This window comes from Rhodopirellula islandica (assembly GCF_001027925.1).
Lineage (GTDB): Bacteria > Planctomycetota > Planctomycetia > Pirellulales > Pirellulaceae > Rhodopirellula > Rhodopirellula islandica.
Genome location: NZ_LECT01000021.1, coordinates 1 through 57671, shown reverse-complemented (window position 1 = coordinate 57671; position 57671 = coordinate 1). Strand labels below are relative to the sequence as shown.

Genomic DNA, 57671 nt, shown 5'->3' with positions numbered 1-57671 from the left:
GCATCGGGTTTGAGCACGCTGAGTGTTCCGCCACCGCGAACGATCACCGTCCCGATTTCGATGGGCCGGTTCAGGCCGATGCGGAGGTGCCGAGTGCCAGGGAGTTTTTGGCGACCGAAGCGAAGACCATGCCAATCTGGTTGGTCCTGCTGAGTCCAAACCACATCGATCGGTCCGCGGGGACAATCACTTGGGGCGATCGGCGTTTCCTGACCCGAAAACCAATCTGCCAACCCATCTGTATCGAGGTCGGCCGTTTGAAGGGGCGTTTCAAATTGCTTGGCCAGCGGATGTTTCGCATCCGCAGAATTCATTGAACAGATCAACAACGGCAGCCACAACAAATACTTCTGCATCGCGGTCACTCGAGTAGCAGTGAATGAAGAATCAAGACTTCAAACTGCTGAACGCCGAGCCACATCAAGGAAGTGATTGGGGATCTCAGGGAGGGCAGTTTGCGCAATCGATCCGATGAGTATGGCCGTCCCAAAAAACGAGTCAACGATTTTCTTGCGACACAACCGTGAGGAAAAGGAAAGGCGAAGAACAGGTTGCCCTGATCAATCTCCACCCGGTTCCGCCCGCGTTGTTGGGGCCGGTTGCCAGCGACGGAATCGAAGCGGCGTCTCAGTCGATCGTGACGAACTCGTTGCAGTTGAATAGCGCCAAGCAAAGATGGGCTTGTTTCTCCGCTTCGGCCGACGTGCTGGCATGGAGGAAGTCTTCCGCTTCGATCCATTCTTCCTTCGTCGGTGAGCGTCCGAGTGCACGAAGGAACATCGCCTCAATGCGTTGTGCTTCGGTGGGAGACTCCTCTTCGATCGACGAGGCCATCGATCGTGCTAGGTTCAGAGAGAACTGCGAATTCAGTAGGTGCAATGATTGCGGCGCCGTGGTCGATGTGCCTCGACTGGAACAGCTTGTGTTTGCGCTGGGGCGGTCGAAAACTTCGAAGATCGGGTACCGCAGGTTTCGGCGTGCAAAGACGTAGATGCTGCGTCGATCGTGCTCGGACGGATCCTTCGTGACGTTCCATTGATTGGGGAGCAAGGTTCCAACCAGTTCCTCGGGGAGCGGCGGGCGAACGCCGGGGCCACCGGACTTCCAATTGATTTGTCTCGATGCAACCAGCATTGCGTCACGAATCGCTTCGCCTTCGAGTCGCCAGCGTGGATAGCGGGACAGCAGTTCAGCATGTGGATCTGCCTTCCGTGTTTCAGCCCAGGCCAATTGTTCGGGTTCGGTTGCGTCTTCCGAGAGACGGCTGCGTTGGCGATAGGTGGCGGATGTCACGATCATTCGATGCAGCGACTTGAGGCTCCAGCCCTGGTCGACGAATGAGATCGCAAGCCAATCCAGCAATTCGGGGTGGCTGGGCTCGGCACCCATCACTCCAAATTCACTGGGCGTGCTCGACAACCCGACACCAAAATGATGTTGCCACACACGGTTGACCATCACACGCGATGTCAGTGGATTCTCTGCCGCGACCAACCAATCCGCCAAGGCGGTTCGGAGGCCAGCCGATTTTTGCGTTGGTTGTGGCGAGTAGGCATTCGTTTGCGACGAAACAACTCGAATGACCCCGGGATTCAGCTCTGGGCCAGGACTGCGGAAATCACCTCGCAGCATCAGATGGCTCGTTCGTTTGGTTGGAAACGATTCACTGAGAGTGGAGAGCGAGTGGTTTTTCTTTAGCGAGACCGAGGGTTCAAAGATGGCGCGAAGCCGATAGAAGTCAGCTTGGCTGATCGGGTCGTACTTGTGATCGTGACACTGGGCACAGCCGACTTGCAGCCCAAGAAACACAGCTCCGATGGTCGATGTCAATTCGTTCAAGACCGTGTGTCGACGCTCGTCCGTCAGGTTGATATCCGGCATGTCAGGTCCGGACAGGCAAAACCGCGTCGCCGTCCGAGCTGATTGGTCGTTCGGATCGATTTCATCGCCAGCGATCTGGCGTCGGATGAACTCGTTATAGGGCAGGTCCTCATTGAGAGCCGCGATGACCCAATCGCGATACTTCCATGCCTCCGGCCGGAGTTTGTCATGCTCAAATCCATCGGTTTCCGCAAATCGAGCCAAGTCAAGCCAATGCTGTGCCCAACGTTCGCCATGCCGCGGTGAGTCAAGCAACCGATCGACAAGCCGCTCATAGGCATCGGTTCTTGCGTCTGCTTCAAACGCGGCGATCTGCTCGGGTGTCGGTGGCAATCCCGTCAGGTCAAAGCTCAGTCGCCGAATCAGCGTGCGACGTGAAGCTTTGGGTTGCGGGTGCAGATTGCGTTGGCTCAGTTCGTGTTGGATGAAATCGTCGATTGGATTTCGACGCCAACCTGTGTTGGCAGGCGGCGGCACTTCAACAGTTTCGAGTGGCAAAAACGCCCAGTGCTCACGATCATATTCGTCAATCGGTAGCTCGACGTAGGCAGCGGAATCATCGTCAGCGGTCGTGCAATGCACGGTGAGCAGCGTGCTGATCGCAAAGGTGCACAGAATCATCAACGCGTGCCGCCAAGGTGCGTTCGAGACAGGCCAGGATTTTCGTTGTTGTGCACGCATCAACGGATGATCCCTTGGACGACTTCCGCTTCATCGGGGCCGGTCAATCGTTTGTCCAGCCCATTGTGAAAGTAGGTCAGGTCGTTGTGATCGAGTCCCAGCAGATGCAGCAGCGTCGCATGGAAATTGGTGACAGAGACTTTGTCCGAGACCGCTCGCAGTCCGATCTCATCCGTTGCCCCGAATGCCCGGCCGCCGCGAATGCCGGCACCGGCGAGCCAGACGCTGTATCCCCAAGGGTTGTGATCGCGGCCCTTGCCTTGTTCGCTCATGGGCATCCGCCCGAACTCGCCACCCCAGATCACCAAGGTGTCTTCCATCAACCCGCGTTGCTTGAGATCTTGCAGAAGTCCAGCGACGGGTTTGTCGGTTCGTCGGCAATATTCGGTGTGATTCTTTTCGACGTTCGCGTGAGCATCCCAGCCATTGGTGTCGCCGGAATACAACTGCACAAAACGCACGCCGCTTTCGAGCATCCGGCGGGCCAGCAAGCAACGCTCACCAAATTCGCGTGTTTCCTTTTGGTCGATGCCGTACATCTGCTTCGTTTGTTGGGTCTCGTTTTGGATGTCGACCAGTTCCGGTGCTTCGGATTGCATCCGAAACGCCAGTTCGTAGGCTTTCACGCGGGCCGTCAGGCGATCATCCAGCTCCCGTTGTTCCAGGTGCCTTCGGTTCAACTTTTGAATGAGCGACAGGTCCAGTTGTTGCTGTTGTGCGGTGACACTCGGTTGGGGCTGCAAGTCAAGGATTGGCGAAGATCCCGGACGCATGGTGACGCCCTGGTAGGAGGCTGGCAGATAGCCGTTTCCCCACGCTGGCGGTCCCCCTTTGAGTCCTCCACCTGGATCGGGCAACACAACGAACGCAGGCATGTTTTGGTTTTCAGATCCCAAGCCATAAGCAACCCAACTGCCGACGCTGGGATTGCCCATCAGGATGCTGCCCGTGTTCATTTGATAAACGGACTGCGGATGGTTCACGCTGTCGCCGTGCATCGAACGAATCACACAGAGATCGTCCGCGTGTTCTGCAATGTTCGGAAGGAAGTCACTGATTTCCAGACCGGATCGACCTCGCGGGCGAAAGCGGCGAATGGGAGCCAGGAGAGGATTCTTCTTGACATTGCGACGCGTCATCACGTTGCCAAAGCTTTCTGGCAACGTCTGGCCGCTGTACTTGGTCAGTGTGGGTTTCGGGTCCAGCAGATCCACGTGACTGGGGCCACCGTGCATGAAAAGCCAGATCACTCGTTTGGCACGCGGGGCAAAATGCGGTGGATGGACATCCGCACCAGCATTGGCTGGGGCGAGCGAGGCACAAGCGAGCATTCCCATTCCGCCACCCGCGCCGGCGAGGAAGCTACGTCGCGATGATGTCGGTGACTGATTCGTTGGTTGCATCTGCAAAACCGCGTTGATCAGTAGGAAGGGGCTTCTGAATGCTGGGGAGATTTCCCCGGAGCAACGTCGCGCTGAATGTGACGAGGCCCACTATAGCGAAGTTGCAATGCCATTGCGGGGCAAAGGCGGAGGCCACATCAACACGCCAGGCATCGCAGTCGAGTTTTATCGCATGATAACGGGTAAAGTGTGAAATTTTACGGACACTGCAACCGCCGACGCGATAAGACTGTTCGGTCCGACGTTTCCGTATTGGGTTTCAGCTTGGATTTCGTCCCGCCGTCAGCACAACGTCGATGTGCATGACAACATTCCCTCCTGGGTCTCTTAAAATGATTGTGATTCGAATTCTGTTGTTGGTCGTCCTCGCGTTGCCGTTGTCGGCGACGGCCGAGGAGGTCACCGTTCACTCGTTCGAACGACAACAACTGACGAACACCTACTTCTCCGAAGGTGCAAATTCCGCTGACATCAACGGCGATGGCGTGGTGGACATCGTTTATGGACCGCATTGGTTTGAAGGCCCTGACTTCACCGCGAAGCATGAAATCTACCCACCCGTTCCACAGAACATGAATCGTTATGCGGACAACTTCTTCAGTTGGCTGCATGACTTCAACGGCGACGGGTTCAACGATGTCTTTGTCGTTGGATTTCCAGGGACACCCGCCTACGTCTACGAAAACCCCGGGAAAGATGATTGGGACAAACACTGGGCAAAGCATCAGGTGTTCGACTGGGTGTCCAATGAGTCGCCGCAATGGATCGACATCGTGGGCGATGAGAAACCGGAACTGATCTGCACGCGAGATGGGTTCTTTGGTTTTGCGACCGTCGATTGGGACCGTCCTTTTGAGGCCTGGGAGTTTCATCCGATTTCGGAACAGGTCGCCCCCAAGAAGTTTGGTCATGGGTTGGGGATTGGTGACGTCAATGGAGATGGGCGGCAAGACTTGATCCATTCACAGGGTTGGTTCGAGCAACCGTTGACGCACCAACTGACATCACGCTGGTTTCATCATCCGGTTTCCCTGAGCGAAGGGTACGGCGGCGCGGAAATGTACGCCTACGATGTCGACGGTGACGGGGACAATGACATCATCACAGGTCATCGCGCGCATGATTTTGGGTTGGCCTGGTACGAACAGATCCCAAGCAGCGACAAAAACGAGCCCACGTTCAAGCATCACTTGATCATGGGAGAACACCCCTCCGAGAACAAATACGGCATCGCGTTCAGCGAATTGCACTCGGTGGCCTTGGCCGACATCGACGGGGACGGGTTGAAGGACATTGTTACCGGCAAAACCTATTGGTCGCATCACCGCCAGAGCGCTCAGTGGGATGCCGGGGCGGTTGTCTATTGGTTCCAACTGAAACGCGGCAAAGACGGCGTGGAATGGGTCCCATTCAAGGCTGATGGGGAGGCAGGAATCGGTCGGCAGGTTTCGATCGTCGATGTCAATCAGGACCAACTTCCGGACATCGTTGTCGGGGGAATGCTTGGGGCACACGTTTTGACGCATCAGGTGAAGTCGGTCAGTGAGGCGGAGTACAAAGCGGCGCAGCCGAAGGTCTACACCGGACCAAAGCTGCCGCGGGTCGAAGGCGCCGAGGCGTTGCGTGGTCCGAAATCGAAGCTCGACAGTGAGACGGGGCAGGTGCCCGGCGCGATTGAAGGGGAAACGTTGACAGGCGAGCCGACCGGTGGATCGGCAAAGGCTCAGGACATGTCGGGTTTCAGCGCGGATCAGTGGAGCAACCAGTCGCAACTATGGTGGACCGGGGCCAAGCCGGCCGACTCGTTGAAGCTTCCCCTGCCAGAGTTCACTGGAACCGTCGACATCGAAGTCGTGCTCACCTGTGCGGGCGACTATGGCATCGTGCAACTGACGCTGGATGACCAACCGCTGGGGCCGCCCATCGACCTGTACAGCGGCAACGTGGTGACGACGGGAGTCCTGTCCTTTCCAAAGATCGCTGTCGAAGGAAAACAACACGCGTTGAACGTGCGAATGGTGGGCGCCAATCCCAAGGCCAAGAAGGCCTACATGTTTGCGTTGGATTACCTGCGAATCAAACAATCCGATGGCAGTTTTGTTGCCGGAACGTCAGTGAAATCGAAAGCGATGGGCGCTGCTCCCGTGGGAATCAAGCCGAAGTCAATCGCTGGACGCGAGTTGAACCTCGACTTCGAAACTGGCACGCTGGCCGACTGGACCGCAGAGGGAAACGCGTGGGAGGGGCAGCCAATCAAAGGGGACACGGTTGCTGGTCGTCGAGCGGACATGAAGAGCAACCATCAGGGTGAGTATTGGATAGGCGGCTTCGAGAAGTTTGGTGACAAAGGTACTGGCTCGCTGACGTCCGCCCCTTTTTTGGTGACTCATCGATACGCCACGTTTTTGGCCAACGGAGGTGATGGCGAGAAGACTCGTGTGGAGCTGGTCAGAAAGGACACCGGCAAAGCGTTCTATCAAATCTTTGGCACGAAGAGGGAAACGCTGCGGCAAATCACGGTCGACTTGAATCCACTCATCGGTCAGGAAATCATGATCCGGATCGTTGATGAGCACCGTGGTGGTTGGGGGCATCTGAATTTCGACCATTTTCGCCTGCACTCATCCAAGCCAGCGGAAGTGACGCCGCAGATGATTGCTCTGGCGGCAGACGAGTACCCACACGCTGGGCTTTCCGCTCAGCAAGCGGCTGAGGCAATGACGTTGCCCGATGGCTTTTCCGTCACCGTTGGGGCCGCTGAACCTCAGGTGCAGCAACCCATCGCGATGGCCATTGATGATCGAGGCCGAGTGTGGGTCGCCGAAGCGTACGAGTATCCGATCCGCGCAACAGGCGACCAGGGCCGTGACCGCATCCTGATCTTTGAAGACACAGACGGCGATGGTTCTCTCGATAGCCGCAAGGTGTTCGTGGAAGGATTGAATCTTGTCAGTGGGCTGGAAGTCGGCTTCGGTGGGGTGTGGGTCGGCGCGGCGCCTTACTTGATGTTCATTCCTGACCGCAACGGCGACGACCAGCCGGACTCCGCGCCGCAGATTTTGCTGGATGGTTGGGGATACCAAGACACACACGAGACGCTCAACACGTTTGTTTGGGGACCGGACGGTTGGTTGTACGGTTGCCATGGTGTGTTCACGCATTCCAAAGTCGGCAAGCCAGGGACACCCGACGCAGAACGCACACCGCTGAACTGCGCGGTGTGGCGTTACCACCCGGTTCGGCACGAATTTGACGTGTTTGCAAACGGAACCAGCAATCCGTGGGGAGTTGATTTCGACGATCACGGGCAGGCTTTCATCACCGCCTGTGTGATTCCTCATCTGTATCACATCATCCAAGGGGCACGTTACCAGCGGCAAGGTGGACGTCACTTCAATCCCTACACCTACCGTGACATTCCCACGATTGCCGATCACTTGCACTATCTGGGATCAACCCCGCACAGTGGCAACAGCAAATCGGATGCAGCCGGTGGAGGCCATGCTCATGCCGGAGCGATGATCTACCTCGGCGGCAAGTGGCCCCAGCAGTATCGCAATCAGTTGTTCATGAACAACATTCACGGGCAGCGTCTGAACATGGATGTGCTGCGACCAAACGGTTCCGGCTTTGTTGGCAGTCACGGCCCGGACTTTTTGCTGACGGGCGACCAAGCGTCTCAGATACTGAACTTTCGGTATGGCCCCGATGGCAATGCATGGATGATCGATTGGTACGACATGCAAGCCTGCCACCGACGCGAAGCGGACATTCACGACCGAACCAATGGGCGGATCTACAAGATCCACTATGGCAAGTCAGAAACGTCGGCTCCGCCAAAGTCGCTTGACTCGATGAGCGACCTTGAGCTCGCCCAACTGACGCTTCACGAAAACGATTGGTATGTCCGGCATTCGCGGCGCAATTTGCAGGAACGGGCGACCATGCGTTCGATGGACGATTCAGCGGTGGCCTTTTTGAATGAAGTGCTTGCCGGAAACGAGCACGACACACGTCGATTGCGGGCCGCTTGGGCGTTGCATGTGATCAGTGGCCTCACGAACAGCAACCTGCACTCGATGCTTTCCGACGCGAGTCCGTATGTTCGCGGATGGGCTGTCCAACTCGCACTCGAGAACGCGAAAGCGGATCCGAAGCTGCTCGCTCGTTTGGTCGATCTTGCTCACACCGACGAATCCCAGGTCGTTCGGCTGTATCTCGCCTCCGCCGCTCAGAAACTTCCTTTGGAACAGCGATGGGATCTGCTCACCGCCCTCACCGGGCATGCAGAAGATCGGGACGACCACAATCTCGCGTTGATGTACTGGTACGCCGCAGAGCCGTTGACCGAGGAGGACACCGGACGCGCACTCGCGTTGGCAATGTCGGCAGGCAACAACATCCCGCTGCTTCGAGAGTTCATGTTGCGTCGCATTGGAAGCGGCGGAGCAGATTCGTCTCTGGCCGCTTTGGTCGAGGGACTTGGCGAGGCCAAGTCGCCTGAGTTGCAACTCACGTTTTTGAACGCCATTCGCGCCGCGTTGGTGGGCCGTCGGCAGGTGACTGCACCCCCGCAATGGACGACGGTCTCGGCGGGCCTGCTTTCGAGTGATGATGCCGCTGTGCGTCTGCAAGTCATTGCGCTCGGTGTGACCTTTGGTGATTCCGCTGCCTTTGCCGCGATGCGTTCGCAGGTCGAGGACAACGCAGGCGACGCCAAGACTCGACTTGTTGCCCTGCGTTCCTTGCTCGACGCTGGCGACCCTGGATTGGTGCCGACCCTGTCTTCGTTGCTGGAGAGTGAAGGCCCGCTGCGTGAGGCATCCATCCGTGGGCTTGCCCAGTATGGCGACCCTGCAGTCGCTCCGGCTTTGCTGGACGCGTACGCCGATTTCTCACTCAACGAGCGACGCCTGGCACTGGGGACGCTCTGTGGACGGGCCTCATCGGGAGTGGCGTTGCTGAAGGCGATCGATGTCAAGCAGGTTGCCAATTCCGAACTGACAGCCGATTTGGTTCGCCAGTTGCAGTTCTTGAAGAGCGACGAAATTGATTCGCTGCTGGAGAGTGTTTGGGGGACGGTCCGAGAGTCCGCCAGCGACAAATTGAAACTGATCGCGGAGATGAAAACCCTGGTCGCGTCCGAGGCTCATCCACCCGCGGATTCTGAACTTGGCCGAGCGATTTTTGCCAAGACCTGCATGAAGTGTCACGTGCTTTACGGCGTCGGGCAAAAAGTTGGGCCTGATTTGACGGGATCGAACCGAGCCAACATCGATTACTTGCTCAGCAACATTGTCGACCCCAGCGCGGTGATGGCCAAAGAGTACATGCCGACGATCATCCTCACCGATGACGGCAGAGTGGTGAATGGATTGGTCAAAGCAGAGGATCGCAACAGCATCACATTGCAAACCTCGGATGCTTTGATCGTCATCCCGAAGGAGGAAATCGAGGTTCGTCGGGAGAGTGAGAAGTCGATGATGCCCGATGACCAATTGAAACAATTCAGTCCGTTGGAAGTGCGCTCTCTGATCGCTTACTTGCAGGGAAAACAACAGACGGCGATGCTCGCCAATCCCGACAACGCCGGGGCGATTTTCAACGGTCGCGACCTGACCGGCTGGAGTGGCACCGATGGATTGTGGTCAGTGGAAGACGGTGAACTGGTTGGCCGAACGGAGGGGTTGAAACGCAACGAATGGATTGTCAGCGATCTGTCCGCGGAAGACTTTCACCTGACGCTGGAAGTCAAGTTGCTCGACAACGCGGGCAACAGTGGCATTCAATTCCGGAGCAAGGCTCATGACGGTGAAGTCAGTGGGTACCAAGCAGATATCGGAGCGGGTTGGTGGGGCAAGCTTTACGAGGAACACGGCAGAGCCCTGCTGTGGAGCGAGTCCGGAGAAGAACACGTGAAGCTCGGCGATTGGAACACCTACGAAGTCATCGCCAACGGCCACCACATTCGCACGCTGATCAACGGCAAGGAATGCGTGAACATGGAAGACCCGATGGGAGCCCATCGAGGCATCATCGCGTTTCAGCTTCACAGTGGAGGCAAAACCGAAGTTCGTTTCCGCAATCTTCAGCTCGAGATTTTGCCGACGTCGGGTTCCCATTCGGAGGAGTGAAAACGGTCTGCATCGTGATGCAGGTCGGCAGGAATGATCGGGCACAACCATGTGAGCCGTTTGGGCGTTCGCCTGGACCGCGAAATGATTGATGTTGTGGAGCGTAATGGTTCACGCAAGTTTTCATCCCGGTAAGGATGAAGAAAGGCAGAAGCCGGAAGAAAAATGGCATCCGCTGTTGGAGTGCCAATCGCAAAGATTTCGCAGTCCAGCGCCAGCCCACGGTTCCCGGAGACGAACCGAACGCGATCGCGTTCGGCTGACTCAATCAACAGGCTGTGAGGGGATGGATTCCCGATCCGTTGCCAGCATCAGGTCCAAGCGACCGCCGGGCTTTGAACAGTGCTATGGGGGATTGGCCACGGTTACAGTGGCAGTTCGTTCTCGCTGGTTCGTCGAAGCAGTGTCCCGAGTGATTCGCCAATGGAGCTCACTACCCGCGTTTGAAGAATGCGGCGGTGGTGGAAGCTTGGTGCGGCGATGGCACGCGGATTGCTTACCTGTCCCAATGTGGTCGAGGGTCGGCCGCCTATCACCCTGAATGACAAGCGGAGCGTTCGCGTTTCTCGGGGAGAGAACATTCGATGTACATTGAGGTGGATGCGAGATGCATGCGATCACTGCAGGGGCAGATGTAGCGAGTACCGGACCGACGTTCATGAAGCGTGCCTACTACGTGTTGAAGGCGTGGAGTCAGGCCCCGTTGGACGTCGCGACTCTTTGTCCGAGTTCCCCGTCTCTGACTCGAAAACTTGCCAACCGCGATTGCGTGAAAAACGCTCGCAACGTCATCGAACTAGGGCCAGGAGCAGGCGGGACAACGCAAACCCTGCTGGAGTTCATGCGGCCTGATGCGAGGCTGATGGTGGTCGAAAAATCGACTGTTTTTTCAAAGCCTCTGCAGGCGATTCACGATCCGCGACTCGAGGTGGTGATGGGCGACGCTTGTGCTCTCACCGATCTGGTGATGAAGCATGAGTTCGGATTGGCCGATGTGGTCGTCTCGGGGATTCCATTCAGTAGCATGCCGCCGACAATTGCGAAGACGATCGCTCAGTCGATCCATCAAGTCTTGCGGCCGGGCGGAGTGTTCATTGCTTATCAGATTCGAGACCATGTCAACGAATTTGCTCGGCCTCTGTTTGGACCGGCGGAGACCGAAGCCGTTCCCATGAATCTTCCACCGCTGACGTTGTACACCTGGACCAAGGTGTGCATGCCAAAATCCAATGTGAAAAACAATGGGGCCATTAAGAGAAGTGTCTCCCCGTGAGCGTGAGAATGCAGCGAACATAGTGGACGCGGAGGAAATGGATTCCGACGGCCGGCGCGGAGAAACGATTTCGAGGATCGCGAGAGGAAGCCTGTTCGGTATGTGATGTGCATTGGTTGTGCATTGCGAAGCAGGTCGGCAGGAATGATCGGGCATCACCATGTGAGCCGTTTGGGCAATCGCCCCGGTTGGACGTGGAAGCAACCACGCTTGCCAAGACATTTCAAACGCCGACAGACTCCTGTCGACCTGCTTCGATACCGTCGAACCGTCCACTCGTACCGGAAATTTTACCCATGCAAGTTCTCACCACGCAGTGCCCGTACTGCCACCACGAAGTCGATAGCACGATCGAGCATTTAGATGGCCCTGTGCTTTGTCCCAGTTGTGAAAAACCGTTCGAGATGGAGATGCCGACGGCCGTTGTCACCGCCGTTCATGAAGTCGACGAGAAAACGGCTCGCGAAAACAGGATGGCATCGGAGCCAGAAGAACGCACGCTGGTGGAAGTTCATCCAGTCGTCTTTCGAGCCCGCCCAATCGCGACGCTTGTTTTTTCAGTCGTCGGTATCGTCGCCGCAGTGCTGATTCTGATGTCAGTGGCTGGGATGTCCTTGGCGGGTTACGCATTGGATGAGATGGCGGTGATCGGACCAGCCTCGATCGTGGTTTGGTTGAGTGCGGCTGCCTTGATCGTGACTGCGGGGGTGATTGGCTACTGGACGCTGTTGAGCCGGTTCACCACTTTGACCGTCACCGATGATCGAACGGTCTACCGGGAAGGCATCGTCTCGCGGGAGACGTCGGAGGTGCAGCACGACGACGTTCGCAACATTCAACTCGATCAATCGTTTGTTCAACGTTTGCTGAATGTGGGTGGCATTGGCATCTCCAGTTCGGGGCAAGACGATTTGGAGGTTGTCGCCAAAGGCCTTCCCCACCCCAAACGAATCATCGATCTCATTCGCGAAAATCAGGATTGAGCTTTCGCGGTGAGTTGCTTGGACGCGAGCTTTCGGTAGCAGACACGAACTCGATCTCGGTGTTGGCAGCGGTCTGATCGCCACTTGTCCTGATTCGCACCGGATGAAGGTCAGCCCTGTTGGTGTGAACGGCAACTGTCAGTTGTGAGCCGGAGAAGTGCCTTGTTCACTGAGTGGGGACATTTGAAAGTTTGAAACCGTTGCCCAACGATTGGAGTCGGCTTCTCCCATGTAGAACTGCAGGCTGACGTGCGGAGCGGGAGTGGAGGTTTGGGAGGGCAAGGTGGTCTTTCCAACCGGTTTCCAGTCGGTGCCTGGTTGTCGGTATTGCCCGAGAAGTTGTGAGCCTTTGACGACGAATCGCAATTGCACCGTCTCGGCAGGGTAAGGAATGATGGCGATGGTGCGTGCCCGATCATTCGTTTCGTGGCCCATCACGATGTTGGTCGTGCCGTTTTCAAGTTCCAGGCCGAGCTTCACCATCGTTGAATCGCTGTAGTACCAAACCAAGTTGGCTTGTTCCCAGCGTTTCTTGGGTGCTTGCGTGATCTGCACGCGAACGTCAACGGCTTCTTTCCAAGTATCAGGGATGGGGTGGAGCAAGACGTTCTTCGCGTCGTTGTCTTTGCCCCACATGTTGCCTGGTTCGATCAAGACTTGCAGGCCATCTTGGGTGAATTTCCAGCCGGCCTTGTTCTCTCGCACCCATCGCCATTGGTCACTCATCCCGTCCACAAACGACTTGGTGATCGGTTCGGCTGCTGGGGTGGCGGAAGGCAGCCAGGCGGCAATCAATCCAATGGAACACAGAAGGATTCGGCACATATCAGCTTGTTCTTGGCGGGGAGTTGGGTGGGGAAGGTTGATTGTACTTTCAATCCGCTATGCCCACTTGCTGCCATGTTGAGTTGCCCACGGACGTGATCAAGTTTAGGCGAGAATCTCCTGGATGACTTTGCCAGCGACATCCGTCAGTCGGTAGCTGCGTCCGTTGTGGAAGTAGGTGAGGCGTTCGTGATCCAGGCCGAGCAGGTGCAGGATCGTGGCGTGCAGATCGTTCACGCTGACGGGATTCTCAACGGCCTCGTATCCAATCTCATCGGTCTCGCCGTAGCTGACGCCACCTTTGATACCGGCCCCCGCCATCCATTGCATGAAGCCTTTGGGATTGTGGTCGCGTCCCTTGCCGTTTTGCGAGATCGGCATGCGGCCAAACTCGCCGCCCCAGATCACGAGGGTCGAATCGAGCAACCCGCGTTGTTCCAAATCGGAAAGCAATCCAGCGACGGGGACATCGGTGGCGGCGCAGTGATGGGTGTGGTTCTCCTCGAGGTCACTGTGAGCGTCCCATTCGCCGTCGCTGTAGACCTGCACGAACCGAACGCCGCTCTCGACGAGTCGGCGTGCCATCAAGCACTTGGACCCAAACGATTTGGACCTGGGGTTGTCGATCCCGTAGAGCTGTTGCGTGGCCTTTGTTTCTCGCGAAAGATCGACAACCTCGGTCGCTTCTTTCTGCATTCGAAACGCCAATTCAAACGAATTCATGCGGTTGGCGAACTCGGCGTCGCGGGTGTGACGTCGCATGTGTTCGTCGTTCAGCTTGGCCATCAAGTCGAGCTGTGCGACTTGGTCTTGTTTGGTGATTTGAGGTTGTCGGTTGAGGTTGAGAACCGGTGCACCTTGGGATCGGAAGAGCGTGCCTTGAAAGGTTGATGGGAGAAAGCCTGCACCCCAATTGTGAGGTCCGCCTTTGGCACCTTGCGTGTTGCCCATCACGACGTAGCCGGGAAGGTTTTGGTTTTCGCTGCCCAGTCCATAGGTCACCCAAGCTCCTGCGGTGGGGAATCCCGGACGTGGCAGCCCGCTGTTGATTTGGTAGATCGCCGGGACGTGATCGTTCGATTCGCTGTAGCACGATTTGATGAACGCCATCTTGTCGACGTGTTTCGCCACGTGGGTGTATTTGTCGCAAACCCACTGCCCGCTTTCGCCATGTTGTTGGAACGAAAACGGTGACTTCATCAGCGGTCCCGGGTTGCCAAAGAACGCTTGGATGTCGGTGGTGTCGCCGTCTCGTTTGTCGAGTTCGGGCTTGGGATCGAACATGTCGACTGAGCTGGGCGCACCCTCCATGAACAACCAGATGACCGACTTCACTTTCGCGGGGAAGTGGCCCGGTCGCGGTGCCAGCGAAGTGATGGGATCGGATAGGTCATTCGTCGGTGGTGCGGCCAACAAATTTTGCTCGGCCATCAGATTGGCCAGACCGATCATCCCTGCGCCGGCACCCGCCCGGCACAGCCATTCGCGGCGGCTGAGCATGTTGGCGACGCGACCGCAGGGAAACAGTTGTGAATGATTGGTCATTTTGGTTCGCCTCTGACTCAATGTAAGTTATTGAATGATGCGGTTGGTTGCCGGCGGTTGTTGAGTTGTTTCGACGGGCTTGGAAGCCCATCGTACGGGGCCTGAAATTCAATCGATGTAGATGAATTCATTGAGTCCGAACAACGACTGGCAAAAGTCGGCCAGTGCTTCGATCCGTGGATCTTGCTCCTCTCGTTCCGTTCTCGCGATCGTTTGTGCTTCGATGAATTGCATGGAAGCTTCGACTTCGACGTCCGTTGGCAACCTCGCAAAGGACATCTCAAACGCTTCGGCAATGACCGGTTCCAGTTCTGAATCATCGGACACCGAATCCCAGGGGTGCTCTTCGATCAATCGGTTTGCAAAGTCCCTTGCCACGGTGCGAACAAAGCGATCATTGAGAATCACCATGGCTTGAGGTGCCACGGTCGTGTTCTGTCTTCGCGCGCAACTGGTCATCAGGTCGGGCCGATCGAACGCTTGAAACATCGGATAAGGAATCAAGCGTTTGTGGAACATGTAGACACTACGCCGCCGGGTTGTGGCGTCGTCGGGCGCGTCTTTGGGATAGCGTTCGCCTTGGATGTTTCTGGCCAGGTTGGCTTCCGGAGCGATGTAGGGTTTGTACCCTGGTCCGCCGGCTTGCAGGCTGAGTGTGTCGCTGACGGCAAGCATCGCGTCTCGCATCATTTCCGCTTCGAGACGCTGCGGATTCATCTTCCACAACAGTTCATTGCCGAGGTCGATTTCCAAACCTCGTTTGTCAGTCGCTTCCCGGGTGCTGGCTTGCTGCCAAACGGCACTGCCGAGAATTTCGCGGTGCAGAGTCTTGAGACTCCAGCCACTTTCGACGAATGCGTTGGTCAAGTACTCAAGCAATTCAGGGTGTGACGGTGCGTCTCCATTGACGCCGAAGTCACCCGTTGTTGGCACGAGCCCCTTGCCGAAGTGATGGTGCCAAACCCGATTGACAATGACACGGGCCAGCAACGCTCCGCCGCCATGGTCAGTGTCGGTGATCCAATCGGCCAGGGCACGGCGCTGCAGGGTGCTCTTGGGTTCGCCGAGTTCGTCGTAGGCTTCCTTGGCTTTTTGCCAGTAGTCATGAGCATCGACTCCGGATGACAGCATGGCTGGGAACCCGATGTCGACTTCAATTTCGCGGTCATAGAAGTCGCTGCGACGGAACAGCCAAGTCGTTTCACGTTCCTTGCCAAAGTCGCGAAAAAAGAATCCGTCTTTCCCACTGGGCAACTTGTCCGACACGCGATCGCCGCTGTGGAAGACGCCCAGCAGTTGGTAGTACTCTTTCGCTGAGAACGCATCGTATTTGTGATCGTGGCAGCGAGCGCAGGCGACCGTGATCCCGAGCATGCCAGACCCGAGTGTCGAAATCACATCGTCCAATTCGTTGTAGCGATTCGCGAGGCGTTCGCTTTCGAGGAACGAATCGGGCAGCTTGAACGACGTGCCCGCCGTCAGGAAACCAGTGGCGGACACCGCGGCATCGTTCTCCGGTTCGATCTCATCCCCGGCAATTTGCCAACGCACAAATTGGTTGTACGGCATGTTGTCGTTGAATGCCTGAATCACAAAATCGCGGTAGTGATAGGCATGTGGGCGGTCCATGTCCGCTTCTTGTCCGTCGCTGTCGGCGTAACGAGCGACGTCGAGCCAGTGCCTGCCCCAACGCTCACCGTATCGTGGCGAGCCAAGCAATTCGTCCACCAAATTTTGAATGGCGGAGTCGGGATGTTCGGCATGAGCGACAAGGAACTGGCGGGTTTGTGCGGGAGACGGCGGCAATCCCACGAGATCAAAGTACAGTCGCCGCACCAGCGTTCGTGCATCGGCAGGCTGCGCGGGCCGAAGGCCGGCCTTTTCCAAACTCCGTTTCACAAACAGGTCGATTGGACCCTTGGACCAATCGTCGCTCGATGACCGCTGTGGCGGGTTCACTTGCTGGAACCGTTGAAAGGCCCAGTGAGTTTTGGCTCGCTGCATTTTGGGATCCACGACATCCGCGCCGTCAGGCCACGGCGCACCTTGATCGATCCAGGCACGCAGCAAGGCAACCTGTTCGTCCGTCAGGGGATCCGAACCTTCCGGCGGCATCAACGCGTTGTCTGCGCCACCGGATACCAATTCGATGAGCAGGCTGTCGTCGCTGTGGCCTGGTTGAATCACCTCGCCGCTGTCGCCACCCTGCAACGCCTTGGTTTTGACACCAAGGTTCAGGCTGCCTTCTTCCGTGGTGCCGGCGTGGCACTCGTAGCAGTTGTCACGCAGGATCGGTTGGATCTCACGAACAAAGTCGATCGGGGCGTATCCGGCTGGAAGCTCTTTGTTGGAGGTGGGCGGTGTTGAGTCTTGCCCCAGGGCAATGCTGGGGAGCAGTCCAAGGCAGATCGCGATGAACTGGGAGCAGCGATCGAACGGAGAAGGCATGGGAAAGCCGTTCATGCGTGTTCCCTGCAGGGGATTGGAGGTGGGAGGCAGACGACATCACGCCCCCTAACGAGGAAGCGTTTCAGCGATGCCGCTGCGGCATTGTCGGTGACTCTAAGCAGGTCGGCAGGAGTCTTTCGGCATTTGGACTGTTTCGGTAAGCGTCGTTGCTCCCACGTACAACCGGGGCTAACGCCCAAACGGCTCACATGATGATGCCCGATCATTCCTGCCGACCTGCTTAAGTGGCGTCAGTGGTGTCGAAGGGAAGCATTAGGATAGGCGAACCAAAACCAACAGCAATTCGCAGACACGCAAATCACTTGCGATTTTTCATAAATCGCGTTTTGCTCCAATCAGGTGCCGTGGTTCTGACGTCGATAGTCGCCGGGGGTGGTGCCGAAGTGCTGGCGAAACGCTTGCGATAAAGAAGCACCCGATGCGAACCCGGATTCTGCCGCGATGGTGGTCATGGATTTGTCCGAATCCAGCAACAGCCGACCGACATGTGCCATGCGAACCCGACGGATCTCTTCGGCGGGACTGCGATTGAGCTCCGCACGAAAACGTTGTTCCAGCCTTCTTCGTGAGATGGGAAACTTGTTCAGCAAGTCCGCGACGGTGATGCCATCGCGAGCCTTGTCGCGGATGTAACGCAGGACTTCCGCGATTTCGTCGTCCGGTATCGCAAGGATATCGGTGGAGTGTCGGCCTCGTACCTGGAGCGGAGGAATCAACCGCTCGCGTTTCGGCGTCGCACCCCCGTTCATCATTTTCGCGAGCATTCGTGAAGCCGTTTCGCCGATCTGGTGGCTGGCCAGTTCGACTGACGAAATCTGGGGCGAGGCGACATTGCACAGCAGTTCATCGTCGTCCCCCGATAACACCGCCAATTCGTCGGGGATTCCGATCGAGTCGGCCGAACAGATCTCAACCAGTTGTCTTGCCGGGTAGGGATCGGCGGCAAAGATCCCCAGCGGACGCGGAAGGGTGGTCAGCCAACGACGCACATTGGAATAGTTCGTCAACCAACCAGCGTTTTCGTCGTGGGGAGCTTCGTACATGGCGCACTCGTATCCGCCATCGGTCACGGCACGGACAAACGCCGCGGATCGCACGTCCGAGTAGCGACCAATCGGCGGTGCATAACAGGCAAAGTGAGTCAGGCCCCGATCGCGAAGATGTTCAAACGCCATCTTGGCTCGAGCGGCATCGTCGGTCGCGACCCGAGCGAACCAATCGCATTTGGGAACCATGATGCCGACATCCACCACCGGCAGACCCAGGCTTTTGACGTGGCGGACCGATGACTCGGATCGCAATGAAGCAATGATGCCATCGCCGTTCCAAACCTTTGGCAAACGCAGGCGACCTTGTGAGTCACGAGGCGAGATCAGAACTGTCCAACCGCTCGAGCGACCAAATCGACAAACGGCTTCGACGACATTGCGACCCCAGGAATCGTCGGTCTCAACAAGAATGCCAACATGTCGTGGTCGTTGGGTGGTTGTCACGGGGCCGGATCCCAAGGGCGGTCCAAGGTTTTTTGCGATGCGCATGAGCGTAGCAGAAGTGCGCAACTGCGCAGGGTTGGAAGGGAGGTCCCACCTACAATTCTTACCGAACGCTTGCGTCTCTACGTGAGGCCCCAATCAATGATTCATCACCCGTTGTCCTGCCTCATGGCAGGACCCAACGTCCAACAACACCGACGAGAAAGACATCAATGACCACTGCCGCGAAGATTGCTGTGATTGGTTTGGGAGCGATGGGCTACGGCATGGCCAAGTCCTGTTTGCGGGCCGGACATGAGGTTTGGGGCGCAGACATCTCGCCTGATCCAGTCGAGCGATTTCGCGCTGAAGGTGGCCAGCCCGGCGATCTCAAGGACGTCGCAGAGACCCTGGACATCGTTGTCGTTGCTGTCCTCAACGCCGATCAGACATCAGCGGTTTTGTTTGGCCCCGACGGAGTGGCACCCTTGATGAAAGAGGGCAGCGTCGTGATCGCCTGCGCGACTGTGGCTCCTGGATTTGCCCGTGACATGGCCAACCGGTGCAACGATTGCGGATTGCATTACCTGGACGCTCCGATTTCCGGTGGCGCGGCTAAGTCCGCCAAGGGACAACTCTCGATCATGGCCGCGGGTCCTGAGAAAGCGTTTGAGGTGGCGAGTCCGGCGCTCGACGCAATGGCCGAAATTGTCTTCCGGTTGGGAGAGGTCGGTGCAGGCTCCGCGATGAAAGCGGTCAATCAATTGCTGGCGGGACTTCACATCGCTGCGATGGCGGAAGCGATGACGTTCGGCATGACCCAAGGCGTGTCGCCAGAAAAGTTTCTGGAGGTCATCCCGCAGTGTGCCGGGACCAGTTGGATGCTTGAGAACCGTGGGCCGCACATTGCCGCTGGCGACTACACACCGCTGAGCCAAGTGAACATCTGGCCCAAAGACTTGGGCATCGTTTTGGACATTGCTCGTGATGCAAAGTTCAGTGCTCCGTTGACCGCCGCGGCGCTGCAGCAGTTCCTGGCCGCTGCGGGAATGGGGTTGGGAGGCGAAGACGACGCGGCTGTTGCGAAGGTCTACGCTCGCAACGCGAGTCTGGACCTGCCGGGGGATGAATGACTCAAGCGGTTGTGCCGTTTTACTTCACCCTCCCTTCGGTGCAGTCCAGGAATAACTTGGCATCCGCAATCAGAGCGTCAATGATGACGGCTTGTCGACTCGGTCCTCAACGACGTTTCAACGCATGGAGGATGGGCACTCTTGCCTTTTTGTACCCCACATCTTCTGGGAGCCGTTTGCGTTGTAAATGCAGGCGTTTTGAAGCCAAACATCCCTTGCCCAAGAACCATTAAGCAGGTACGCAGGTGTCATCGGGTATGTGAGCCGTTGGCGTTAGCCACGGTTTTCACGCACAACCGGGGCTAACGCCCAAACGGCTCACATGATTGTGCTTGATCATTCCTGCCGACCTGCTTAACCCCAAACGTTCAGCAGTCCAGGCTAGCGTCCAATGGCACTTGCTTTACAAATTTACCCTCCCCCTGGGAGGGTCGAGCGAAGCGAGGGGAGGGCTACACACCGGGTTTTAGGCTCGCCCTCCCCGGCCCGAAGCGGGCCGACCTTCCCTGAGGGAGGGTGAAGTCAGTGCCATTCGGCTAGCGCCCGTCGGCTGATCGTTCGATCTGCGAAACGTTTTCAATCAACAGTCTGCTAGGCGTCATTGGCAGCCGGGCGGCTCCGTGTGGAAAGCGTTGCCTGCGCTACATGCTCACTCATGGCGGGCCTCACACTCGTCGGCCACCACCACGCGTGGAGTCATGGCTTCCTCCCCCAGCCTCCGTCCCTCACCTTGGCAAAATGATTTGAACGACGGTCCCGCCATCGGGATGGTTGGCGGCGGCAATGGTTCCCCCGTGAGCTTTGACGATTCGCCGGCAAACCGAAAGTCCCAGCCCCGCGCCTCGTTGCTTGGTTGTGAAGAAGGGTTCGAACATCCGCGTCTGGACTTCTTCCGTGAGGCCACTGCCATGGTCGCGGACACGCAGCAGAATTGGAGACGCGTCGATCGACTTCCATTCCGAGGAGAGCGATTCGGTGGACGGTGAACAGTCACATTCAAACGCAATTCGTCCTCCTGGAGAACTGGCGTGGATCGCATTCTCCAACACTCGCCGAAGCACCTCTCCGATCCGATTGACATCCAAGTGGACCAGCGGGCAGGTGTCTGCTTTCGAATCCACCTTCGACGGTTGGCTCTCGGCCTCCCCGGCGGCGATTTCGATCCACATTCGCGGGCACTCCTCCGCGATTGGCTGAACGAGCTTCTTGAATTGTTGTTGGCAAAGTTCATTGAGATTCACTGGCGAACGCTTCAAAACAATCGGCGCCGCGTAATGCTTGACCTCTTCATGGTTTCGGTGCAAGTCGTTCAAAGCGACTTTGATTTGGTCGGTCAACTCCAGCAACTCGCCTCGATGGGTGAGATCCAAACGCAACAAATCCAGACAGGATTGGGCGCGTTGCAAAGCGTTGCTGGACTCGTGCGCCAGTCCGGTGGCCATCTGCAACACTGCCGCCAATCGCTCTCCTTCGATCAAGTGATCGACTGCCGGTGGATTGACATCGGCATCCTCCACGCCAGCTTGATCGCGGCAGACATCAATCAAGTTGATCCAGCGAGTTTCTCCCCAATCGGAGGTGAGAGGGAAAACCGAGGTTTGAGCGAGAAAACTGGACCCGTCGCGTCGGTGTCCGCGCCGGAGGGTTGGCTGACGTCGCTCCAAATCGCTCGATCGTGCCGGTCGGCACGAAGTGTGTGACGCATCGTCACTGGTTGAATCGACCTCCAAAATCAAATCCAATTTTTGACTGATCAATTCCTTTTCTTCGTAGCCAAACCATCCCTCGGCCACATGATTGATTGCTTCAATAACTCCGCTGGTATTTGACAATACAATCGCGACAGGCGATGCCTCCATCATCACTCGAGCGAGGCGGTTGTTCCGCAGGGGGTCGATTTCTATATGCATTTCTAGTTCCGCCCAAAAGTTGATCCTCAGTGGAGGGATTGCAATGCAGACGGAGTGCCATCGGGTGTCCGCCCCTGGGCGCATTCTTCGCGTGTGTTCGGCACAGGGTTCGCTCTAAGACCTCGCGGAGCCTTTTCGACTCCTGCCCCCTCGCGGTTACACAATGCACACACGGAAAGATCCTATGCAGGCGATTCCATTGAGCGAAAAGCAGTCATTCCCCTCGAATTCATTGGCGGTTCATCCAACGGCCTGTCCCACCAGGGATGTATCCGATCGGTTCAACGCAGAAATGCGGCGAGTCGGTCACGGCGAACTGCGGGGCATTCGAGTCGATGTCAACGACCAAGGGATCGTCTTGCAAGGCCGCGTCTCATCGTTCTATCTCAAGCAACTCGCTCAGGAGGCCGTTCGCCCCCTGTCGCGGAGCTTGCGGATCCTCAATCAGATTTGCGTGACCGGAAAGAAACCGCTGAATCGAAAACGCTTGCCCATCGCAAGGCGAATCACGCTGGATTCCCCGTCACGCGATTCCGAGTGAATCGGACGAGGAGATCACGACTGGAAAACAATGCTTCAGCAGATGCGGTCGTCGATTTTGCTCATCAAAACATCCATGTCCAAGGGCTTGAAACAAACCTCGTCCAATCCGAGCGCCTTCAAGCCGTCGAGGATACCGTCGGCTTCTTCGCGGTGCCCCGTGATCAAAATCGTTCGAATGGTCGGGTTGACCTCGAGGACTCGCTGCAGGACTTCACAACCGTCGGTCAGTCCGCTGCACAGGCTGAGATCAACCACCGCGATCTGGTAATCGGCTCCCATCGCTTTGAGGACGCCATCTTCTTTGTTGTGCGCCAAACAAACTCGATACGATCGTTCACGCAAAATGTGCCACATCGTTTGACAAAACTCGGGGTCATCGTCAACGACGAGCACCATCGGAGCATTCGAAACCTGTTCGATCAACGGAAGCAACTCCTTCAGATCAACGGGTTTGCGTAGCACCTGTTGAATCCCACTGTCTCGGGCTCGCTGAGCACCATCGCCGTGAGCATAAGCGGTCACCATGATCGCGGTGATTTCCGGCCGGAGCTGAACCATCTGTTGATGCAGCGTGGCCCCGTCCATGCCAGGCATCGAATAATCGAGCAAAGCCACGTCGTAGGGACTGGATTCGACAAATTGCAAGGCGGACGGCCCGTCATGAGCGATGTCGGTCTGGTACCCCAGGTCATCGAGAATGTCCTTGATGTTCGTGCAGATGTCCACGTCATCGTCCACGATCAACACACGTTTCGCGGTCACTGGCTCTGCTCCGCGATTGGAATCGAGATTTGAAACGTGGTTCCCTCGTTCGGTTCCGATTCCAGTTCCATTGAGCAATGGTTCTTTTCGAGAATGGCGGTGGTGATGGCCATGCCCAGCCCCATCCCGCGAGCCTTGGTTGAAAAGAAAGGCTCGGCTATTCGACGAACCACATCCGGTGACATTCCAATGCCATCGTCCTGCACTGTGACGACCACTTGTGATTCCAAGTGGCGAGCCGACAACTGGAGTGCGCCGCCCTCGCTCATCGCGTCCCGAGCATTGCGGATCAGATTCTTGAAAACGATGGGCAACTGCTTTTCATCCGCCCACACGTTCGGCAAGTCGGCTGGAACAATTTGCGTGACAACAATGTTCTGCGGCAATTTGCACTCACGCAGGATTGTCGCCAGCATTTCAGCGACATCCATCGGGCTCGATTGTGGATCGGGCAAACGAGCTAGGTCCGACAGTGCCGTGACCGCATTGTTGATGCTCGAAACTTGCCGGTCGATTCGATTCAGATGCTCCTCGGTCTTCGCCGGCGATGGCGTTTTCGCGTTGAGCAAATAATAAGCGGACGTTTTGATCGCGTTGAGTGGGTTGCGAATCTCGTGAGCGATCCCACCGGAAATCCGCCCGAGGGTCGCGAACTTCTCCTTTTCCACCAATTCTGTTTGAGCCTTCTGTAGCTCGGCTGCTTGGTCTTGAACGCGTTGATCCAGCGTCGCATTGAGCTGCTTCAGTTCTGCTTCGGCTGCTTTGAAGTCGCTGATGTCACGCAGGATCCCGGTGAAGAGCTTTCGTTCTTTCGCCTCCACTTCGCTGACAGCGAGATGCAGCGGAAACAGACTGCCATCTTTCCGCTGGCCGGTCACCTCACGGCCGATGCCGATGATGTGTCGTTCGCCGGTTTCCTGATAGCGATCGAGGTAGCCATCGTGCTGCTCATGGTAGGGCGATGGCATCAGCATCTTCACATTCTGACCGAGCATTTCATCGGCGCGAAATCCGAACATCCGCTCCGTCGCAAGATTCACGGACTCAATCGTGCCACGTTCGTCAATGATGATGATCGCATCGACCGCTGTTCGTAACACCGAGGCCAGGACGGCCAGTTGTTCGACGTCATGCATTGCTTGATTCCCGTGATCCGGTGCAGTCATCTTCCAATGTCGCCTCGTGTTTTCCGAAACGAATGACGAACCGCGCCCCGCACTGCTTCGGCTCAGCGATTTGGATCACACCTCCATGGGCATGAACGATGCGTTGAACGATCGACATGCCCAGTCCGGTTCCCTTGACTTTGGTCGTGAAGAATGGCTCGAAAACCATTTGACGTTGCTCGGGTGAGAGTCCAGGGCCGTTGTCCTCGAAATCAAGAAGAACATTGCCACTCCCATCGCATCGGCATTGCAGCTGAATGCGAACGGGATCCTGACAAGCCGCCAACGAGTTTTCAAAGAGATTGCGAAAGACCTGTTCCATCCGCAACACGTCCACGACAACGGGACATTCACAATCGCACAGCGTCTCGTTCAATTCAGCGTCGCGAACGCCTCGCGATTTCGCCAGATAAGCCCACACTCGTCGCCAAATGAAAGGCAGTGAAGCATTTTCAAGGTGCAGGCGAATCGGGGCCGCAAACTCACGGACTTCTTCCAACGTCGTCCCCAGTTCATTCGAGGCTCTGGCGATGGACTCGATCTCCTCGCGCATGTCGGTCTGAGGAGGAACATCGAGACGCAATAGTTCGACACTGGCGTTGATCCGGTGCAGTGCGTTTCGACTTTCATGCGCCAACCCAGCAACGGTCTGTCCGATCGCGGCGAGCCGGTGATCTCGCGCGGCTGCCTCCTGAGCTTCGACCATGTCCGTCACATCGATTCCAATCGCGATCAAGGATTCGATCTGATCGTCAGCGTCTTCCAATGCCGAATCTGACCAACGAATTTGACGCACCCGGCCGTCCTTCGTCAAAATGCCGTTGCGGAAGCCGGAGACCCGCCCGCCACCAACCGAATTGCGAAAGACCTCGCTGACTCGTTCTCGTTCCGCAGGCGGAATGCAGTGGCGAATGTAATCCTGATGAACCAACTCCTCGAGCTTCCAGCCCGTGACAACAGAAAACTGCTTGTTGAAGTGGACGACACGTCCGTCCAGATCCAGCACAACGATCAACGCCTCCGTTGTCTCCAAGATTTGATTCGCGAATCGCTGCTCACGCTGCAATTCCGCTTCGACCCGCTTGTGCTTCGCAATCCTAGCGACGCTTTGCCGGATGACGTCTGGATGCACGGGTTTGAGCAGGTAGTCCGTCACGCCTTGCTTGAAAGACGCGATGGTGCCCTCCATGTTCGCAAAGCCCGTCACAATGATGAACTCTGCGTTGGGCAATTGCTCCGTCAAACCAGCCAGATGATCTTCAACTTGGCCATCGGGCAATCGACGGTCCAGGATTGCCAGCTCAATCGCGGGATCGACGCCAGCATCCAGGATCTCGGCGAAGCTGCCGGCGACTCGAATTTCATGCCCGTCCATCTCCAGGATGTCGATCATGTTCGCTAAAGAATCCGGGTCGTCTTCAACGAGCAAGATCGTCAACTCGTCGTCCATATCCCAGAATCCGGCATGAAAACAATCTGATTGCGTCAAACTTGTCGCAAGCTGTCGTCAACAGGATACAGGACGAGGATTTTCCCTGGTACCTCCCGCACCACGCTGGATGCCCGAATGGCCAATTAGCAAACTTTCCGAACGCTTCCCCTGCACTTTTGGCTTGGCCAAGCAGCACAAACCGCCCGCTACGTCACCGCAGAGGTCGCACCCTTCCTCGTCCGTTTGCAATCCCCCAGTGGTTTTGCAGCAGCTTCTCATCGGTCGACACGACGATTCGCAGCTGGACTCCTGAGTGCAAGGAACGCTGACCTCGACGCGACTCGGGCAATCCATGCACTCCGTCCCAGCTCAACCGAGTCGCCACTTCCCGACCTGAAAAACAATGTCGTGGGGACGACACTCGGAAAGGATGTGGCCGAATCAGATTCCCATCTGCGAAAGCATGTCAGCAAATTGACCGGCGGTTTGGGTCAATTGCGGGTGGTTGCATGCGACGCTTTGTGTCGATCGATGAAATCGCTTGGCCAATTCGGCTGATTGAATGTCGAATCGCTCCAAGCTGTCTTGAATCTCCTCGACAGCGTTCTGGAGCTGTTGTCGTTCCGAGGAATTCAACGTGTCAAGTTCGGCCAACTGGTCATGAAGCTGCCGCAGTGTGTCTTCCAGTGCTTCTGGCATGATGCTGTCTCTCGGAAAGGAAAATCTTAAAAACACCTTCCTCCGATGCACGTTCCATTCCGTCGCCCAATTTCCCCTCGTCAATGCCAACCCGAGCCTCGCGGTGGACTCATCCGCACGCTGCTGCTCCCCAGAGCACAGTTGCCATGACTGAGCGTATGCAACACCGCCTTGATCAGGGGCGGGCCCCGAATCCCAACTGCCGCAGAAAGAAGGACGACTCGCCAGACCACCAGGTACTAAGCTACGTCGGCGGAAGCACTTCCGGTCGGCCCCACTCTTGATCGTTCTCCCCCAGCGGATGACGATAGCAAGAAGAACGCATCCGTTTTGGTTCGGTCGTTCCGACCTGACGTGATTGACGTTGGCGATTGATACTCGCTGGGTCCAGCGTTGTCGGAGTCAAACACCGGTTCAGCGTTCTTGCTGGCGCCCCCCCACTTTGCACAAGGAATCACGATGACGGAATCGCCCATCAAGCTGCTGCTGGTCGACGACGAAGAGGACTCGCGTCGATCGTCTGCAAAATGGATGACGCGAAAGGGACACACCGTGACCGATGTTTCCAACGCTGCCGAAGCCCTCGGGCTGCTCGAACGCGAATCATTTGATGTGGGTGTTTTTGACATGAACATGCCCGGCATGTCCGGATTGGAATTGCTGCAGCGAATTCATCAGGACAACATCGACATCGAAGTCATCATGCTGACCGGGCAGGGCACCGTGGAAACGGCGGTGTCGGCGATGAAAATGGGAGCCTGCGACTTTCTGAGCAAACCCTGTGCACTGGGCGATTTGGAACACCATTGCTTTCGGGCCCGTGAGCGACACCAACTGAAGAAAGAGAACAAGCAGCTCAAAGCCGTCATTTCGCGTTCGCAACCGGCCGCCAAACTGATTGGGCAATCGAAGTCGTTGCAAGAAGTTTCCCGACTGATTGAAAAGGTCGCACGCACAACGAAACCCGTTTTGATTCAAGGCGAAAGCGGCACGGGCAAAGAAGTGGTCGCCAAAGCCATCCAGCAATCCAGTCACGTCGCTGACAAGCCCTTTGTGACCGTCAACTGTGCCGCGCTGCCAGAGAATCTGGTGGAGAGCGAACTGTTCGGCCATCAAAAGGGAGCCTTCACGGGGGCAACGGCCGAGAAGCCAGGGCTGTTTGAAATCGCGGACGGTGGAACCTTGTTCATCGATGAAATTGGAGAGCTGCCGCTGTCTCTACAACCTAAGTTGCTACGCGTTCTCGAAGACGGGTCACTGCGTCGCGTGGGGTGCCACCGCCAACGTAACGTCAAGGTCCGCATCATTGCCGCGACCAATCGAGACCTGCAAACCGAAGTCAATCGAGGCAACTTCCGGGAAGATTTGTTCTATCGGATCAACGTCCTGTCAATTGCGCTCCCTCCGCTGCGTGATCGAGAAGGTGACATCGATCGATTGATCGACCATTTCCTGCCGCGGTCCTATCACATGGACGATGCGGCCAGGGATGCCATGAATCGCTACCCTTGGCCGGGCAACATTCGGCAGCTGATCAATGTGATCGATCGGGCCACGATTTTGGCCGACGAATTCGACATCACCTTGGACGATCTGCCGTCCGAAGTGGTTGACTTCGGGCGTCCGTCCGCCAAACCGCCAATGAGGTCCAATACAGAAGCAACGACGATGATGGAGGCAGGTCAGGATTCGACGTCGTCACCGCACCCCAGTGAGATGTTGGGCAACTCCCGCTACCAACTGGACGAGATCGCACGAGTCCATGTTTTGAAAGTCTTGGAAGACCAAAACGGCAACAAGGCCGGTGCGGCACGCAAACTGGGAATTCACCGTCGAAAGCTCTATCGCTTGCTGGACCGATTCAATGGCGTGACCTCCGACAACACCGACACCGACGAATTGGCAGGGGGCTCCGTCATTTAATCAGGTTCGCTTCAGTCTTCCGGCATCGGAGCTGCTTGGGCGTTCGCCACCGTTCAACAAAATCGTGTGGATGCGGGAAACGCGAATCTCAGATTGATTTTCGGATGCGGTGAAATCCATTCTTGATTTCTTCCCCGACGAGTTGCAACGCAGCCCAGACGTCGTCACCGGTTTCATCCACCGCGTTCTTGAGTGGCTGGTATTGCTGGTTCAATTCTTCGAGTTTTTGATCGAGTCGTTCCAGCTCGCTCTTGGCATCTTCCTTGCCAAGGTGAATCTGCAGAGCCAGCTCGTCTCGTTCTTCTTTGAGGTCGCCAATCATGTTGGAGATCAATCGGCGGGCAGAGGCAGGCATTGAATTCATCCTTTGAAAATATGAGACGCGGCCAGGCGAAGTCGATTGCCGGACGCTGTGGTTGGGTTCCAAGGCAATGACTGTGCCGTTGCGAAAACAGCGTTTCCGCACACCATTCCGATCCAAATTTGCTCGGTGGACTGCTCCGTATTGTCACACTAGCGCGCCCGGGCGAAGCAGTGACTGAAAGAACTGGCATGGGAACAACGTTTGCGTGGACCTTTCACGTTCCTGATTTTTCTCCATTGAGATTTTTCTCCATTGACCGGGGTGCCCAAGCCATGTCCTGTGAACTGACGACGAAATACCTCGGGCTGGAATTGGTCTCACCCGTTGTGGTCGGTGCTTGTCCTTTGAACACGCAACCGGAAACGGTGCGGCAACTGGTCGGCGCAGGTGCCGGTGCGATCGTTTTGCCGTCGATGCTTCAAGAGCAAGTCGTTCATCAACAGATGAAGTCCACCGACCCGGCAAATGCAATCCAGCGCAGTGGCTACCAACCTCAGCAAGACCGGTACAACGGCGGGACGGAAGTTTACCTGCAGACCATCGCACGTCTGAAGGAGATTTGCACGGTTCCAGTCATTGGCAGTTTGAATGGGTCTTCGCCTGGGCAGTGGCTTCAATACGCGAAGGAAATTGAATCAGCCGGGGCGGATGCCCTGGAGTTCAACTTGCAGCAAGCCGTGTTCGATCCGTTGGAAACGTCCAACGATGTCGAGACACGAATGTGTGAGTTGGTGCGACAGGTTCGCGAATTGGTTTCCATTCCAGTCGCTGCCAAAATCAGCCAGCGATACACCAACCTTTCGTCGATGACCGCTCAGTTGCAAAGAGTCGGCGTATCGGGGTTGGTCTTGTTCACTCACTTGCCTCAGTGGGATGTCAGCACCGACCGCATGCACTGGACGATCCATTGGGAATTGTCGCCGATCAATACGTTGGGCGGTATTCTCGAAGGCATCGTGCGTGCTCGTGCCGGTGACCGGACGATTTCGATCGCTGCCAGTGGCGGGATCTCAAACGCTGAAGACTCCCTCAAATCGATGATTGCGGGCGCGGATGTGGTCATGATCACTTCGGCCGTCTATCGCGAAGGCCCCGATGTGATTCGAGACATCGTGGACGGGATCGTGCGGCACCTGGAAGAAACCCAGTATCAATCGCTGCAGGCATTCCGCGACGCTTGCCCGACAGACCACGTGGGTGACGAGAAATCAGTGCGTCTGGAATACGTGGATCCGCTGACTCGAAGCGACACCTACTTTGATCCCACCCCCTTGGTTTCGCAACAGTCAGGCGATTCCTACGGTCACCCCAACTGATGAGCCGGTGCCATGGTTGTCATTGAGTCCAACGCTCCCCTGCAAGCGGCGGAGCAGATCGAGGGAATTCGCGAAAACAAGACGTTCGCGAAACAGCTCTCGGAAATCGCCGATTTGCTTCAGGAACAGCACGCCAATGAGTTTCGTGTCCGTGCTTATCACGCCGCGGCCGAAACCGTCGCGAACCTGCATTGTCCAGTCCGAGACATCCTGGAACGAGATGGAATCAACGGGCTGGTCAACCTTCCCACGATCGGTCATTCCATTGCCGGGCTGCTCCAATCAGCGATCCAAGTCGGCCGGATTCCGCTTCTGGATCGCTTGCGTGGTCAATCCAATGCCGAGCACTTTTTTGCGACGCTTCCGGGGCTCGGGCCTGAATTGTCTCATCGTATTTATGACCACTTGCACATTGAAACCCTTTCGGAATTGCTCATCGCCGCCAAGGACGGTCGCTTGGAACACGTTCCTGGTATCGGGCGCAAACGGAGAGAAGCGATTCAGGCCAGCCTGACACATCGCGGCGTCACACAACCACCGGACTCCGTTTCCAGCCCGGAGAGTCAGGTCACGGTCGACGAACTCCTTCACATTGACTGCGAGTATCGCAAACGGGTTTCAGAAGGCACTCTGACTCAGATCCATCCGGCAGGCCAAAAAGGCAGCCCCAGTTCGGCGATTCCGGTTTGGCATACCGAGCAAGAAGGGCGTCACTACACTGCGATGTATTCCAACACCGCTCGAGCACAGCAACAACATGCGACGCACGACTGGGTCATCGTGTTTCGAGACGATGCGAGCGCACACGGACGCTGGACAATCATCACGGCTCGGTTCGGTGAACTGAGCGGATTTCGGATTGTCCTCGGTCGGGAACAGGACTGCGTCGCCTACTACCGACAACACAATGCCTACCACCAGCCCAAAGCCGGTCAGACACGTTACCCCGAGCTTCCGACCCAGTGGGAAGAGGACGCGGGGCGAACAGGCATTCACGGCTGACGGAATGCCATCGTCGGCATGACGTTCAATGCGTTTGCGTCTGTTGTCGCATCGCAGTGAGCACTTGGTGGATCGTGGCCTTTTCTTTGGCCGAGACTTTCCCGAACCCCAGGTGCCCACCGGAGGCCTTGGCGACGCCTGTCATCTGCTTCTTCGTCAACAGAATCAACCGCTGCTGAGCAACGCTCGACATGCCACGAAAGAGTTCGTGGACGTATCGCTTCCACGCATCCACGCACAATCCAGGCGGACGCACCTGCAGCCACTGATCAAGCAGAATTCCAGCGGTGGAATCTTCTTGAATTCCAATTTGGTGGGCTTCGGCCATGACCGCTTCGCGTTCTTTTTTATCGACGTTCTTTTCGGCCCAGGCGACCAGCACCAATGGGAACAACCGCAGGGTGATCAGGCCGTCGGCCGTCACCCCCAGCTTTCCCAATTCTTCGATCAGACCGGGATCGTGAATCCCGGTGCTGCGGATCAATTCTTGGCGACCGAAATCGCTGCTGGCTTCGTCGTGCAGTTTGCGGACGATTTCTTGTTCCAGATTCGAAAAGTAGTGCTGTGTTTCGATGGCTCGTTGCTTGGCCGGTGCGGCTTTCATGTTCGACATATCGATCGAATCCTGTGGAGTTGAACTAGATGGTGCTGACAGAACTAGCAAAGCCGGGACCAGGGGCATTCCAGGCGGAAAACTCGCACAAATGCACCTCCCAAGCGATCCACTCCGCTCAGATGTGCACCCACGCACGCGTGGCCTTGGGAACCACGAGCGATTTTGCGGAAATTTCACTTTGGCACCCCGCGTGCGTCGGTTCTCCAAGCAACCCCCAAGAGAGTTCGATGAAAAAGATCTTGCTGACCATTGATGGCTCCGACGCTTCGTTCGACGCCGCTCGTTTTCTGGCTCGTTTGCCACACACTGAAGCAATGGAATTGACCGTCGTCACGGCGATCGCTGAGACACCTTCGCGAAAGACATTTCTAGCGGATGGATGGAGCGAAAGTTGGATCGCCCGAAAGCACCATCAAGCTGAGCAGTCGTTCAGCAAGGTCCAGGAGTACTTTGACGATGCCGATATCAAATGGCGTCAGATTATCCGCCAAGGTCAGCCGGGCGAAACCATTGTCGCGATCGCCAAAGAGCATCGCCCCGATTTGCTGGTGATCGGATCCAAGGGCTACTCAACCGTTGCTCGCCTCTTGCAGGGCAGCGTCAGTGATTTCGTGGCAACCCATGTTCCCTGCAGTGTTCTGGTGGTGCGACCAAATTCGCAGTTCAGCGGACGTCATCGCCTGCGCGTCGCAATTGGCTGCGAACCAACTGAGCCTTCCGGAAAGGCCGTGGAAGAATTCGCGGAGTTTGGTTGGGCCAGCAACACCGAGGTGCGTGTGTTGTCCGTGACGGACAACATGGACGAAGCCGAACTGCCCCACGACGCTCCCGCAACCGAGGTCATTGAGAGTGTGGTGGAGCGACTCAATGACGTCGCCTCCACCACTCAAGGGCATCTGATTCACTGCGACCACATTGGTGACGGCTTGGTCGACTACATCGAAACCAATCAAGTCGACCTGGTGGTGGTGGGGGAAACGCCCAGGAGCGACCTGGGCCGTGTTCTGTTGGGCAGCACCACGCGATTTGTGCTTCGTCACTCTCCATCCAGTGTGTGGATCGCACGCAATCAATCGATTTCCAGCAATCCCCCAAACGCAGCTCTTCAGCATTCCATCGTGACCTGACTGCGACTTAATGGAACGCAACTGCCTTCGAAACCCGTGAACTCTCAATCGTTGCCTTGCCAAACCTCGGCTCCCAATACCATGCAAAACTTCACCAACATTCTCGTTTACGCTGGTACCGAACAACCACAGGTTGCGGTTTCGCGGGCGACTGACATGGCGCTCGAAAACAATGCAAAACTCACGCTCATGGACGTCGTCAAGCCGATCCCCAAAGCGTTGGGCATGATGACCGATGTGGCCAAACCAGAGGAGCTTGAAAAGCTGGTCGCGGCTGATCGCCGTCGTCGTTTGCTTGACCTCGCAGCGGACTACTCTGACACCGGATTGACCTTGGACGTTGCAGTCGCCATCGGTGACCCGGCCACCGAGATCACCCGACAAGTCCTCCGAGAGGAGCATGATTTGGTCGTCAAGACCGCCGACGGATTCAGTGCGGCGGAGCGATTCTTCGGAAGCATCGCGAAATCGCTATTGAGATTGTGCCCTTGCCCCGTGTGGTTGCTCAAACCGGACATTCACGGGGAGTTTGATCAAGTCGTCGCGGCCATCGACGTGGAAGCCGCGAACCAACAACATCGTGAACTGAACCGGCAGATTCTGGAACGGGCGTATTCCATCGCTCAGCGTGACAAAGCTCAATTGCATGTTGTCGCCGCTTGGCAAATGTGGATGGAGGACTCGATCCGTCGACACGCAGGCGATGATGCGGTGGACCTGGCGCGGAAGGATCACGAAATGAAGGTCCATCAAGCGCTCGACGAACTTCTGCAAACCCCGTACGCAGACGCGGCGGACGTGCACCTGCACCTCCGACACGGATCGCCCGCCGATGTGATTCGCAGTGTCGCAGATGAAGTCGAAGCGGACTTGATGGTGATGGGAACCGTGTGCCGATCCGGCATCGCTGGAATCCTGATTGGCAACACAGCAGAAACAGTCATTCCCGACATCACCTGTTCGTTGCTGGCGCTCAAGCCCAAAGGTTTCCTCTCTCCCGTTGAAATGTCGCAGACCTCGTTGATCGAAGATGATGAACCACTCCCTCTCATATAGCTGAACGTTATGAAAAGCACTCTCTCAATCATGCTTGCCGGTTTCGTGTTGCTGTTGACATCCATGGTGGGGTTGGCCTTGCAAGCGGACCCGCCATCCGACGATGCCTCTTCCCATCGGACAACCAAACTCACCCCGTTGATGCGGTTGAAGCTGGAAAAGTCCAAAGCAATCTTGGAAGGGCTGACGCTCGAAGATTTCGACCAGATCGCGTCCAACGCTCGATCGCTAAAATTACTGAGCACCGAGTCTGGGTGGAACGTGATCCAAACACGGGAGTACGCCGAGCAAAGTCGCGACTTTCAACGTGCAACCGATTTGATTGCCGAAGCCGCTGAGGAACAGGACATTCATCGGGCCACGATGGGGTACGTCGCCATGACGGTTCACTGTGTGGAATGTCATTCTTACATGAGAAAGCATCGAAACGAATTGATTGAGCTGCCTCGTGAATAGTTGATTGGCCAAGCGTCTCTTTGGGGGATCCGAATGCGATGAGCATCACAACAGACATCCATCCAACTCTGGATGGCTTGATCATTGGTTTGAAACACCCCCAGGCGTACCCGCATCCGATCGAATCCCCGATCCTTGTGCAGGAGACGCATCTCTCGGTTGTGTTCTTGGCTGGTGAGTTTGCTTACAAGATCAAGAAGCCGATTCGGACCGATTTCCTCGACTACAGCACGCTTGCACGACGGCGACATTTCTGTGAAGAAGAGGTGCGTTTGGATTGTCGCTTTGCAAACGGTCTGTACATCGGAGTCGTGCCGATCACTCTCACCGAAAAGCGACCGACCATCGAAGGGGAAGGCGATGCGATCGAGTACGCGGTCAAGATGCACCGTTTCCCATCGAATGCCCTCCTCAGTGAACGGGTTCAAGCAGGGCAACTGACCACCTTGGAAGTCGTTCACCTCGCGTCCACCGTCGCGGGATTCCACCGTGACGCGGCGGTTTGCCGCGATGGCATCGCCGAGGAGTGGCCTGGATTCTTGCAGGCCAACATTCCTCAGACGATCGATCAGGTTCTGACAACCGCCGATGCCACGACCGCCGCGACCTGCGAAGTGTTGCGGGGATGGACCGCGGATTTCCTGGAACAACATCAACGTTTGCTGGCCGACCGCATCGCGGCAGGATTCATTCGCGAGTGTCACGGTGATCTGCACTCGGGCAATGTCGTGCAATGGCAAGGGCAGTTGGTTCCTTTCGATGGCGTCGAGTTCAACGACCACCTGAGCTGGATTGATGTTCTCAGTGATGCCGCGTTTCTGGCAATGGATTTGGCAGCGCGGGATCATCTCGATCTGTCACGCACCTTTCTCAACGCCTACTTGGAATGCACTGGCGACTACCAATCCTTGGAGTTGCTGAGGTTGTTCTTGGTTTACCGAGCCCTCGTGCGGGCCTTGGCTGCCTCAATGCGAAAGGATGCGGTGGACGCTCGCCATCACGTTGACTTGGCCTATCGATTCACCTTGCGTGAGACTCCTCGGTTGTGGATCACGCACGGCGTCAGTGGCAGTGGAAAGACAACGCTCAGTGAGGCGGTCGTGCAACGTCACAACGCATTCCGATTGCGCAGCGATATCGAACGAAAACGCATGTTCGGGCAGTCGGCGATGCAGCGATTGACCCCAGACACCGTCGGCTTCCTAAACAAAGCGCCTTCAAGCACTGCGTCTCCAATGATCGCTTCCCAGGACATTGCTTCCCAGGACATCGGCCCCCAGGAAAACGCGGCGCTGTACTCGTCCGAAGCCAACGAGCAAACCTACCAGCGTCTTTCCCAACTTGCTCGCCGAATTCTCGCGTCCGGTCACAGCGTGATCGTTGACGCCACTTTTTTACGACGCGCTGACCGCCAACAATTTCACGAACTCGCCGAACAAGCTGGCGTGCCCATCGCCATCCTGGACTGCCACAGCGACCTTCAGACATTGCGTCAACGCGTCGCTGATCGCTTGGCACATCGGGAGGACGCCTCGGATGCTGACCTGGATGTCCTGGATCGACAACTTGCCAATCGGGAACCACTGACGGAAGCCGAGCGAACGTTGGTGGTTGAGATCCCTGACTTGGCTCAAGTGGCCGAATCGCTTTGAACCGTTCTTTTCTCTCTCAAAGGATTTGAAGCAATGACTTTTCATCTCAACACCCATTTTGGCGGTCTGGCGTTGGCTTCCCCTGTGATCGTCGGTGCCTCTCCGATGTCCATGAATGAACACACGCGTTTGGCCATGCAACAGGCCGGGGCTGGGGCGATCGTGTTGCCGTCATTGTTTGAAGAACAAGTGATCGATTGGAGCTGGAACGCGGGACGCAAGATCACGGCTCGAGAACGAAGCCTGCTGGAACGCTCTGATCGCACCCAACACAACTGGGTGTGCCCCGACGCCGATTCCTACTTGGCACTCGTCAATCGAGCCAGTTCTCTGCAAGACATCCCCATCATCGCGAGCCTGAACGGGTTCACTGCCGGTGGTTGGATGGACTTCGCAGGTGAATTGCAGGAAGCCGGTGCCGCCGCGATTGAGCTGAACGTCCACCATTCCCGCCCCAGCGACTTCACCAGTTCAGCCGAAATTGAAGCGACCATTCTCGAAGCCATTCGAGAGGTCGACGCATCGATCACCATCCCGCTGTTTGTCAAACTCGGCCGAAATTTCACCAGCTTGCCGCACCTCGCCCGTCAATTGCTGTCGGGTGCACAAGGGATGGTGCTTCACGGACGAGCCCCCAAAACGGACATTTGTCTGGACACACTGAAGCTGGCCAGTCGCTGGCGACTCACCCATGAAAGCGACGAAATGGAATCGCTTGATACGCTGATGCAGGTCCACAGCTTTTGCCCGGCGATGCCGTTGGCGGCCAACGGCGGGATTGGCCATGCCGATCATCTGATCAAGGTGCTGCTGGCGGGAGCGGACGTGGCGATGGTGACGTCGGCGATCTATCGGGAAGGCCCCGATGTGATCCGGTTCATGCTCGACGGACTGACGGAATTCATGGAACGACATCAAATGCAATCGATGAGAGAGTTGCAAACACGCCGCCCGCTCGAATTCACCAACGACGAAGACAGAACCGCCTACATCGCGGCATTGACAGCGCACCTGCACAGCAGCGACGCGCATCTCCCGCCCCCCAACCTGCATGCGGACCGCTGGGGCCATCCGGCAACATAATTCCGAGGGCAGCCAATGCACAACGGTCTGCTTGGCCACTGCGATCAAGCGATCGAGATCGCCTTGTCGAGGTAGACATCCTGAATCCGATGAAGCAGTTCGACTCCTTCCAGCATCGGACGCTGGAATGCTTTCCGACCGGAGATCAAGCCGGTTCCCCCAGCTCGCTTGTTGACCACCGCTGTTTTCACAGCTTCGGCGAGATCGGATGCGCCCGAGGACGCTCCGCCGGAGTTGATCAATCCCGCACGGCCCATGTAGCAATTGGCCACTTGGTAGCGACACAGATCGATCGGATGATCGGTGGTCAATTCGTCGTAGACCAAGGGGGACGTTTTGCCAAATTGGATCGCATTGAAACCACCGTTGTTGGTTGGCAGCTTCTGCTTGATGATGTCGGCTTGCAGCGTGACGCCCAAATGATTGGCTTGCCCGGTCAGATCCGCGGAAGTGTGGTAGTCCTGGTCCGTTTTGAAGGCTGGGTTGCGAAGGTAGCACCACAAAACAGTCGCCATCCCCAATTCGTGCGCGTGCTCGAACGCCTCCGCCACCTCAACCAGTTGGCGACGCGATTCTGGAGAACCGAAGTAAATCGTCGCTCCGACCGCGCCGGCCCCCATGTCAAATGCCCGTTCAACACTGCCAAACATCACCTGATCATAGGAGTTGGGATAGCTGAGAAGTTCATTGTGATTGATCTTCACGACAAACGGAATTCGATGCGCGTACTTGCGCGACACAGCCCCCAGGACTCCCAAGGTGGACGCGACCGCATTGCAGCCTCCCTCGATCGCCAAACGCACAATGTTCTCTGGATCAAAGTAGTCCGGGTTCGGCGCGAACGATGCCCCAGCGGAGTGCTCAATGCCTTGATCGACTGGAAGAATCGACACATACCCCGTCCCGCCGAGTCGGCCATGGCCAAAGAGACGTGCCAGTTGATTGATGACCCGTTGGTTCCGATCGGTTCCGCACACCACTCGTTCTAAGAAATCGGGTCCCGGAAGATGCAGCCGACTTTGGTCGATCGTTTCACACCGGTGCTCAAGCAAATGGGGGCCGTCGGGGCCAAGCAATTCTGTCGTGGATTGGGGCATGTTCTTCTCGGATTCGAATCTCGCGGCAAAGTGCAGACGCCTTTTCACGTCATCCGTGCAGAGCAAACGTTGCTCTCCAGGTGCGAACGACGACCGTCACCGACCACTCGATTCCTGGGAAAGGAATGAGACGACTCTCTTCCTTGCAATTCTTGATCCACTTGCGAAATGCGCCGAGTTGCCCCTGCGGTCGTGCATCGCCGCACAATGCCCGGATTCGAATGGCTCACGAGGACGCCCATCCACTCTTTCGCCCTACCAATGCCTTGGTTTAAAAGATTGGGGACACCAAGGTCCAGCACTGACGATGCCAAGCAGGTCGGCAGGAGTGATCAAGCACAACCATGTGAGCCGTTTGGGCGTTAGCCCCGGTTGTGCGTGAAAACCGTGGCTAACGCCAGCGGCTCACATACCCGATGACACCTGCGTCCCTGCCTACCGAGTGCCAGTTTCCATGTGCTCATTTGCACGTTGTGATCGACGACGCACCGATTTGGGCTTCCCCCACAAAATGCAGCACCGGCATAGGCTTTGCCCCTGTGGTTGTCCCGTCACACTTGCTGCGTCATTTCATCTCTCCGGCGTTTCACGCCTCCCCCCTTTCAACAACGGAACCAAGTCCATGCGTCTGCTCGTCATGCTCGCTTTCACCGCTCTCTGGATCACCACCGGATTGGCCCAATCGCCCAGTACCGAACCGGAAACCAAGGCTGCATCCGACGAAACGGTTCCGAAGGAAACCAGTGAACGTTCCCTCGACTTTTGGATGCAGAAAAAGCTGGACTACTCCACCGGAATTCTGCGTGGGCTGTCGATGGGCGACTTCGACCAGATCGAAGCCAATGCGAACCACATGCGTTTGCTGAACAAGGTCGAAGGCTTCGCTCGCAGTCGCAATCCCGACTACCGCAATCATGTCCGAACGTTTGAGCGAGTCACCAACGAGGTGATTCATCAAGCCAAGAAGAAAAACATTGACGGAGTCACGCTGGCATTCCACCAATTGACCACCAGCTGCGTGCGCTGCCATCAATCTCTTCGCGAAGCGGAATGATCCGGAGACGCGTGTCGAGTGCTTTCACCCGGGAAGCACTTTCACACATCGACGTTCCCCGGCAGGTCGTGCCGGTTTGGTTGGCGAACGCGTCTTTGTTCGTCAGACCTGCTTGAACCGCCAGGCACTTTTCGGCAAATCGATGTCCGGGTTGGCTTTCGCCAACGCCGCATAAAGTTTCGCTCGATTGTAGTGATGGTTTTGCGTGATCCGTATCTGCTCGCCAGACTTCATGTGCATCCTGATCGAGCTGAAGTTGGAATTTTTCTGATGAGTCTGCTTGATCTGAACAATCTCACTCACCGGCACAGAAAACGACCCATTTGCTGACAGAGGATCGACCACTTCAAAGCGGTCCGCATTCACGGCCATCCGAAACGTTCCGTTGCGGATCCAAAATAAAAGGGCGGCGAACAGCAGACCGAGCTCCACCAACGGCACAACGATTTTCACCCAGTCGAACAACTGGTCCTTCGCCTCGGAGGGTTCGATGAACTGGTGAGCCGCCCAAGCCATCACCAGCAGCACCCCAATGTTGATCATCAGAGTTCTGGCGGTTTGCCGGTGCTTTCTCTGGTAAAGATAAAGTTCTCTCATGTTCGCATCGGGCGGAGAAGGGAATGAAGACTCAAACAAGCTCAGTCGCGGTTTCTTGGGGTTCTTTGGCTGAATCTGGCGACTCAAACAACGTCAACAACGCGCCGATCAGAAAACAAACCGCGCCCTGCAACGTCCACGCAGTTGAAACTGTGATCGCACGCTCGCTGAGACCACTTGGAAGCACGAAGGCGAAGCAGGCAGAGATCATGAACCCAACGCAGCCTAACAAATTGATCCAAACGATCCACCACGTCAGGCTACGCGGCTGAAACGCCCAGTGGGCGTGACAGGTTTCGATAAAAGCCAGGTAGCCCGATGCCAAGAATAAAACAGACCCCACCCAGTCAGGCGCCCACACGACCAAGTCTTGCTGCAACCAGTTCAGCGACGGGGACATCGCGTCCAACGTGTTGAAGTTGAACAACACGGTCCCGACAAATTGCAAGGCACAGCTCAACCAGCCGATGTCCCGCGGGTACCAGCCGAACCCGATCAGTCGATCCCGTCCAAGCGGGGCCAGGCGGGCACTGGCGCTGGCGGCCTGAAACAACTGCAACCCTGCTGCTGTTGTGAATGGAATCGAACCGGCGAAGTAAATCGCGTTGAGATGCTCTCCCACGACGGAGCCTTCCACCATCCATGGGAATAAGCTGCCACAACTCGCGACCACAAAGCACGCTGCCCCGATTGCAAAGACCGTCCCAATCCAAGCGTTCAAATGTTCCGCCGAGAAGATCCCTGCGACACGTGAAAGCGCACGCGGAACCGTTCCCTTGCGATGCTGCCGAGAATTCCAAACCTGCCGTGTTCCTTCGATCAGACGAACACGTCGCGACACAAACGGCCATGCCCCCGAGGCTTCGACCGCCGACTGCGGTTCCACCGGATTGTCGTTGGTCAAGGGCATGGGGTCTCCATTGGATTCGTTTCAGAACGCAGCACAGTTCGAATGCCGACCGAAGCCGGTCGGCAGGAGTCTTTCAGCATTTGGGATTTTTTTGGGTAGCGTCGTTGCTCCCACGTACAACCGGGGCTAACGCCCAAACGGCTGACTTCGTTGCACCCGATCATTCCTGCCGCCCTGCTTAGTGGGAGAATCCCGAGGCTTCGGCGGCTGTCATCGTGGTATGAACCGGATGCTTTTCGAAGTGCTCGATGACGCGTTTCATGTCTTCGACCAAGATCGAACTCAGGTCACGACTGACACCGTGCCGAACCAGAATTCGCTGGATTACCAGGTCTTCTCGGTTGGCTGGGAGCGCGTAGGCGGGAACCTGCCAGCCTCTCGTTCGCAACCGGTCTGCAAAATCGTACAGCGTGAACCCTGGATCTTCTCCCGCTTTCATCTTCCAGCACATCGCTGGAATACCGGAAGCCATGTCCCCATCGTAGATGACCTCGAACGGCCCGAGTTTCGCGATTTCTTCGGCCAGGTACTTCGCCGTGTCATAGCAAGCAGTGTGAGTGCGTCGATAACCTTCCCGTCCAAGTCGCAGGAAGTTGTAGTATTGGCAAACGACTTGACCGCCCGGCCGGGAGAAATTGAGCGCGATGTCACGCATGTTTCCACCCAAGTAGTTCACCCAAAAGATTTCTTCTTCAGGTAAATCGGCTTCTTCTCGCCAGATCACCCATCCCACTCCCAACGGCGACAAACCGAATTTGTGTCCCGAGGTGTTGATTGACTTCACTCGCGGGAGTCGAAAATCCCAGACCAAATCCGGAGCGCAGAAGGGGGCCAAGAATCCGCCACTGGCTCCATCGACGTGCATGCGAATGTCGATGCCCGTTTCTTCTTCGAATCGATCCAGTGCCTCTGCCACTGCTTGGACAGGTTCGTACTGGCATGTGAACGTCACCCCCAGAGTCGGCACCACACCGATGGTGTTCTCATCGCAGCGTTGGATGACTTCTTCCGGCGTCATGATCAGCCGCCCCTCCTCCATCGGGATCTCGCGCAGTTCGATGTCCCAGTAGCGAGCGAATTTGTGCCAGCAGACTTGGACGGGACCGGTCACCAGATTAGGGCGATCGATCGGCTTGCCCGCCTCCTTGCGACGTTTTTCCCAGGCTCGCTTCATTGCCATTCCGCCCAGCATCGCGGCTTCGCTGGAACCCGTCGTGGAGCATCCGATCGTGTTCGCTGACTCAGGGGAATTCCACAAATCCGCCAGCATGTGGACGCAGCGAGCTTCGATCTCGGCTGTCTGAGGGTACTCGTCCTTGTCGACCATGTTTTTGTCCATGCAGTCGTCCATCAACTGCCGCACTTCAGGTTCTGCAAAGGTCTGGCAGAACGTTGCCAAGTTCTGACGGGAGTTCCCGTCCAGCATCAACTCGTCATGAACGGCAGAGTAGATGTGCTGCGCCGCCTGCTCTTGCTGCGGGAATTTGAACTTGGGCATCGTCGTGGACAGATCCGACGAGGCATAGATTTCGTCGTCGATGAATTCGCGAATGTCATCTTTGCTGTGCAGAGGCATGGTGCTTCCCTTCGGGTTGGCCGGAAAGCACGCGGCGAGGTGGCGTGGCGATACGGCGGAGCTTGCGGTCACGTGTCGTGAGCGGAGGTTATAGCGGACCACCGCATATCGCGTGGAGCCGACCTCGGCAAGTGGATGCCTGGTCCGAGTGCGTTGCACTGCCAAGAGAAGCACCGCCAAGAAGCACGCCCGGGAGCCCGGCAAGACGCCCGGCAATCACCTGCCCAAAGAAGGGTCATGCAAAAAAGAAAACTGCCAACACTCATTGCCCCTTTGAGTGTTGGCAGCGATGGTTTGCGACCAGCAAAGCGAATGATCGCCCGCCGGAATACAAACCATGATTCACTGGCGTGAAGTTGGAAACAAGGTGAACATCTGCATCAGGTTTCAGAAGGTTGAGTTTTTCCGTTTGCCAAGGCGTTCTTGATCACACCTACAATGGCCAGTAGCGCGCCACCCCCGACGCCTCCCGATGCCACGCTTCCGAGAATGGCCGATAAATCCATCGCTCCACTCGGTCCTGCTGTCATCCCGAGCATGCCGAGCAGTTGACCACCAAGTCCGCCGCCGATGATTCCGGCAATTGAATTCCCAAGGATTCCAAGATCGAGCTTCTTGACCAGTTTCGCGGCTGCATTGCCACCGCCTGCACCGGTGATGAGTTGGATAAGAAGAGGAAGGTATTCCATGGGATGGGCTCAATCAGAAGAAGAGAAGAACGTCGAGACAATCAAAGACGCGTTCCTCCGCAACCGAACCCGCAGTTCCCGCTCGATATGCGCCCCAGTGAGATCAAACACCGTCGATCATGAATTGGGGATCTGAGCTGGTCGGCAGGAGTCTTTCGGCATTTGACCTGCAATGGCAAACGCTAGTGTTCCCGCGTACAACCGGGGCGAATGCTGGGCTGCGAAATGTTTGGGGTTGCCGATCTGATCGCGGATGCAATTTTTCTTCCCGGCTTCTGACTTACTCCATCGCGGTAGGGATTTCAGATGGTAGCCGGGGGTTGCTGCGTAAGCAGGTACGCAGGTGTCATCGGATATGTGAGCCGCTGGCGTTAGCCACGGTTTTCACGCACAACCGGGGCGAACGCCCAAACGGCTCACATGGTTGTACCCGAAGATTCCTGCCCACCTGCAAAGGACCTTTTCGTTGGGAGACGTCCTGGCCAATGGAGACCGGTTCGTGCGATCCGCCGATGTGTCACTGCATGAACGAGTCCAGCAACGAGTAGGACATGGTTGTTTGCGATTCCGCGACTGGTGTCGGATTCAACTTCGCTGGCAACTGTCCCGCTTTGAGAATTTGCACCATGGAGTCGACTTCGGACTGTGTGAAATTGCCCGTGATTCGAGCCTCTCGTTGGATGGTCGATAGAATGTTGGGGGCAGTGAGAAGCTGATCATCCAGAATGACACCAAGTTGCGTGCGACGGTTGCCAACCGGCGAGTTGGACGTGGTCAATGCCGCCATTCTCTTGCTCCCCGCATCCGTGAAGACAAAAGCCACTGCCGGCATACCAGTCTCGTCAAACGTTGCACCAGCGAACGACAAGTCTTGACCACCGACCGCCTGCGAACGGTCCACGACCGCCAAGACGTCAATGGACTCGATGCCTTGACTGGCGATCCATTGCGCAATCTTGCCTTCGCTGTCTTGCCCCAAAATCTGCTCGGGCAATGAAATGACTTCGCCGGTGCGGGAGTTCCGCACGAAGGGCGAGTTCAATTCCACCTTCAGCGGAGCGATTTGATCGCTCGGCGTCACTTCAGCTTCCACGCCAACGGTGACCCATCGTCCAACAACGTCTCCATTTTGATCCTGCACGTCCCGCTGGGGTGTTGGAGCATTGGTGGTTTGCTGGACAAGTTCAAAGACTGACGCGTGCCGAGTTGGATTGGCGATCGGAAGGAATCGCAGCACGCCCGCGGACACCAGCAAGTCCTTCGCAATCTTGATTTGGGTTGGATCACGGGTCGGCAAAATGATCTCGATTTGCTCATCATCAACGGCATTGACCTCCAGTCCGATGCCAAACAACTCGCCCATGCGACGTCGCAGCGGGACTTCCATTTGTTCGCTCGTTACAAACTCGGGCTGTGAGTCGGAACGCTGGATCGAGTACACCAGTTGGGTCGCCGGCACGGTGCGTTGCAGCGACAACAGGGACGTGACACCAGCCACCAACGCAACCAAGAAAAACACGCCCACTGCGATCAAAATGCCCAGCAGCCAGCGGGCAGATCCGTCATTGGATTCCAGTTGTTCCTGGGTAGCCCTGCTATATTGATTCATGGGGTGGTCGATCAGAGATGGATTGCACAAGGGAATGAGTGAGGTGACGCGGCGACTGCACGGTCCCTCCAGCGAGAATCATCTTTTCAGCCGGACGCGAACGGAAGCCTGTCCGATTTGTTTGCTCTTTTTGACTTCGAACAGATCGATTGCTTCAAACATGTCACTGAGTTTCTTAAATCCGTAGGTGCGATGGTTGAAAGGACCTTGGTTCGAGATATGAGCTCCGACCGGACCGAGTGCCGCCCATCCGTCGTCATCGGCGGCTTCCTTCACTGCAATTCGAAGCGTGTTGATGAGCTTGGTGTTCTTTTTCAACGACGAAACCGAGCTTTCCCTCCTCTCATTCTGCGGTGTTTTCCCATTGTCATCTTCGTCCAAGTAGATGAAATGGCTACACGCCTGGACGAAAGGTTCCGGCGAGTTCTGCCGCCCGAATCCGATGACCTGCTTGCCATCTTCTCGCAAGCGGCGGACGAGCGGCGTGAAGTCACAGTCTGACGAGACCAAACCAAACGTCTGGACCTGTTTGGTGTACAGGATGTCCATCGCATCGATCAGCAACGTCATGTCGGTAGCGTTCTTGCCCTTGATCAGATCAAAGCACTGCGTCGGTGCAATCGCGTATTCATGCAGCACCTTGACCCAACCTTCCAACCCTCGCTTGGTCCAATTCCCGTAGGCCTTTCGAATGTTGACCACGCCGTAGGTGGCAAGTTCTGAAATGACGAAGTCGATTTTTGCGGCGGGCGCGTTGTCAGCATCAATCAGCAGAGCGATGCTGTCGTGGGGGCTTGGTTCAGGCATGAATGTCGATGGCTCCGGTGGAATGGTGGCGCAGGCAGTGACGCACCATGAGAATGGTGCGTCCAATCAAAGGAACGAGAGCCTTCGCGGTGGATCCCGCGAAGGAAGAGAAAGCATGGTGCAATCAGGAGGAAGAAGCCAGTTGACGAACCACGCCAATGCATTTTTACTTCGACACACGTCCATTGTAACGAGACGGATCGCAGCCAGGCATCCCAAGCCATTCAGACGCCGCCAACCAAGGCAACGGGCAGCAAACGAAACGAACAGAGGAGCGTGCGATCAGCGACAATCAGGGCTCTCCAATCTGCGTCGATGGAACAATCATCGTCGGCATCGACTCGCCAAGTAGGCCGGATCAAGGAACAAGGTGACGCCGCTCCGGCATCCCCCTGTCAACTGCCGGAACAGCGTTTCGCTTGGTCCGGCCGACATGGCAACATGGGTTCGACGCCGATCAAGCCTGCCCCCTTGGTTCTTCCATGAGGTGGATGGGGAAACACAGGCTGGAAGCCAAGGCCACGGCAGCCAAACGCCAGCGGGACCTTCGGTTGCCTGGGACGGGTCGTGCGTCGGCACTGGGTTAGGCTGGGCTGTCAAAAGGTTGGTATTGACACCGCTTTGGACTGCGCAGGTTTTGTTCCTCGACTTCGCCCCAACGGGGCAGCCCTATGCCAGCCCAGGGCAACGCCCTGGGTTGTGGCTGCCCCGTTGGGGCGTAGGACAGAATAAAAATCAACGTCGCATTTTCCGTGTCAATACCAACCTTTTGACAGCCCAGCGTTAGGCCTCTTCCGTCCCACGCTTCCCAAACAGCTTTTGATCCAGCGAGATTTCGCCGGGGCCTGTGATGAAGATCACGGCGTAGATTGCGAGGTAGACCGCGGCCAGTTCTTTGGCCTTCCACGGATCACTGCCGTGAACCAAGAACAAGGCGACGAACATTGTGAACGCGAGGCCCAGAACCGCGACGCGTGTTCCCAGGCCGAGGATCAAGAGGATGGAACACCCGACTTCGGTTGCGATGGCGCACACGAGGCTCAGTTGATGTCCCATGCCGAGCGGGTCGGGGAATCCTTCCGAGATCGTTGAAAAACCCATGACCTTTTGCAGGCCGTGAACCATCATGAAGCAACCAAACGCAACGCGGAGGGCGAGCAAACCATAGGAAACCTGTTTGGGCGAACCAAGGAAGAATTGTTGTTTCATTGTTGTGCGTGGGGATCGTGGTGAGTTCTCGGTTGATGAACAATTGCATTTGAAATCGCCCTTCCACGCGTATTTCCGCCACGTGTTTCTGGTTCGGGTCGAGGCGAACTGGTTCGGACTTCGTCCTCGCGGCGCTCCTTGGGAGCCTGGGGTAAGTTTGGCAGTGCCGGCATCCGGTTTGGCTTATCATTGCGTTCGCTTTGGTGGGATGTTTGGCGGTGAGTCGGGTTTCCCTCTTTCTCCTTTTCCTCTCGTTTACTCTGCAAGACCGTGATGAAGCTTCTTTCTGGTGCTCGTTTGACTGGCGTGGTCGCGTTCTTTGGCCTCGCAACACTCCTCGTGGGGACGGTTCATGGCGAATCCGTTCCATCGGGGTTGCTTGGTGATTGGTCGCTGGACCTGTCCACAGCCGAACCGGCTTGGATGAGAGTGGAAGAGCAGGCTGGCAATCCGGTTGTGTCATTGCGGATTTATGTGGGCTCGGCGGGGCCATACCGCGATGTCGAAGTGAGCGACGGACGCGTTCAGTTTGAGATTGTCAAGAAGTCGAAAGGCAAACGCGTGAGCACGACCCGTGTGAGCGTCGGGTTGGTGAACGGCGAGTTGGATGGTGCGATGGTGAGAACACGTGCCAATCGGGAACCAGAACGTGTGACCTTCACGGGGACGAAGATCTCTGCCATGCCTGCGGACCGTCCGGATCTTTCCAAGGTTCGGTTTGGGCAACCGATCAGCTTGTTCAATGGAAAGGACATGACTGGTTGGACCACTCATGAGCCGGACAAAAAGAATGGTTGGTCGGTGGTCGATGGCGTGCTGCAGAACAACACGCCGAAGACCGATTTCAGTGCGACCGGTGACCATGCCAATTTGAAAACAGAAGCATCGTTTGAGGACTTTTGGCTGCACCTTGAATTTCTCGTTGGGTCACAACGCAACAGCGGGGTCTACTTGCGAGGCATGTACGAGGCTCAAGTGGTGGACCGTGACAGCCGGATGCAAGGCATCCAAGGTGTGGGAGCGATCTTCGGCGAGATCCCACCTTCGAAGAACGCGGGGCGAGCAGGAGGCGAGTGGCAAACGTACGACATCACGTTGGTGGACCGTCACGTGACCGTGGTGCTCAACGGCGAGAAGGTCATCGACAACCAACCGATTTCGCGACCGACCGCGGGTGCGATCCACACAAACCCGGATGAGCCCGGTCCAATTTACTTGCAGGGCGACCACACCAATGTGTCGTATCGTAATCTTTACTTGGCTCCGGTGGTTCAGCCGTGAGTGATGAATCATCAACATGGAGTTGGTGGATCATCGCAGGCAATGCTTGGTTCCGGTAAAACAACGGCACTCCGTTTCCAACCACCTTCATGCCTCATCCATCAAACACAACCATGCTTTCTTTTCAAATGATCTTCCGGGTGGGTTGCTTTGCAATTTGTCTCGCTGGAATGGCGGTCGCCCAAACGCCGAAGGAGCCCGTCTCGCCGGAACCAACCGAATCCGGGATTTCTTATGGGGATCATCGCAAGCAGACGTTGATGTTTTGGAAACCGACAGTTGCCACGGACGGTCCGTCGCCGTGCGTCTTTTACATTCATGGAGGAGGTTGGCGTGGCGGATCGCAGACGGATGCGAACTTGATGGGAATGTTGCCGCAGTTGTTGGAATCGGGGATCACTGTCGTTTCCGTTCAGTATCGGTACATCCAAGACGCTTTGGCGGGGCATGTCACACCGCCGGTCAAGGCACCGATGTCGGATTGTGCTCGTGCATTGCAGTTTGCTCGTTATCATTCGAAGCGATTTGGAATTGATCCGGATCGAATGATCGCGGTGGGGGGATCCGCTGGTGCGTGCACCTCGCTTTGGCTGGCATTGCACGACGACCTGAAGGATCCAAGCAGTGATGATCCGATTGCACGCCAGTCCACGCGTTTGATGGGTGCCGCGGTGATTCGTCCTCAAACCACGCTCGATCCCAAGCAAATGCGGGAGTGGACGCCGAACAGTTGGTATGGCGGGCATGCGTTCGGGCGGTTCGCGAAAACGGGGGACAAAAAGCCCGCTCAATTCGCGAGGTTTCTGGCGGCAAGAGAAGAGATTCTTCCGTGGATCAAGGCGTACTCGCCGATCGAGCATGTTTCGTCCGATGATCCGCCGATCTACATGTACTACAGCGACGTGCCGAAGATCGGGAAGAAACAAGGCGACCCGACGCACACCTCCAACTTTGGTATCAAGTTGCAGGAGCGATTGGAGGCAGCTGGCGTGGAGTGTGAACTGTTCTACAAGGGAGCCGACGTGCCTCATGCTTCGGTCGCAGCTTATCTGCTGGATCGCTTGGCGACCCAAGAAGACTGAGATTGCAAGAACGATTTGCGGCGAACAAGCAGGCGATCGCAACTTTGTTCTATCGGCTTGCGATGAGAATGGGAGCAGAACCAGATCGTGACTCATGGGGTGTCATGCCTTAGAGTCATGGTCTCTCGTTTATCACCTCCGTCGCAGACGTCTTCGATGATTTTATCTACTGTTCGTCGCCGTTTCTCCAAGCTCATTGCTCTGGCCCCCTGGGGGCTGGCAAGCCTCGTATGGCTGGGGAGCGTTCCATCCGGGGTGGCTCAAACGGTCCAGGTTGAGACGAGCGAACAGGTCTCGGATTCGGGGGCGATCCCAACCTATGAACTGGCGGAAAGCATCGACTGGCCGACATTTCTCGACGCCTGTGATTTGCGTCGCGACACCATGCCGCGTGCTTGGGACGAAGCGCCGTTCACTGGCAACGGGGAACAGGGCACGCTGGTTTATCAGCTCGACAACCAAACGATTCGGTTTGACGTGGGGTGCTCGGCCGCGCACGACCATCGGCCTTGGCAAGAGGACGATCTGTCCGAAAAACACGTCGAGGTGCTCAATCGCGGGCGACACTTCATCGGGCACTTGGAACTTCGGTTGCCCGCCGATATCACCAGCGGCACGACTCGGATTGAGTTGTGGAACGCTCAAGCGACCGGGACGATTCGCTCGGAGAACGGCATCGTGACATGGACCGCCATCACCCATGCGACCGAACCCGTGATTCATTGTGAATTGCAGGCAGATGGCGCACTGACGGATGCCGAATTCGTTTACGTGGCTCGACCACCAAAGAACCCGCGAGCCGTTCGAGGCAAATCGGAACGTGCTGAGCCACATCCGGATCCGGTGATCTCAAAGACGGATGATGGGATCGAGCTGGTGGTCCAAAACCTGATTGCGGGCGGCCAGACAGCGGTGGCCTGGACCACTCGACGTGAGGCCGGCCGGACGCGGTTGTGGTTGAGCGTTCAGCATTCTTTCCCCGATGGGAACGCATCGGAACGTGTGGTCGACGCCGTGCGGACCGCCGTTGCGGCTGATCACGAAAGCTGGATCAACCAGCACCGAACGTGGTGGCACAACTATTACCCACAAAGCTTTCTCAGCACGGGATCCGAGTTTTGGAATTCCTTTTACTGGATTCAGCAATACAAGTTGGCCTGTGCCACCCGTGACAAGGGATGGATCATCGACAACCAAGGACCATGGTTGCAACCGACCGCTTGGAATGCGACATGGTGGAACTTGAACGCCCAACTCTCACACGAGGGAGGCTACACGGCGAACCGTCGAGGCACCGTGTCAGCGCTTCGGCAAAAGTTGCATGAAAACCAAGAGCATCTGATTCAAAACGTGGCGGAGCCATATCGTCATGACTCGGCGGGATTGGGGCGGACCTCCTCCGGCTGGGATTTGGTGGGGCATGTTGGACAGCCCGGCGGACGTCCCAAGATGGATCCCAGGATTGGTGCTGAGTGTGCCAATTTATTGTGGGCGTTGCACAACGTTGATTTGGAATACCGTTATTGGTGCGACGAATCGATCCGCGATCAAACGTTGTTCCCGTTGCTGAAGCGAGCCGTCAACTATTACCGGCATTTTTTGACACGTGATGAGAACGGCGTCTGGCACCTTCCCAAGACCTACAGCCCTGAGTACCGATTGGCGGAGGACTGCACTTACGACTTGGATTTCTTGCGTTGGGGCAGTCAACGTTTGTTGGAACTTGCCGAAGAGAAAGGTCTGTCGGAAGACCAGGAACCGTTGTTGCCTGTTTGGCGTGACCTAGCGGACAACTTGGTCCAGGTGCAGACCAACGAAACCGGCCGAGCGATTGGACGCGACGTGTGGCTGACCGGAGGGCATCGTCACTGGTCGCATTTGATGGCGATCTATCCGCTGCGGACCATCACACCTGAATCAGAAGAGGACCGAGAACTGATCGAACGCAGTCTTCAGCACTGGCGTTCGTTTGGTCGAGGCATCGCAGGGTATTCCTACACGGCGAGTTCCTGCATGGCATCGCTGCTCGGTGACGGCGACTCCGCACTGGAATTCTTGGAACAACTGCGGCCTTATCTCCGGCCCAACACGTTCTATTCGGAGATTGGTTTGCCGGTGATGGAAACTCCGCTACACGGAGCGACTGCGATTCAAGAGATGATGCTGCAGAGTCATCATGGCCGGCTGGCGATCTTTCCTGCGGTTCCATCGGCTTGGCCCAGCGTTCAGTTCGGGCACCTGCGAGGCGAAGGAGGCTACCTGGTCAGCGGACGCATGGAAGACGGCAAGTGTCGCTGGGTCTTGATCGAATCCACACAGGGTGGAAGCGTTGACATTGCCCTGCCGGAAGGCACCTATCAGTGGTGCAAGAACGAGCTGCCAGCGAAGGAGTTCTCTGCCGACAAGCTTTCCAAGGCAAACACGATGAAGTTGGAATCGGCCAAGGGTGACCGATACCTGTTTTGGCCCGTCGGGGAACCACTTCCAGAATTGAGATGATTCTGAGATCGACGAAACAAAAGCACGCATGACGCCGGCAGCGTGCTGCCGGCGTCATGCAATGCGATGGGTCTACATCGGCGGATCTGCTGGCGGGTCCATGTCCGCGTTGGCAGCTTCCGGGTTGTTGTCCAGGTACTCCTGGATTTGGTCCGGATCAGCGGAAGGACCGGACTCTGATTCACCGCAACCGAGGGTGGTTGCGATGACCGCGAGGAAGGTCAGAGCGAAAGCGTTTTTGAGATTGAATCGCATGGGATCAAAATTCTCCTGAGATGATTTCTTTGGAACTGCGAGTGCCGAGTGCACCCCACAAACCGTAAGGGCTTTCCGCCCCGGGGACGGATTCGGGATCGTTGTGCTGGGCGTGTGCACCGACTTGTCCGCGGTTTGCGTTGCCCGCATCGATCGAGTCGGTGATGAATTTGACAGCACCGTCACCCATCAAAACATGGCATCCACCTTGGTGACGACTACCCATGGGGCAGGTCGCGATGGAAACGATGTTGGTGTTGTTGATGCACAACGGCGAGTTGGGCGTCAGGATCGTGAAGACCTGTTGGCTGACAGGACTGCCGTAGGCCCACTTCATGCCGCGAGTTTGTTCGCTGCTACCGACCTTGGGTGCGGAGCTGAGCCAAAACTGAGGGCGTTCTGGATCAATGAACTGTTCGCAAGAAGTGTTTCCGCCAATGTTGAGCAGGTTGACCGCAGCATCGACCGAATGGGTTCGTGTGTCGTTGTCACCCAGGTCAGTCACGATTTCACCAAACGCAATGGTGTTCGAGAGACCATCCAAGATGTCGCGAAAAGCACTCTTTTGTTGGTTGCGAAAGAAACCACGCTGTGAGGCGCGGACACGAGACTGGTAAGACGAGTTCGTAGTCGCAACGCCGTTGGTTCGGTTGCGATAGCCGCCCCAGGTCGTGTCGGTGGAATCACCGAGGCTGGGACCGTAGTTGGTTCGTCCCTGCCCGGGCAGTCCAACGCCGGGATCGCTGGGGCAACGAAGCATCGGAAGGCTGGTCATCCAAGGGCCATAAAAGCCGCCCGCCGCGTTGGTTGCCGAGTTGAGTGGACGTCCTGGCCAAGGTCCCATCGGTGCGTAGATGTTACCGACCCCAGTGGTGCCTTCGGTCACCTGATACGGGTTGCTGATTTGCTCCCACAAAGCTTGTTGCTCGAAGAAGGGGGCCAGACCCACTAAGCAAGAAAGATCCAAACGGTTGTTTCCCGTTGCGGCCGACCAAGCATTGGTTCCCGTGCCGTGGGTTCCGCCCTGATGTTCGGGAAGTTGCTTGTAAGCCGAATGGTAGTTGTGCATCGCCAAGCCGATTTGCTTGAAGTTGTTGCTGCAACTCATTCGACGTGCTGCTTCCCGAGCAGCTTGGACGGCGGGCAAGAGAAGCCCAACAAGAACACCAATGATGGCGATGACAACCAACAGTTCTACCAAGGTGAAACCATGGGGGATCTTCCGAGACGCAGTTCGCATCACAACTCCAATCGATTCAAGACAAGACAAGACAAGACAAGACAAGACAAGACAAGACAAGACAAGACAAGACAAGACAAGACAAGACAAGACAAGACAAGACAAGACAAGACAAGACAAGACAAGACAAGACAAGAAAACAGTGGCAGCGTAGTGATCGAGGACAAGAATGCCCCGAGAGATTGCGACGCCATGGAAGAGATATGCGACAAGCCATCCAGTCAATGGAGACCACGCCCCCAAACCACCGCCTCCAATCAACAGTTACGCACCCTTGAGTTCAACAAGCGGCATCCCCATGATGCTGGAGCACTCAACTGTCCTTCTCACTGACCCGAGCGCAACAGCGAACCTTTAAGCAGCCTGAATGGAACGATCTGCCCCGCTGAGGTTTCCAATCCCATTTCATCCAGGTGATATCTGAACATTCCTTTGGTGGGGACGCTCGTAGCTCTCGCGGCATCATCCATGAACGAGAGTCCGAGACAGGCCCTCCGCTTCGACGTCGAGGAGCCATCTGTTCCACGACCGTTAGCAGCGATCTTTTCTCTAACTATTTTTCTTCTTCGCCCTGGCCGCTCACTCTGAAACCGCCCCAAGGCCCCCTCAACAGGTTGGCAGGAGTCTTCCGGCATTCGAACCGTTTGGGCAGGCGTGGTTGCTTCCACGTTCAACCGGGCCAAACGCTGGACTGCGAAAGTTTTGCGTTGCGAAGCACTGTGGTTGCGCACCGTTTCATCCCTCCCGGGATGAAGAGAGACAGAAGCCGGAAGAACAATGGCATCCGCGATCAGAGCGCCAGCACCCAACTTTTCGCAGTCCAGGCGAACACCCGAACGGCTCACCTGGTTCTGCTCGATCATTCCGGCCGACCTGCTTGGTCCACCGATCCCGCGACCCACTTGCATGGAAACGCGACCGAAGGGCTGTCGGTCGAGGGCCAAAGGAGTGATTCCCGCCACCTGATTTGGTCTTCCGCTCCGAGCTGTCCAGGATGGTCCATGAAACAGGCGAGTTTCAGGCGGCGAGGTTGCGTTGATGACCTAAGTTTTGGTATCGCGAATGGTTCCCGATCGAGGTGACATTGTGGCTAAACCTGACGAAACCAAAACACAAGACGCGATTCCGCCGAGCAGCCGGTCCAAGACCACGGTCGCCTCGCTGGCGTTCGTGACGATGTTCACGATGGTCGGCTTCGCCTACATGTTTTCCATTTTGGCGGGCGGACGAGAGATCGATGCCCCTCAAACGCTGAACCTGGCATCTGCCCAATACGTCGCTGGAAACATCGTCGTGGCTGGCGATCTGGCAGCACGTGCCAAATTGAACGAAAAGAACGAAGCCGAAAGGAAGTTGTATCCCATGCAGCAATTTCTGATCGGAGCGGGAACCTATGCGCGAGCCAACCAAGCGGTTTCGCTTCGGGATCGCCACGAACAAATGGAGAAGGCACTGCCCTATTTGCAGCGAGCCTATTCGCTGGGCTTCCCTGAAGGCCGAGACGCCGAAGGTCACCAAATGCTAGGTGGAACCCTGAACGCCATCGGGCGCCATGAACAGGCTGCCAGTCATCTGAAGCAGGCCGTCGACATTGACCTGACCTTGCGAGGGGAACTGCTCCCCTTGCTGGCCCGTTCGCTGGCCTCTTCCATCTCAGCCAAACCCGACGAAGCCTTGCGAACGATTGTCGCTCACCTGAATGAATCCGGGCTGGACAATCGCCGTCGAAGCGAAGCTGAGATCCTCAGGATTGAACTTCTCAATCAACTGAGACGACACGACGACGCACTTCCCGTGATCGCTCGCGTGGAAGAGGACATCGCAGAAGACCTCTCATTGCAAAAGCCGTGGGCAATGCAATTGCAGGATCAACTGAGTCTGCAACGTGGGTTGGCTCGAGTCGGCCGGATCATCGACACACTCCCCAGTTCCATCTCCGCGAAAATCATTGCGGGCATTCCAATTGTGGCTGATCGAGAGCTGCCGGAAGAGTCTCAGGCGGAGCTCAAGGACGTGATTCGCGTGCTAGACCAACTGCAACGCGAAGCGGATCCCAAGGTCGCTGGCAGCGCACGACTGTTGGTGGCACAATCCTACTTGCTGCTCAATGACCCAGATCTCGCACTCGCGCGACTCACTCAAACTCGGCAACAACGCCCCTTCGATGCTCGCGGCCTGGAAGGTGGCATCTCAGAGATGGAATTGCTGGCCAGCCGCGCAATGGGCGATGATGTGGTGCAGACCGCTCGCTACCTGGTGCGGGAAATTGGACAGAGCCAATACCTGGACTTCCCTGAGATAGCGCGTGAAAGCGTCACCCAGCGAATCATCGATGCGATCGCGATGCTGAGAGGTGCAGGGCAATTTTCACCCGCGGCCGACACTGCAACGGCCACCGCTCCGGTGCTCGGATTGGCCAGCTCATTCAGTCAAGCAGGAATGGCCTACCGTGACTGGGGCGAAGCCACCCTGGAAGCCGGCATGGGACCGGGCGGAGAACTTTCTCGAGAGGCATCGGAACTGGCTCGCGAACGTTTTCGCAGTGCGGGCGACGCCTACGCCGCGGCGGCAAAGGAACAATTTGACACGGACGAATACGTCTCCACCTTGTGGCTGGCAATCGAGTCCTATCAGAGAGGACGGCACTTTTCACGCAGTGCCGCACTGCTCGAGGACTACTTGCGATACGAAGACCGTGGGCGAATCCCACGCGCGCTGGTCGCCCACGGACGTGCCTTGCTGGCCGACGGAAACCCCAAGGCCGCGATCGAATCACTGCAGACCTGCATCATCGAATACGAACGCGATCCGATGCGGTACGACGCTCGACTGCTGGCCGCTCAAGCTGCGGCGGACCTGGGTGACCGACAGCGAGCGAGAGAATGGCTGGAAGCGAATCTCAACGACGGGCAACTGACACCACAAAGCCCCGCCTGGCGAGATTCCTTGCTGACACTGGGGGAAATGCTGTTCGCGGAAGGCCTGTCACAAACACTGAAAGCTCGCGAACTGACACGGGACAAACGCATCGAAGCGCTGCGAGAGTCTCGCCCCACGCTGGAACTGGCGATGCGGCGACTGGACGAAGCGGTCCAACGATACTGGCCTGAACCGCGAACTCAAACGGCCGCCTACTCACTCGCCCGCGGGCATTTGCTCGCGACCGAACTTCCGGAGATTGAACTGACGTCAACGGAGCTGCAAGACACAGCCAGGCGGGGGCTGAGCCAAAAGGCGAACTCACGCCGACAAGCAGCGCTCGACCAGTTTGCGATGCTGGCGAACTACCTCCAGAACCAGCAGCGAGACAGTGACCTGAGCGACAAGCAACGAGCCCTGCTTCGTAATTCATTGATTGGCCAAGCAGACACACTGCGAGACATGAATCGGTTCGCCGAGGCAGCGGACGCCTACCGCGACATGGCAATCCGATACATGAACGAACCAGCTTCGCTGGAAGCCTTTCTGGGGCAGTCACAAATGATGCGAAAGATCGGGCGTGTTCGCGAAGCGGACCTGCTGATTCGCCAAGCGGACGTGGTTCTCAGCCGAATTGGCGCCCAGTGGGACAATGAGTTCGACAAAGTCACGCGTTACGACCGAGCGGGCTGGGAACGCTACCTGGCGTGGATGGTTGAACGACTGGACCAGGGCGCTCAGCTGACCAATCAAACAGCCCCCTGAAAGTCACCTTGACGCACCGAGCCAGGCGGATTGTGATGAGACCGGCACACACGAAATCTTTCATCGATTTCGAAGCGGGGGAACTCCCGCTCGACGATCGATTCACCAAGGGAATGGGACGAAGACATGGAAGCCACCATCGATCGCCGGTTTGCATTGCTGGAACTGCTGCTGGAACTGACCGTTCAGCAGGAAGCCGCCATCTCAGAAGGCCACATGAATGAGCTGATGCGTGTGTTGAGCCAGAAGCAGCGGGCGGTGGAGCAACTCGTGCAGGCGTCCGAGCAACTCAAGAATGTACGAACGGAACGCGGCGACTCGCATCCTGTGTCAGACGAACACCGCCAACGAAACACGAAGTGCGATGAAATGCACCGTGAATTGATGGCGCGTGAGCAGGCCAGCGAACAAATGCTGAGCGAAAATCGAGACGAGGTTGCGTCTCAACTGCAGCAAAACGAAGGTGCCAAACGAGCAGCCAAGGGTTACGACCAAACGAATCGCGGGGCGTCGTCAGGGGGAAGCACTCTGGACCTGTCGCAGTAGTTTGGAAGCTGAGTTCTCTTGAAAACCCGACGCGTGAGCGAGGCCCATGCGGCATGCCCGACGCCGGCCCCGTCCGGGGCGAGACTCGCTGTCGAGCGATGCCGTGGTTCGCGTCCCCGTCATCGCCGCCCGGGTTGTTAAATTTGCAATTTACAACTTCACTCTTTCCATCGATCCCCCGTCGCGTTGCTCGCCACCTGTCGCCGCTCCGCGGCTCGTCGAGGAAGGGGGTGACGCCCGAGACCTCGGGTTGAAACCCGAGGCTGGCAACTGTCACCGCTCGGCGGTTGTTCAATCATCCGGACTCACTCAACCAGTCGCGGATCGACGGAAGCCGAAAGCCTTGGGTTTTCAACCCAAGGTCACGGGCCTGTGACATACGACTCCCAAGTCGCGGGGCGATGACAGTTGCTTGCCGCGCTATCGTCGAACGCCCGCCCGGTTCGTGTCCCCGTCATCGCCGCCCGGGTTTTTAAATTTGCAATTTACAACTTCACTTTTTCAATCGATCCCCCGTCGCGTCGCTCGCCACCTGTCGCCGCTGCTATGTAGGTTTTTTCGTCAAGGGTGAATTTTGGATCTCGCTGGGAGATTCCGATCTGCATCGCAAGCTGCTATTCGATCGTGACA

General features: G+C 56.7%; 43 protein-coding genes (1 of these 43 running past the window's edge). 19 read left to right on the top strand and 24 right to left on the bottom strand.

All coding sequences use genetic code 11. From position 1 onward, the window contains the following. From RISK_RS11150 to RISK_RS11140, 3 genes are all read right to left on the bottom strand, one after another. A protein-coding gene (locus RISK_RS11150) for an NHL repeat containing protein (protein WP_047814393.1) crosses the window boundary here: on the bottom strand, positions 1-314 show its 5' end (the start). 4084 nt of this gene lie to the left of the window's left edge; 314 of the gene's 4398 nt are visible here — the first part of the coding sequence; its start codon is at positions 312-314; its stop codon lies beyond the left edge, outside the window. Between the two features lie 313 nt (positions 315-627). Beyond that, positions 628-2562, bottom strand: coding sequence for a DUF1549 and DUF1553 domain-containing protein (locus tag RISK_RS11145; protein ID WP_102017568.1), 1935 nt, complete (start codon positions 2560-2562; stop codon positions 628-630). Then, positions 2562-3965 (bottom strand): DUF1501 domain-containing protein, encoded by a 1404-nt coding sequence (locus RISK_RS11140; protein WP_102017567.1) that lies wholly within the window; start codon positions 3963-3965, stop codon positions 2562-2564. Before RISK_RS11140 ends, RISK_RS11145 begins: the two co-directional genes overlap by 1 nt. A gap of 332 nt (positions 3966-4297) precedes the next feature. Between RISK_RS11140 and RISK_RS11125 the strand changes: the two genes are divergently transcribed. From RISK_RS11125 to RISK_RS11110, 3 genes are all read left to right on the top strand, one after another. Then, positions 4298-10099: a PVC-type heme-binding CxxCH protein gene (locus tag RISK_RS11125; RefSeq protein WP_315852646.1), complete on the top strand. Its 5802-nt coding sequence runs from the start codon at positions 4298-4300 to the stop codon at positions 10097-10099. A gap of 607 nt (positions 10100-10706) precedes the next feature. Continuing rightward, positions 10707-11372: a class I SAM-dependent methyltransferase gene (locus RISK_RS11115; RefSeq protein WP_047814375.1), complete on the top strand. Its 666-nt coding sequence runs from the start codon at positions 10707-10709 to the stop codon at positions 11370-11372. A gap of 296 nt (positions 11373-11668) precedes the next feature. After that, positions 11669-12355, top strand: coding sequence for a PH domain-containing protein (locus RISK_RS11110; protein WP_047814374.1), 687 nt, complete (start codon positions 11669-11671; stop codon positions 12353-12355). 138 nt (positions 12356-12493) lie between these two features. On the opposite strand, the gene RISK_RS11105 is transcribed toward RISK_RS11110, so the two are convergent. From RISK_RS11105 to RISK_RS11090, 4 genes are all read right to left on the bottom strand, one after another. Next, positions 12494-13180: a beta-xylosidase family glycoside hydrolase gene (locus tag RISK_RS11105; RefSeq protein WP_047814373.1), complete on the bottom strand. Its 687-nt coding sequence runs from the start codon at positions 13178-13180 to the stop codon at positions 12494-12496. Between the two features lie 105 nt (positions 13181-13285). Next, positions 13286-14725, bottom strand: coding sequence for a DUF1501 domain-containing protein (locus tag RISK_RS11100; RefSeq protein ID WP_047814372.1), 1440 nt, complete (start codon positions 14723-14725; stop codon positions 13286-13288). Between the two features lie 108 nt (positions 14726-14833). Further along, positions 14834-17188, bottom strand: a complete 2355-nt coding sequence (locus RISK_RS11095; RefSeq protein WP_047814371.1) for a DUF1553 domain-containing protein — start codon at positions 17186-17188, stop codon at positions 14834-14836. A 341-nt stretch (positions 17189-17529) separates the two neighbouring features. Then, the gene (locus RISK_RS11090) at positions 17530-18687 is read right to left on the bottom strand and encodes an AraC family transcriptional regulator (RefSeq protein ID WP_236696216.1); all 1158 of its coding nucleotides are present in this window, start codon (positions 18685-18687) and stop codon (positions 17530-17532) included. 212 nt (positions 18688-18899) lie between these two features. Here RISK_RS11090 and ltnD point away from each other — a divergent pair, with 212 nt between their 5' ends. Then, the gene (ltnD, locus tag RISK_RS11085) at positions 18900-19799 is read left to right on the top strand and encodes an L-threonate dehydrogenase (protein WP_047814369.1); all 900 of its coding nucleotides are present in this window, start codon (positions 18900-18902) and stop codon (positions 19797-19799) included. A gap of 725 nt (positions 19800-20524) precedes the next feature. Here the strand turns inward: ltnD and RISK_RS11080 are convergent. Further along, positions 20525-21709, bottom strand: coding sequence for a two-component system sensor histidine kinase NtrB (locus tag RISK_RS11080; RefSeq protein WP_047814368.1), 1185 nt, complete (start codon positions 21707-21709; stop codon positions 20525-20527). Positions 21710-21893: 184 nt separating this feature from the next. On the opposite strand from RISK_RS11080, the gene RISK_RS32805 reads away from it, so the two are divergent. After that, positions 21894-22250: a BON domain-containing protein gene (locus RISK_RS32805; RefSeq protein WP_201778943.1), complete on the top strand. Its 357-nt coding sequence runs from the start codon at positions 21894-21896 to the stop codon at positions 22248-22250. Between the two features lie 35 nt (positions 22251-22285). Here RISK_RS32805 and RISK_RS11070 read toward each other — a convergent pair whose 3' ends face one another. The 4 genes from RISK_RS11070 to RISK_RS11055 all read right to left on the bottom strand — a co-directional run bounded on the left by RISK_RS11070 (position 22286) and on the right by RISK_RS11055 (position 26311). Continuing rightward, a complete protein-coding gene (locus RISK_RS11070) occupies positions 22286-23014 on the bottom strand; it encodes a response regulator (RefSeq protein ID WP_047814366.1) in 729 nt (242 codons plus the stop codon). Beyond that, a complete protein-coding gene (locus RISK_RS11065; RefSeq protein ID WP_047814389.1) occupies positions 23011-24150 on the bottom strand; it encodes a two-component system sensor histidine kinase NtrB in 1140 nt (379 codons plus the stop codon). The genes RISK_RS11070 and RISK_RS11065 overlap by 4 nt, the downstream gene beginning before the upstream one ends. Beyond that, on the bottom strand, positions 24143-25630 hold the full coding sequence (locus tag RISK_RS11060; RefSeq protein ID WP_047814365.1) for an ATP-binding protein: 1488 nt from the start codon (positions 25628-25630) through the stop codon (positions 24143-24145). Before RISK_RS11060 ends, RISK_RS11065 begins: the two co-directional genes overlap by 8 nt. A 423-nt stretch (positions 25631-26053) precedes the next feature. After that, on the bottom strand, positions 26054-26311 hold the full coding sequence (locus RISK_RS11055) for a DUF4404 family protein (RefSeq protein WP_047814364.1): 258 nt from the start codon (positions 26309-26311) through the stop codon (positions 26054-26056). Positions 26312-26770: 459 nt separating this feature from the next. Between RISK_RS11055 and RISK_RS11050 the strand changes: the two genes are divergently transcribed. Next, positions 26771-28234: a sigma-54-dependent transcriptional regulator gene (locus RISK_RS11050; RefSeq protein ID WP_047814388.1), complete on the top strand. Its 1464-nt coding sequence runs from the start codon at positions 26771-26773 to the stop codon at positions 28232-28234. A gap of 88 nt (positions 28235-28322) precedes the next feature. Here the strand turns inward: RISK_RS11050 and RISK_RS11045 are convergent, their stop codons facing one another. Beyond that, positions 28323-28589: a hypothetical protein gene (locus RISK_RS11045; RefSeq protein WP_047814387.1), complete on the bottom strand. Its 267-nt coding sequence runs from the start codon at positions 28587-28589 to the stop codon at positions 28323-28325. A gap of 281 nt (positions 28590-28870) precedes the next feature. Between RISK_RS11045 and RISK_RS11040 the strand changes: the two genes are divergently transcribed. Then, a complete protein-coding gene (locus tag RISK_RS11040) occupies positions 28871-29914 on the top strand; it encodes a dihydroorotate dehydrogenase-like protein (RefSeq protein ID WP_047814363.1) in 1044 nt (347 codons plus the stop codon). A 12-nt stretch (positions 29915-29926) separates the two neighbouring features. Beyond that, positions 29927-30916, top strand: a complete 990-nt coding sequence (locus RISK_RS11035) for a helix-hairpin-helix domain-containing protein (RefSeq protein WP_047814362.1) — start codon at positions 29927-29929, stop codon at positions 30914-30916. A 25-nt stretch (positions 30917-30941) separates the two neighbouring features. On the opposite strand, the gene RISK_RS11030 is transcribed toward RISK_RS11035, so the two are convergent. Further along, the gene (locus RISK_RS11030) at positions 30942-31520 is read right to left on the bottom strand and encodes a hypothetical protein (protein WP_236696213.1); all 579 of its coding nucleotides are present in this window, start codon (positions 31518-31520) and stop codon (positions 30942-30944) included. 239 nt (positions 31521-31759) lie between these two features. Between RISK_RS11030 and RISK_RS11025 the strand changes: the two genes are divergently transcribed. The 5 genes from RISK_RS11025 to RISK_RS11005 all read left to right on the top strand — a co-directional run bounded on the left by RISK_RS11025 (position 31760) and on the right by RISK_RS11005 (position 36906). Beyond that, the gene (locus RISK_RS11025; RefSeq protein ID WP_047814386.1) at positions 31760-32659 is read left to right on the top strand and encodes a universal stress protein; all 900 of its coding nucleotides are present in this window, start codon (positions 31760-31762) and stop codon (positions 32657-32659) included. A gap of 81 nt (positions 32660-32740) precedes the next feature. After that, a complete protein-coding gene (locus RISK_RS11020; RefSeq protein ID WP_047814360.1) occupies positions 32741-33715 on the top strand; it encodes a universal stress protein in 975 nt (324 codons plus the stop codon). Between the two features lie 30 nt (positions 33716-33745). Further along, positions 33746-34171 carry a hypothetical protein gene (locus RISK_RS11015; protein ID WP_390173930.1) on the top strand — a complete coding sequence of 142 codons (426 nt, stop codon included), beginning with the start codon at positions 33746-33748 and terminating at the stop codon, positions 34169-34171. A 38-nt stretch (positions 34172-34209) separates the two neighbouring features. Continuing rightward, complete coding sequence (locus tag RISK_RS11010; RefSeq protein ID WP_047814358.1) at positions 34210-35823, top strand: bifunctional aminoglycoside phosphotransferase/ATP-binding protein; 1614 nt, start codon at positions 34210-34212, stop codon at positions 35821-35823. 33 nt (positions 35824-35856) lie between these two features. Further along, positions 35857-36906 carry a dihydroorotate dehydrogenase-like protein gene (locus RISK_RS11005; RefSeq protein ID WP_047814357.1) on the top strand — a complete coding sequence of 350 codons (1050 nt, stop codon included), beginning with the start codon at positions 35857-35859 and terminating at the stop codon, positions 36904-36906. A 44-nt stretch (positions 36907-36950) separates the two neighbouring features. On the opposite strand, the gene RISK_RS11000 is transcribed toward RISK_RS11005, so the two are convergent. Then, positions 36951-38003 (bottom strand): class I fructose-bisphosphate aldolase, encoded by a 1053-nt coding sequence (locus tag RISK_RS11000; protein ID WP_047814385.1) that lies wholly within the window; start codon positions 38001-38003, stop codon positions 36951-36953. A 622-nt stretch (positions 38004-38625) separates the two neighbouring features. Here RISK_RS11000 and RISK_RS10995 point away from each other — a divergent pair. Further along, positions 38626-39057, top strand: a complete 432-nt coding sequence (locus tag RISK_RS10995) for a hypothetical protein (protein ID WP_047814356.1) — start codon at positions 38626-38628, stop codon at positions 39055-39057. A 102-nt stretch (positions 39058-39159) separates the two neighbouring features. Here RISK_RS10995 and RISK_RS10990 read toward each other — a convergent pair whose 3' ends face one another. The 7 genes from RISK_RS10990 to RISK_RS10960 form a co-directional block, all read right to left on the bottom strand. After that, positions 39160-39585, bottom strand: a complete 426-nt coding sequence (locus RISK_RS10990; protein ID WP_236696211.1) for a hypothetical protein — start codon at positions 39583-39585, stop codon at positions 39160-39162. Positions 39586-39685: 100 nt separating this feature from the next. Beyond that, the gene (locus tag RISK_RS10985; protein WP_047814354.1) at positions 39686-40564 is read right to left on the bottom strand and encodes a hypothetical protein; all 879 of its coding nucleotides are present in this window, start codon (positions 40562-40564) and stop codon (positions 39686-39688) included. A gap of 178 nt (positions 40565-40742) precedes the next feature. After that, positions 40743-42140: a glutamate decarboxylase gene (locus tag RISK_RS10980; protein WP_047814353.1), complete on the bottom strand. Its 1398-nt coding sequence runs from the start codon at positions 42138-42140 to the stop codon at positions 40743-40745. Positions 42141-42520: 380 nt separating this feature from the next. Beyond that, positions 42521-42829 carry a hypothetical protein gene (locus tag RISK_RS10975; RefSeq protein WP_047814352.1) on the bottom strand — a complete coding sequence of 103 codons (309 nt, stop codon included), beginning with the start codon at positions 42827-42829 and terminating at the stop codon, positions 42521-42523. Between the two features lie 517 nt (positions 42830-43346). Next, entirely contained in the window at positions 43347-44438 is a 1092-nt protein-coding gene (locus RISK_RS10970) for a SecDF P1 head subdomain-containing protein (protein WP_047814351.1), read from the bottom strand. Positions 44439-44516: 78 nt separating this feature from the next. Continuing rightward, positions 44517-45245 carry an NYN domain-containing protein gene (locus tag RISK_RS10965; protein ID WP_047814350.1) on the bottom strand — a complete coding sequence of 243 codons (729 nt, stop codon included), beginning with the start codon at positions 45243-45245 and terminating at the stop codon, positions 44517-44519. Between the two features lie 783 nt (positions 45246-46028). Then, a complete protein-coding gene (locus tag RISK_RS10960; RefSeq protein ID WP_047814349.1) occupies positions 46029-46454 on the bottom strand; it encodes a DoxX family protein in 426 nt (141 codons plus the stop codon). Between the two features lie 273 nt (positions 46455-46727). On the opposite strand from RISK_RS10960, the gene RISK_RS10950 reads away from it, so the two are divergent. The 3 genes from RISK_RS10950 (at position 46728) to RISK_RS10940 (ending at position 51316) form a co-directional block, all read left to right on the top strand. Beyond that, positions 46728-47735: a 3-keto-disaccharide hydrolase gene (locus RISK_RS10950; protein WP_047814347.1), complete on the top strand. Its 1008-nt coding sequence runs from the start codon at positions 46728-46730 to the stop codon at positions 47733-47735. Between the two features lie 113 nt (positions 47736-47848). After that, positions 47849-48817: an alpha/beta hydrolase gene (locus RISK_RS10945; protein ID WP_047814384.1), complete on the top strand. Its 969-nt coding sequence runs from the start codon at positions 47849-47851 to the stop codon at positions 48815-48817. Between the two features lie 156 nt (positions 48818-48973). Beyond that, a complete protein-coding gene (locus RISK_RS10940) occupies positions 48974-51316 on the top strand; it encodes a glycosyl hydrolase family 95 catalytic domain-containing protein (RefSeq protein ID WP_236696210.1) in 2343 nt (780 codons plus the stop codon). A gap of 72 nt (positions 51317-51388) precedes the next feature. Here the strand turns inward: RISK_RS10940 and RISK_RS10935 are convergent, their stop codons facing one another. Both RISK_RS10935 and RISK_RS10930 read right to left on the bottom strand, forming a co-directional pair. Beyond that, positions 51389-51571 carry a hypothetical protein gene (locus RISK_RS10935; protein WP_047814345.1) on the bottom strand — a complete coding sequence of 61 codons (183 nt, stop codon included), beginning with the start codon at positions 51569-51571 and terminating at the stop codon, positions 51389-51391. Between the two features lie 4 nt (positions 51572-51575). Beyond that, the gene (locus RISK_RS10930) at positions 51576-52811 is read right to left on the bottom strand and encodes a DUF1559 domain-containing protein (protein WP_047814344.1); all 1236 of its coding nucleotides are present in this window, start codon (positions 52809-52811) and stop codon (positions 51576-51578) included. A gap of 1086 nt (positions 52812-53897) precedes the next feature. Between RISK_RS10930 and RISK_RS10920 the strand changes: the two genes are divergently transcribed. Together RISK_RS10920 and flgN are read left to right on the top strand one after the other, a co-directional pair. Continuing rightward, positions 53898-56495 carry a tetratricopeptide repeat protein gene (locus tag RISK_RS10920; protein WP_047814383.1) on the top strand — a complete coding sequence of 866 codons (2598 nt, stop codon included), beginning with the start codon at positions 53898-53900 and terminating at the stop codon, positions 56493-56495. Between the two features lie 126 nt (positions 56496-56621). Continuing rightward, positions 56622-57041, top strand: a complete 420-nt coding sequence (gene flgN, locus RISK_RS10915) for a flagellar export chaperone FlgN (RefSeq protein WP_102017563.1) — start codon at positions 56622-56624, stop codon at positions 57039-57041. Positions 57042-57671 lie beyond the last annotated feature (630 nt).

What these genes read in the sequence shown, in the direction of transcription:
- RISK_RS11145 (WP_102017568.1), bottom strand. Translation starts at nt 2,562, where the DNA reads ATGCGTGCACAACAACGAAAATCCTGGCCTGTCTCGAACGCACCTTGG.
- RISK_RS11140 (WP_102017567.1), bottom strand. Translation starts at nt 3,965, where the DNA reads ATGCAACCAACGAATCAGTCACCGACATCATCGCGACGTAGCTTCCTC.
- RISK_RS11125 (WP_315852646.1), top strand. Translation starts at nt 4,298, where the DNA reads ATGATTGTGATTCGAATTCTGTTGTTGGTCGTCCTCGCGTTGCCGTTG.
- RISK_RS11115 (WP_047814375.1), top strand. Translation starts at nt 10,707, where the DNA reads ATGCATGCGATCACTGCAGGGGCAGATGTAGCGAGTACCGGACCGACG.
- RISK_RS11110 (WP_047814374.1), top strand. Translation starts at nt 11,669, where the DNA reads ATGCAAGTTCTCACCACGCAGTGCCCGTACTGCCACCACGAAGTCGAT.
- RISK_RS11105 (WP_047814373.1), bottom strand. Translation starts at nt 13,180, where the DNA reads ATGTGCCGAATCCTTCTGTGTTCCATTGGATTGATTGCCGCCTGGCTG.
- RISK_RS11100 (WP_047814372.1), bottom strand. Translation starts at nt 14,725, where the DNA reads ATGACCAATCATTCACAACTGTTTCCCTGCGGTCGCGTCGCCAACATG.
- RISK_RS11095 (WP_047814371.1), bottom strand. Translation starts at nt 17,188, where the DNA reads ATGAACGGCTTTCCCATGCCTTCTCCGTTCGATCGCTGCTCCCAGTTC.
- ltnD (WP_047814369.1), top strand. Translation starts at nt 18,900, where the DNA reads ATGACCACTGCCGCGAAGATTGCTGTGATTGGTTTGGGAGCGATGGGC.
- RISK_RS11080 (WP_047814368.1), bottom strand. Translation starts at nt 21,709, where the DNA reads ATGCATATAGAAATCGACCCCCTGCGGAACAACCGCCTCGCTCGAGTG.
- RISK_RS32805 (WP_201778943.1), top strand. Translation starts at nt 21,894, where the DNA reads ATGCAGGCGATTCCATTGAGCGAAAAGCAGTCATTCCCCTCGAATTCA.
- RISK_RS11065 (WP_047814389.1), bottom strand. Translation starts at nt 24,150, where the DNA reads ATGCATGACGTCGAACAACTGGCCGTCCTGGCCTCGGTGTTACGAACA.
- RISK_RS11060 (WP_047814365.1), bottom strand. Translation starts at nt 25,630, where the DNA reads ATGGACGACGAGTTGACGATCTTGCTCGTTGAAGACGACCCGGATTCT.
- RISK_RS11055 (WP_047814364.1), bottom strand. Translation starts at nt 26,311, where the DNA reads ATGCCAGAAGCACTGGAAGACACACTGCGGCAGCTTCATGACCAGTTG.
- RISK_RS11050 (WP_047814388.1), top strand. Translation starts at nt 26,771, where the DNA reads ATGACGGAATCGCCCATCAAGCTGCTGCTGGTCGACGACGAAGAGGAC.
- RISK_RS11045 (WP_047814387.1), bottom strand. Translation starts at nt 28,589, where the DNA reads ATGCCTGCCTCTGCCCGCCGATTGATCTCCAACATGATTGGCGACCTC.
- RISK_RS11040 (WP_047814363.1), top strand. Translation starts at nt 28,871, where the DNA reads ATGTCCTGTGAACTGACGACGAAATACCTCGGGCTGGAATTGGTCTCA.
- RISK_RS11035 (WP_047814362.1), top strand. Translation starts at nt 29,927, where the DNA reads ATGGTTGTCATTGAGTCCAACGCTCCCCTGCAAGCGGCGGAGCAGATC.
- RISK_RS11030 (WP_236696213.1), bottom strand. Translation starts at nt 31,520, where the DNA reads ATGAAAGCCGCACCGGCCAAGCAACGAGCCATCGAAACACAGCACTAC.
- RISK_RS11025 (WP_047814386.1), top strand. Translation starts at nt 31,760, where the DNA reads ATGAAAAAGATCTTGCTGACCATTGATGGCTCCGACGCTTCGTTCGAC.
- RISK_RS11020 (WP_047814360.1), top strand. Translation starts at nt 32,741, where the DNA reads ATGCAAAACTTCACCAACATTCTCGTTTACGCTGGTACCGAACAACCA.
- RISK_RS11015 (WP_390173930.1), top strand. Translation starts at nt 33,746, where the DNA reads ATGCTTGCCGGTTTCGTGTTGCTGTTGACATCCATGGTGGGGTTGGCC.
- RISK_RS11010 (WP_047814358.1), top strand. Translation starts at nt 34,210, where the DNA reads ATGAGCATCACAACAGACATCCATCCAACTCTGGATGGCTTGATCATT.
- RISK_RS11005 (WP_047814357.1), top strand. Translation starts at nt 35,857, where the DNA reads ATGACTTTTCATCTCAACACCCATTTTGGCGGTCTGGCGTTGGCTTCC.
- RISK_RS11000 (WP_047814385.1), bottom strand. Translation starts at nt 38,003, where the DNA reads ATGCCCCAATCCACGACAGAATTGCTTGGCCCCGACGGCCCCCATTTG.
- RISK_RS10995 (WP_047814356.1), top strand. Translation starts at nt 38,626, where the DNA reads ATGCGTCTGCTCGTCATGCTCGCTTTCACCGCTCTCTGGATCACCACC.
- RISK_RS10985 (WP_047814354.1), bottom strand. Translation starts at nt 40,564, where the DNA reads ATGCCCTTGACCAACGACAATCCGGTGGAACCGCAGTCGGCGGTCGAA.
- RISK_RS10980 (WP_047814353.1), bottom strand. Translation starts at nt 42,140, where the DNA reads ATGCCTCTGCACAGCAAAGATGACATTCGCGAATTCATCGACGACGAA.
- RISK_RS10975 (WP_047814352.1), bottom strand. Translation starts at nt 42,829, where the DNA reads ATGGAATACCTTCCTCTTCTTATCCAACTCATCACCGGTGCAGGCGGT.
- RISK_RS10970 (WP_047814351.1), bottom strand. Translation starts at nt 44,438, where the DNA reads ATGAATCAATATAGCAGGGCTACCCAGGAACAACTGGAATCCAATGAC.
- RISK_RS10965 (WP_047814350.1), bottom strand. Translation starts at nt 45,245, where the DNA reads ATGCCTGAACCAAGCCCCCACGACAGCATCGCTCTGCTGATTGATGCT.
- RISK_RS10960 (WP_047814349.1), bottom strand. Translation starts at nt 46,454, where the DNA reads ATGAAACAACAATTCTTCCTTGGTTCGCCCAAACAGGTTTCCTATGGT.
- RISK_RS10950 (WP_047814347.1), top strand. Translation starts at nt 46,728, where the DNA reads ATGAAGCTTCTTTCTGGTGCTCGTTTGACTGGCGTGGTCGCGTTCTTT.
- RISK_RS10945 (WP_047814384.1), top strand. Translation starts at nt 47,849, where the DNA reads ATGCTTTCTTTTCAAATGATCTTCCGGGTGGGTTGCTTTGCAATTTGT.
- RISK_RS10940 (WP_236696210.1), top strand. Translation starts at nt 48,974, where the DNA reads ATGATTTTATCTACTGTTCGTCGCCGTTTCTCCAAGCTCATTGCTCTG.
- RISK_RS10935 (WP_047814345.1), bottom strand. Translation starts at nt 51,571, where the DNA reads ATGCGATTCAATCTCAAAAACGCTTTCGCTCTGACCTTCCTCGCGGTC.
- RISK_RS10930 (WP_047814344.1), bottom strand. Translation starts at nt 52,811, where the DNA reads ATGCGAACTGCGTCTCGGAAGATCCCCCATGGTTTCACCTTGGTAGAA.
- flgN (WP_102017563.1), top strand. Translation starts at nt 56,622, where the DNA reads ATGGAAGCCACCATCGATCGCCGGTTTGCATTGCTGGAACTGCTGCTG.